At 58.2% G+C, this 57671-nt stretch carries 50 protein-coding genes and 1 pseudogene (2 of these 51 running past the window's edge); 24 read left to right on the top strand and 27 right to left on the bottom strand.

The genetic code is table 11. The features are described 5' to 3' along the window. Positions 1–1069, top strand: the 3' portion of a protein-coding gene (locus ACVISU_RS28865) for a hypothetical protein (RefSeq protein ID WP_456709147.1). 1259 nt of this gene lie to the left of the window's left edge; 1069 of the gene's 2328 nt are visible here — the last part of the coding sequence; its start codon lies off the left edge, out of view; it ends in the stop codon at positions 1067–1069. 588 nt (positions 1070–1657) lie between these two features. On the opposite strand, the gene ACVISU_RS28860 is transcribed toward ACVISU_RS28865, so the two are convergent. From ACVISU_RS28860 to ACVISU_RS28850, 3 genes are all read right to left on the bottom strand, one after another. After that, entirely contained in the window at positions 1658–2398 is a 741-nt protein-coding gene (locus ACVISU_RS28860) for a hypothetical protein (protein ID WP_456709146.1), read from the bottom strand. 1673 nt (positions 2399–4071) lie between these two features. After that, on the bottom strand, positions 4072–4512 hold the full coding sequence (locus tag ACVISU_RS28855; RefSeq protein WP_456709145.1) for a VirK family protein: 441 nt from the start codon (positions 4510–4512) through the stop codon (positions 4072–4074). 138 nt (positions 4513–4650) lie between these two features. Next, on the bottom strand, positions 4651–4884 hold the full coding sequence (locus ACVISU_RS28850) for a hypothetical protein (protein ID WP_456709144.1): 234 nt from the start codon (positions 4882–4884) through the stop codon (positions 4651–4653). 324 nt (positions 4885–5208) lie between these two features. Here ACVISU_RS28850 and ACVISU_RS28845 point away from each other — a divergent pair, with 324 nt between their 5' ends. Then, a complete protein-coding gene (locus tag ACVISU_RS28845) occupies positions 5209–6141 on the top strand; it encodes a hypothetical protein (protein ID WP_456709143.1) in 933 nt (310 codons plus the stop codon). Between the two features lie 1599 nt (positions 6142–7740). Here ACVISU_RS28845 and ACVISU_RS28840 read toward each other — a convergent pair. After that, positions 7741–7977 carry a hypothetical protein gene (locus ACVISU_RS28840; protein WP_456709142.1) on the bottom strand — a complete coding sequence of 79 codons (237 nt, stop codon included), beginning with the start codon at positions 7975–7977 and terminating at the stop codon, positions 7741–7743. A 126-nt stretch (positions 7978–8103) separates the two neighbouring features. On the opposite strand from ACVISU_RS28840, the gene ACVISU_RS28835 reads away from it, so the two are divergent. The 3 genes from ACVISU_RS28835 to ACVISU_RS28825 are packed head-to-tail and all read left to right on the top strand — an operon-like array spanning position 8104 to position 10922. Further along, positions 8104–8793, top strand: a complete 690-nt coding sequence (locus ACVISU_RS28835) for a response regulator (RefSeq protein ID WP_456709141.1) — start codon at positions 8104–8106, stop codon at positions 8791–8793. A 26-nt stretch (positions 8794–8819) separates the two neighbouring features. After that, complete coding sequence (locus ACVISU_RS28830) at positions 8820–10277, top strand: type II and III secretion system protein family protein (RefSeq protein WP_456709140.1); 1458 nt, start codon at positions 8820–8822, stop codon at positions 10275–10277. A gap of 9 nt (positions 10278–10286) precedes the next feature. Next, on the top strand, positions 10287–10922 hold the full coding sequence (locus ACVISU_RS28825; protein WP_456709139.1) for a CpaD family pilus assembly lipoprotein: 636 nt from the start codon (positions 10287–10289) through the stop codon (positions 10920–10922). A 171-nt stretch (positions 10923–11093) separates the two neighbouring features. Here the strand turns inward: ACVISU_RS28825 and ACVISU_RS28820 are convergent, their stop codons facing one another. The 11 genes from ACVISU_RS28820 to ACVISU_RS28770 all read right to left on the bottom strand — a co-directional run bounded on the left by ACVISU_RS28820 (position 11094) and on the right by ACVISU_RS28770 (position 20197). Beyond that, positions 11094–12131: an EscU/YscU/HrcU family type III secretion system export apparatus switch protein gene (locus ACVISU_RS28820; protein ID WP_456709138.1), complete on the bottom strand. Its 1038-nt coding sequence runs from the start codon at positions 12129–12131 to the stop codon at positions 11094–11096. Beyond that, positions 12128–12943, bottom strand: coding sequence for a type III secretion system export apparatus subunit SctT (gene sctT / locus ACVISU_RS28815; RefSeq protein WP_456709137.1), 816 nt, complete (start codon positions 12941–12943; stop codon positions 12128–12130). The genes ACVISU_RS28820 and sctT overlap by 4 nt, the downstream gene beginning before the upstream one ends. A gap of 700 nt (positions 12944–13643) precedes the next feature. After that, positions 13644–13919, bottom strand: coding sequence for a flagellar biosynthetic protein FliQ (locus ACVISU_RS28810; protein WP_456709136.1), 276 nt, complete (start codon positions 13917–13919; stop codon positions 13644–13646). A 1-nt stretch (position 13920) separates the two neighbouring features. After that, complete coding sequence (gene sctR / locus ACVISU_RS28805; RefSeq protein ID WP_456709135.1) at positions 13921–14586, bottom strand: type III secretion system export apparatus subunit SctR; 666 nt, start codon at positions 14584–14586, stop codon at positions 13921–13923. After that, positions 14579–15634, bottom strand: a complete 1056-nt coding sequence (gene sctQ, locus ACVISU_RS28800; protein ID WP_456709134.1) for a type III secretion system cytoplasmic ring protein SctQ — start codon at positions 15632–15634, stop codon at positions 14579–14581. Before sctQ ends, sctR begins: the two co-directional genes overlap by 8 nt. A gap of 57 nt (positions 15635–15691) precedes the next feature. Further along, positions 15692–16228, bottom strand: coding sequence for a hypothetical protein (locus ACVISU_RS28795; protein ID WP_456709133.1), 537 nt, complete (start codon positions 16226–16228; stop codon positions 15692–15694). Continuing rightward, on the bottom strand, positions 16204–17553 hold the full coding sequence (sctN, locus tag ACVISU_RS28790) for a type III secretion system ATPase SctN (RefSeq protein ID WP_456710926.1): 1350 nt from the start codon (positions 17551–17553) through the stop codon (positions 16204–16206). The genes ACVISU_RS28795 and sctN overlap by 25 nt, the downstream gene beginning before the upstream one ends. Positions 17554–17555: 2 nt before the next feature. Then, complete coding sequence (gene sctL / locus ACVISU_RS28785) at positions 17556–18179, bottom strand: type III secretion system stator protein SctL (protein WP_456709132.1); 624 nt, start codon at positions 18177–18179, stop codon at positions 17556–17558. Continuing rightward, positions 18176–18793 carry a nodulation protein NolU gene (locus ACVISU_RS28780; protein ID WP_456709131.1) on the bottom strand — a complete coding sequence of 206 codons (618 nt, stop codon included), beginning with the start codon at positions 18791–18793 and terminating at the stop codon, positions 18176–18178. Before ACVISU_RS28780 ends, sctL begins: the two co-directional genes overlap by 4 nt. 22 nt (positions 18794–18815) lie before the next feature. Then, entirely contained in the window at positions 18816–19655 is an 840-nt protein-coding gene (gene sctJ, locus ACVISU_RS28775) for a type III secretion system inner membrane ring lipoprotein SctJ (RefSeq protein WP_456710925.1), read from the bottom strand. A gap of 32 nt (positions 19656–19687) precedes the next feature. Beyond that, on the bottom strand, positions 19688–20197 hold the full coding sequence (locus ACVISU_RS28770; protein WP_456709130.1) for a nodulation protein NolB: 510 nt from the start codon (positions 20195–20197) through the stop codon (positions 19688–19690). A 265-nt stretch (positions 20198–20462) separates the two neighbouring features. Here ACVISU_RS28770 and ACVISU_RS28765 point away from each other — a divergent pair, with 265 nt between their 5' ends. Together ACVISU_RS28765 and ACVISU_RS28760 are read left to right on the top strand one after the other, a co-directional pair. Next, positions 20463–21104, top strand: a complete 642-nt coding sequence (locus ACVISU_RS28765; RefSeq protein WP_456710924.1) for a secretin N-terminal domain-containing protein — start codon at positions 20463–20465, stop codon at positions 21102–21104. 297 nt (positions 21105–21401) lie between these two features. Continuing rightward, positions 21402–22031 carry a hypothetical protein gene (locus ACVISU_RS28760; RefSeq protein ID WP_456709129.1) on the top strand — a complete coding sequence of 210 codons (630 nt, stop codon included), beginning with the start codon at positions 21402–21404 and terminating at the stop codon, positions 22029–22031. Positions 22032–22384: 353 nt separating this feature from the next. Here ACVISU_RS28760 and ACVISU_RS28755 read toward each other — a convergent pair. Next, positions 22385–23100, bottom strand: a pseudogene (locus ACVISU_RS28755) (IS5 family transposase). 388 nt (positions 23101–23488) lie between these two features. On the opposite strand from ACVISU_RS28755, the gene ACVISU_RS28750 reads away from it, so the two are divergent. From ACVISU_RS28750 to ACVISU_RS28715, 8 genes are all read left to right on the top strand, one after another. After that, positions 23489–25294, top strand: coding sequence for an HrpF/NolX family T3SS translocon protein (locus ACVISU_RS28750; protein ID WP_456709128.1), 1806 nt, complete (start codon positions 23489–23491; stop codon positions 25292–25294). Positions 25295–26156: 862 nt separating this feature from the next. Next, positions 26157–26453 (top strand): hypothetical protein, encoded by a 297-nt coding sequence (locus ACVISU_RS28745; protein WP_456709127.1) that lies wholly within the window; start codon positions 26157–26159, stop codon positions 26451–26453. Positions 26454–26526: 73 nt separating this feature from the next. After that, on the top strand, positions 26527–26733 hold the full coding sequence (locus tag ACVISU_RS28740; RefSeq protein WP_076828259.1) for a nodulation protein NopA: 207 nt from the start codon (positions 26527–26529) through the stop codon (positions 26731–26733). Between the two features lie 114 nt (positions 26734–26847). Next, the gene (locus ACVISU_RS28735; RefSeq protein ID WP_456709126.1) at positions 26848–27738 is read left to right on the top strand and encodes a SctD/MshK family protein; all 891 of its coding nucleotides are present in this window, start codon (positions 26848–26850) and stop codon (positions 27736–27738) included. Between the two features lie 33 nt (positions 27739–27771). Then, positions 27772–28311 (top strand): hypothetical protein, encoded by a 540-nt coding sequence (locus tag ACVISU_RS28730; protein ID WP_456709125.1) that lies wholly within the window; start codon positions 27772–27774, stop codon positions 28309–28311. 2 nt (positions 28312–28313) lie between these two features. Beyond that, positions 28314–28742, top strand: coding sequence for a type III secretion apparatus assembly chaperone SctY (sctY, locus tag ACVISU_RS28725; RefSeq protein ID WP_456709124.1), 429 nt, complete (start codon positions 28314–28316; stop codon positions 28740–28742). Positions 28743–28750: 8 nt separating this feature from the next. Next, positions 28751–30862, top strand: coding sequence for a type III secretion system export apparatus subunit SctV (gene sctV, locus ACVISU_RS28720; protein WP_456709123.1), 2112 nt, complete (start codon positions 28751–28753; stop codon positions 30860–30862). Between the two features lie 210 nt (positions 30863–31072). Beyond that, entirely contained in the window at positions 31073–31492 is a 420-nt protein-coding gene (locus ACVISU_RS28715) for a tetratricopeptide repeat protein (protein ID WP_456709122.1), read from the top strand. 331 nt (positions 31493–31823) lie between these two features. On the opposite strand, the gene ACVISU_RS28710 is transcribed toward ACVISU_RS28715, so the two are convergent. Continuing rightward, the gene (locus ACVISU_RS28710) at positions 31824–32009 is read right to left on the bottom strand and encodes a hypothetical protein (RefSeq protein ID WP_456709121.1); all 186 of its coding nucleotides are present in this window, start codon (positions 32007–32009) and stop codon (positions 31824–31826) included. Positions 32010–32795: 786 nt separating this feature from the next. On the opposite strand from ACVISU_RS28710, the gene ACVISU_RS28705 reads away from it, so the two are divergent. The 3 genes from ACVISU_RS28705 (at position 32796) to ACVISU_RS28695 (ending at position 35907) form a co-directional block, all read left to right on the top strand. Next, the gene (locus tag ACVISU_RS28705) at positions 32796–33506 is read left to right on the top strand and encodes a hypothetical protein (protein ID WP_456709120.1); all 711 of its coding nucleotides are present in this window, start codon (positions 32796–32798) and stop codon (positions 33504–33506) included. A gap of 872 nt (positions 33507–34378) precedes the next feature. Then, the gene (locus ACVISU_RS28700) at positions 34379–35128 is read left to right on the top strand and encodes a hypothetical protein (protein ID WP_456709119.1); all 750 of its coding nucleotides are present in this window, start codon (positions 34379–34381) and stop codon (positions 35126–35128) included. Positions 35129–35187: 59 nt separating this feature from the next. Continuing rightward, complete coding sequence (locus ACVISU_RS28695) at positions 35188–35907, top strand: hypothetical protein (RefSeq protein WP_456709118.1); 720 nt, start codon at positions 35188–35190, stop codon at positions 35905–35907. A 227-nt stretch (positions 35908–36134) separates the two neighbouring features. Here ACVISU_RS28695 and ACVISU_RS28690 read toward each other — a convergent pair whose 3' ends face one another. From ACVISU_RS28690 to ACVISU_RS28680, 3 genes are all read right to left on the bottom strand, one after another. Beyond that, entirely contained in the window at positions 36135–37955 is a 1821-nt protein-coding gene (locus ACVISU_RS28690) for an NEL-type E3 ubiquitin ligase domain-containing protein (RefSeq protein WP_456709117.1), read from the bottom strand. Between the two features lie 779 nt (positions 37956–38734). Beyond that, positions 38735–38980, bottom strand: coding sequence for a hypothetical protein (locus tag ACVISU_RS28685; RefSeq protein WP_456709116.1), 246 nt, complete (start codon positions 38978–38980; stop codon positions 38735–38737). Between the two features lie 187 nt (positions 38981–39167). Next, positions 39168–40763 (bottom strand): hypothetical protein, encoded by a 1596-nt coding sequence (locus tag ACVISU_RS28680; RefSeq protein ID WP_456709115.1) that lies wholly within the window; start codon positions 40761–40763, stop codon positions 39168–39170. A 3362-nt stretch (positions 40764–44125) separates the two neighbouring features. Here ACVISU_RS28680 and ACVISU_RS28675 point away from each other — a divergent pair. The 6 genes from ACVISU_RS28675 (at position 44126) to ACVISU_RS28650 (ending at position 50460) form a co-directional block, all read left to right on the top strand. Continuing rightward, positions 44126–45196, top strand: a complete 1071-nt coding sequence (locus ACVISU_RS28675) for a cytochrome-c peroxidase (protein WP_456709114.1) — start codon at positions 44126–44128, stop codon at positions 45194–45196. A gap of 1340 nt (positions 45197–46536) precedes the next feature. Further along, the gene (locus tag ACVISU_RS28670; RefSeq protein ID WP_456709113.1) at positions 46537–47046 is read left to right on the top strand and encodes a hypothetical protein; all 510 of its coding nucleotides are present in this window, start codon (positions 46537–46539) and stop codon (positions 47044–47046) included. Further along, a complete protein-coding gene (gene modC, locus ACVISU_RS28665) occupies positions 47043–48239 on the top strand; it encodes a molybdenum ABC transporter ATP-binding protein (RefSeq protein WP_456709112.1) in 1197 nt (398 codons plus the stop codon). The genes ACVISU_RS28670 and modC overlap by 4 nt, the downstream gene beginning before the upstream one ends. After that, positions 48223–48879, top strand: a complete 657-nt coding sequence (locus ACVISU_RS28660) for a DUF2478 domain-containing protein (RefSeq protein ID WP_456709111.1) — start codon at positions 48223–48225, stop codon at positions 48877–48879. The genes modC and ACVISU_RS28660 overlap by 17 nt, the downstream gene beginning before the upstream one ends. A 471-nt stretch (positions 48880–49350) precedes the next feature. Further along, positions 49351–49905: a peroxiredoxin gene (locus ACVISU_RS28655; RefSeq protein WP_456710923.1), complete on the top strand. Its 555-nt coding sequence runs from the start codon at positions 49351–49353 to the stop codon at positions 49903–49905. Positions 49906–49911: 6 nt separating this feature from the next. Continuing rightward, positions 49912–50460, top strand: a complete 549-nt coding sequence (locus ACVISU_RS28650; protein ID WP_456709110.1) for a carboxymuconolactone decarboxylase family protein — start codon at positions 49912–49914, stop codon at positions 50458–50460. 188 nt (positions 50461–50648) lie between these two features. Here ACVISU_RS28650 and ACVISU_RS28645 read toward each other — a convergent pair whose 3' ends face one another. From ACVISU_RS28645 to nifH, 7 genes are all read right to left on the bottom strand, one after another. Continuing rightward, on the bottom strand, positions 50649–50945 hold the full coding sequence (locus tag ACVISU_RS28645; protein WP_456709109.1) for a ferredoxin family protein: 297 nt from the start codon (positions 50943–50945) through the stop codon (positions 50649–50651). A gap of 40 nt (positions 50946–50985) precedes the next feature. Continuing rightward, the gene (locus ACVISU_RS28640; protein ID WP_456709108.1) at positions 50986–52293 is read right to left on the bottom strand and encodes an FAD-dependent oxidoreductase; all 1308 of its coding nucleotides are present in this window, start codon (positions 52291–52293) and stop codon (positions 50986–50988) included. Between the two features lie 11 nt (positions 52294–52304). Next, a complete protein-coding gene (locus ACVISU_RS28635) occupies positions 52305–53414 on the bottom strand; it encodes an electron transfer flavoprotein subunit alpha/FixB family protein (protein WP_456709107.1) in 1110 nt (369 codons plus the stop codon). Between the two features lie 957 nt (positions 53415–54371). Then, positions 54372–54713 carry a nitrogenase stabilizing/protective protein NifW gene (gene nifW / locus ACVISU_RS28630; protein WP_456709106.1) on the bottom strand — a complete coding sequence of 114 codons (342 nt, stop codon included), beginning with the start codon at positions 54711–54713 and terminating at the stop codon, positions 54372–54374. 475 nt (positions 54714–55188) lie between these two features. Beyond that, positions 55189–56373 carry a homocitrate synthase gene (gene nifV / locus ACVISU_RS28625; RefSeq protein WP_456709105.1) on the bottom strand — a complete coding sequence of 395 codons (1185 nt, stop codon included), beginning with the start codon at positions 56371–56373 and terminating at the stop codon, positions 55189–55191. A gap of 374 nt (positions 56374–56747) precedes the next feature. Then, complete coding sequence (locus ACVISU_RS28620; RefSeq protein WP_456709104.1) at positions 56748–57458, bottom strand: nitrogen fixation protein NifQ; 711 nt, start codon at positions 57456–57458, stop codon at positions 56748–56750. Between the two features lie 147 nt (positions 57459–57605). Beyond that, positions 57606–57671 carry the 3' end of a nitrogenase iron protein gene (gene nifH / locus ACVISU_RS28615; protein ID WP_229157553.1) on the bottom strand. The gene runs 819 nt beyond the window's last position, so only the last 66 of its 885 coding nucleotides appear in the window; its start codon lies off the right edge, out of view; it ends in the stop codon at positions 57606–57608.

The raw sequence follows: 57671 nt of genomic DNA, 5'->3' as shown, positions 1-57671 counted from the left end.
TTTCGAAGCCGCGGATCTGGAGGGCTTCCTGGTCGCGGACGATCTTATTGTGCCGGAGTTTTTGCGGGAACTGGAGTCAACTGCCAACCTGCCCATTAAAAGTGCCGGCCGAGAAGAGTTTCTCGATGCTGCAACCTCGCAGCCGAACTCGCGACTGCGGAACCTTGCCTCTGAAGAATACCTCGCACGGACGATGGACCAAGGCGGTGCCGCCCCGGCCACAACGCCATTCCCAGCCAGCGAAAGCTTTGATGCTTCTTTGGTCGTTCCAGATGACTTCTCCCACGGCAACCAGCCCGCGCCGGATATGATGCGCTCCAAACTGGGCCATTGGGGTCTGTTGCCGGACGCGACGCAGCCGGTGAAGACCTACGACATTCACGGCGAGCCCTATACTGCCGTGTTAGGACCCGGAGGACACAATGATATTCAGCTTATTCATCTGCGCTCTCTCGCCGTCGGCGACACGTTTGATGTTTCATTCGCCGTGCCGAAGGACTTTTCCCATTGCACCCAGCCGGCACCCGACATGATGCTTTCTCAGTTGGGTAATTGGGACTTCTTGCCTGATGCGGAAAATCCGGTGATGAACTATGAGATTGCCGGTGAACGCTACACGGCCGTATTGGGACCGAGAGGGCCCAACGACGTTCAACTTATCCACCACCCTGGGTTCGTTTTGCGGGGTGAAGCTGCGCTTGTGACGCCGACGGCTCCCCCGCATATCTATAGCGGCCCTGTATCCGGGTTGAATCCACCCGCCACGCTCGAATTACGAAAGGACGCCCCTTCGACACTGGAGCCAAACCTTCCACTGCCGTCTGCGGCTTCGGCATGGAGCCATCAGCCGGCCCCGCAAATGCCTGAACTCGGAGAGTTGTTCGGCCCAGACTGGAGGGACGGCCCCCGAGAGGCTTCGCCTTTCGTGATCGACATGCTCCAAGACCTGGGCCTTCTGCCGAGCCAGGGCGTCCCCATGACCTGTTTTTTGATCCACGGTCAGCCCTACACGGCCGAAAGCTTACCCGGAGGCCGCATTCTTCTATTTCATCGGCCGCAATTTGACTGAGTGAGGTGCTCGTTGGCACCTTGTACGGCTACTCAGGCCGCGAAATCACATCGAAGCGTTTGCTTTTAGAGAACTTAAGACCGCAAGCGCATCAGAAGAGAGCTCGGCAAACTGTATCCGCGAGCGCGGAGAAGACCTTCAAAGACGCCGCTGGACATCTTCGCCTTCAACGTCGGTGACGGCCAACACGTCCTTCATATTGAGAATGTCGGCATAGAGATGGACGCCGTCCACGCGGTAGGCGAAAGCTCATGAAGGACGATCAAGAAGAGCCTTTGAGAAGACTCTCTCCATGCGACTTGTCCGAACCATCGATTTCGTCAAGTTCGCCGAAACCAAGAATGCCGCCCTTCTTACGTTCTCCTCGGCTTGGATCATCGGTACGATGAACCAACGAGCCAGGCCAGCTTGCCACTTGGTTACAACGTCGCATTCTGCGCAGCGCTTCTTCTCTTCGCTGTGGGCGGTCTGGTTTGTATTCTGTCGTTTGTCCCGCAGGTGTTGGCTCAGTTTTTCGAGACGGATGACGACTCCGTCAGCTTGCTATATTGGGGCGCCGCGCCGAGCACACATTCAGGCGCTGCCTTCTTATTCCATATGCGAGGCGCTCCAAACCCTGATGGCCCGGGGTGCCAGTCTGGTATCGACGAGTTTGCTCCAGGACTTGCCTACTTCGATCCAGCGGCATTTTCGCGCGGGCAAGGTCTCCAGCACTTTTTGGGCAATAGGTGCGAGACTCGCAGCTTCGGAGGTTGGGTCGCGGCCAGCATCTGCAAGGATTTTCACGGCGGTCTCTTTGGATCGCATCCACGCCGCTTCGGTGAACCTGCTCTCCGAGAAATACTCGAAACAGGTGCGAAACGTCAGAGCACGGCCGATGACCTTATGGTTTGGTAATCCCGTCTCACTGAGCCATCGGCGCAAATGGTCGCACCATTCCTTGCTGCTCAAGTCGAGAAGGTGGTCACCTTCGAAAATCAAAAGCGCCGCCATGCCGGCGATTTCACATCGCACGTCCTCATCTTGTTTTTCGAACCATTCGCGGATTGCTTGCAAGGGCGTCCTCGGCATCCCGGCCGCGCCGGTCCGTTTGAACGGGACGACGTTTTCCAGTGGGGGCATGCGCGGCCAAGGCTTGCCCTTTGCGTCCCATAAGACCCAACGCCCTGCGATCGCTTTTGCTTCTTCCGGTGATCTGGTCCGCCAAAGCTCCTTGAGCGCCTCGCCGACGTAGTATGAAACATCCGCCTTCAGGCCACGTGTACGCGCGATTGCTGCTAGGCGTCCGGCGTCAAGGAGCCGGGCCGCGAAGTTGTTTTCTGCGTTCATCTTCCGAGGTCTTCCGCGCCCTCTACAGCGCGTCCCGTTCATTCTGCTCTAAGCGCACTACAAACCCGCTATTCATGCCGTTGAAAGTTATCGGCGACGTGACAAGACGCCCGCCGGTATCGGACGAGCACACGCCGTCTGCCTTAGGTCACGCCGCTAACTTCGGTGGCCAGCCATGGCCGCAACTTGCGATGGTAGCCATGCGGGCAGGCCCCTAAGCATGGCTAGGGGTGTGCATTCTTCGTGCCAAGCAATAGTCGACAGTTTGGATGACGTTTGTGTTGGGTTTGTCTGTTTCCCGACATACTAAGGTCCCGATCCTAGCAGTAGAGCTTGTCCGCAGCGGCTCATCTTGATGCTGCCGTCTCCGCAACCACGCCAGCGACGTCGCTGGTGGATCAAAAAGCTTCTGTTTTCGCTATTGGCGCTTTAAATCGGCCCCCGGCAACAGCGCTTGTTCGTACAAAATTCCCGCTCCAAGCTGGTCGCGGTCACTCTTAAACACACAACCTGCGCTCCAATCATCTCAATAGCAGTCTGGCCATTGGTGATTGTGCTTTCTATCTCAGGCGTCTTTAAAAATCTTTCGGCAACGACGGCAGTTTAACGTCGCCGGCACGTGCATACGAGAGAGATGCACTGATACCCTATTAGGACAATTTTCATTCGCCGACTTCTTGGCAACTTAATGAACGTATCGCCTACCGAGATCGACTCTAACAGATCGTTCTTTTCCGAGGACGATCATTTCTTTACTTTCTTCCATCGCCAAAAAAGGGGATGACTGGCTCTCAACTGTTGAGGAGGTCGATCGGCGCCGTGTTGTGTTTGCCTTAGTCGAATAAGTAATTTATCGAGTTGGCGCGTCGGCTTCGCCGATTTGGCTCGATGCGCGCCGAGGCTCCCATCCCGGCCTTCGATTACGCCCCTCGCGAGGGGCTCCACCCCCGGCGCCCACGAGGGCCGTTGCGTTCGCCGCGGCCGTCTCTCCGGCCTTCCGCGCTGCGCTTGTGCGGGCTGAGTCATCCCCCTCGGCAGCGTCGTCCCTGCGTGTGCCCCCCGGTCTCAGTGGGCTGGGCATGACGATTCAGCGTGGAAGTCTGCGCTGAATCGTTAGCTCAAAAGGAAAACTGGAAAATCAAGAATTGCGTCCAAACGACAGCTTAAGCGGCGTGCAAACCCACCGCGGCAGGTCTTAGGCGGGATGGTTCAATCACCGTGACCACATTTGGAACCACGACACTCTCAGATGAACGGACCAAAAAGACGCGAGATCCATGATACAAGCGCATTGTCGGGCAGCCGAGGAGTAAGCGTCATCATCGCGGGCCGGCAGCTTGAACGGATTGAATCCTCAAATGATCGCGGATCAGGTGCGGACGTTACTTTGGAAAGACCCGTCTGGAATGTTCAAATGACAGGCCTGTCTCCGAACAATATGAGGATAGCCGGAACCGCCGATCTTTCGATAACTGCCGTTCAATGATGATCGATGGCCGTCGTACGATACCTTTAGACAGCAAGTTCGCGCACTCGATGCGCTTCAGGAAGGACGGCCAGAAACAATCTGGCCGTCTCTCACGATCGAAACCATCCATCATGACGTGCGAAGGTATTTGCACAGTTAAAGGATCACGGTTTCGAAGCGCGCCCCCTTGCGCTGTACTCTTCGTTTACCAGATGAACTTAGCGCCATCCGGCAGTTCGCAGATGAACTCGCCGTGATTCACGAGTTCGGTGCTCCCGACGACAAGCTTCGAGGCCCGCACCGTGAGCTTGCCTTCTCGGCTGAGGCTATGGCGGATGTACTCGGTCACGGCATGTCCGGAGCTGTCCACCGTTTGGTGCGCGTTGGCGAAGCTAATGCCGTTCTGGGGGGTCACCCTGAAGGCATTGATGACCAGACCAGCCTGAGTTGCCGATGCAGCTTTGCCGCCCTCCGCAGGGGTACAGCGGCTCATGTCCAGGACGAGCTTCACATTCTTGCCGGTCTGCAGGGCGTTGAGCACCTCGGTGTATTTCGGTGAGGCCTCATCGGCTCTCGCCATCGTGCTCGCGCCTACGATCGAAAGCAAGGACAACACGATCGCCAGTCCCCTGCCAGTGCACTTCATACGTTCTTCTCCCTCGATAAGTATCACAGATCGCACATTGCGAGACGTCGTGCTCCAAAGCCGATTGGCGGATTCAAGACATCATGCGCGCCTGCCACAAAGACAACCAGCGCAGCTAGGCGCAAGAGGTTGTGACGGCTATTCCGACGTCACAACCTCGTAGGTGAGGTTTGCTAAAGCCGCTCGCCCGCCCGTGCGAAATTGATTAGAACGATTTGATCGAGCGTCGGCCGCTTGAAAAACACAAAACTGCAACCGGTCGCGCTCGTCCATTGATGCTGATCCGACGGCCGAGAGGGCCGTTCTTGCATCTTTGTAAGCAAACGACTTGAAACGAACACGTCGGTCCGTCGCATCCGCCAGCTCGTTCATATGATAGCTCAGGACTGCGGCCCCAAGAGGGCGTGGCCGCAATGAGGTGGTGGAGCGAACCTCGCGCGGCGGTCCGAACAAGCTCAGTCAAGGGGGCCCGATCTCGGCTTATTTGCAACAGAAATGACAGAGGGCACCAGACAGCGCCGACTTCTGATGCCTAGTATTGCGCGCCTTCCTTCTGGCTGACGATCGCCTCACTGACCAAATCCATCCGGCCCCTCAAAACCCAAAGCAAATGGCTTTCTTCCTGGTCCGTCAGCTTCTCGAAAGCTGCGCCTGCAATAGTCTACTCCAATAGCCGGCGCTCGAATGGAGACTGAAATGAACGTTGATCCCCGGGTTGCCGCAGACACTAAATTCGAGGCTCACGACGTGCTGCAGCAGCCGAGCCGCGACGGGCGTTGCGAGAATCAAGCAAGCTTTAAGCAGCAGCTGGATGACCTGGACCTAGATGACCAGGCTTCGGTCTTCCGAAGGAAGGATTCAGTCTCGTCAATACCAGACTCCACAACCGGCACGTCCTCGTCTGCGCCGAGCGAGGCTCCGAAAGCCGGTTGCTATCCAGCCACATCATTTGTCAGCGCCCGCGCCCAACTTGCCGCAACACTGACGGGTGCCACTCTTGAAGCGCTCAGGAACGAGATCAACCTTGCCGAGCGGGAGTCAGCGCGTTGGTCACCCGCGATCGCACCTCCCGTCGATCGGGACCGTGTATTCGAGGACGTGGCGGGCTCGTCATACGTCACACTGCGGCGCTTTCAGAATCAGAACAGCGATTGCAAGGCGCGCGCCGAAGAACACACAAGCGCAATATGGCATGTCCGTAACACGGCTCGGGATCACTCTTCCGTTGGATACCCGCTAGAGCGCTATCCTCTCGACCGGGCGCGCCAAGCTGGCTGGCATATGCGCGGCAAGACAACCGCATCTGCGTTCGTATCGTTGGTCGAGGATCCGGAAAAGCTCGCCGTTTCGCGCGATACTTGGGCGAGAGCGATCGCCAACTATGCGGACGCGCTGCACACCTACACGGTACCTAAGTCCACGGTCTGGACGCCCGACGACGTGCTGAGCAGCATCGGGCTTGGAATGAACGCCGAAGATCCGGACCACATCGACGGGGACGTCGATTTGATGTGCTCACTCGGCAGAACTCCAACCCGAGAGACTGAGCGCCTGTTCCTAGGCGGCAATTTGGAGAGCTACCGAACCGCCCGCGAAGCAAATCCCTACAAGCGTGGGAGTAATGAATAGATACTCGGTCTATCCCGCAATTTATCAGACCAAGATAACCACCTCAAGGAAGACTTGGAGCACGGCACACCTCACGCGCAACGATTTGAGCATAGGGCGTCGCCCCTACCAACGCGCTACGGGCGGGTTGACGGCTCCGAGAGCGACAGTCGCACTACGACGGTCGGGAGGAGCTGGCCGTTCGGGACATCCTCGTTTCTTGGCTGCGTTCCGACATCGCACGGCCTCAATTTGTGAGTGGCCATCACACGTGGCCGGCGGCGTGATGAAGTAAGCTGCTGAACGCGAAGCATCGCCCCTTTTAGCTAGCTCGACCTTACATTGACCGCGCGATCAACGCTTTGGCCCCGATCGCTTCAGCTATTCATTCGTCTGCGGCAAGCGATACTGTTGCAGCAGGGCCGATCCGTCACCTGGATGTGTTCCATCAAAACAATCGATTTTCCCGGTGACACCTAAGCGCCTCATAGTCGACCGCGATCTATGGAGGCAACATTCAAAATGACGTCTGGTAGTCGATTCTCTCCTCAGTTCCTTGATGATCAAATTGGCTCGCGCGATCGCTCGTCCGCATCTCGGCTATTAGCTCATGCTCGTCACGTGAACGCGTACCCACCTCGGTCTTCCCGCAATATTGCCACACATGAGGCGGGTCCGTCGCTCGCCCGACTGTGACGCCATGGCTTTGCTCAAAACCCTGGCACGAACGGCTGGCTCTTCGTGCGCATCCATGGCTCTGGCGCTAAGCTTGATCGGACGGCGAAATGATCACGGCCCGGACATCGCGAGACAGACCGCCATGCGAAGGTTGATGGTCTGGTCCAAACTGTTTCACCCGCTATCTCTCAGGGCTTTCGAGTTTGATGGCATCGCCACGAGCAGTCAAAGGCACTTGAATCTCACCTAGCGTCAGATTGTAGGATTTCCGACAGTCTCGCGACAGAATCCGCTCGCGTGAAATCTTTCCGACAGGTAGCAAGAAATGCGAACGTCTCGAAAACTCAATGCTCGGTGGCTCCGCCTCGATAGCTTCTCTTCAGAGCGGACATCGTGCATCGCCTCTGCGCACAGCGGAGGACGAAGCGCACCATGTGTAACCAGGGCTAGATCCAGCCGGCGAGAAGGAGGGGGGCAGCCGCAATTTTTCTCATGCCGGTCACACACCGAGTTAGAAATCAAATCATTGATTCGCCGTTCATCCCGTGTGACGACACGGTGCCGGCGTAAGCACCTCAGTCGATGCGCGATGACAACACCGGATTCGCTTCGTTCTTCGTTCGCAGCATTCGCTCCGCGGCGGCGTGAGAGGACTTCGGCGCGTCCGAACTTCGGGACGCTTGGCACCTCACGTGGCAATCACCAACCGGCGAGAGGATGCCTAACAGGCCGATAGACGTACTGATCTTTTTGTCATGCATCTCGGCCTTATCCAGCACTCGGCCAGATGCAGAGCGCGTGAACCGTCTTAAATGCGCGAGAAAACTTGCATTGTCGTGGCTCGACGACAGTACGGGCTCAACGCCTAGCAAGGACTGACCGCGGATTAAGACGAATTGGGGGAGTTTCCAAATGTCAGCTTCGCTAGTCTGTTCGGCCAATTCAGCCGCCCTCGCCTGCGATTTCGTTTCGATCCTGCGGTTTGGCGCAATCGCCCCTGCAGGCGGCGGCCTCGGCCCACAGATGTATCAGCGCGCTGCCAAGGCTTTCAACGTTATTGGAAATCGCAGAGCTCCTGCCGACATACAGGGTCTTTTGAACCCAGTCGCCGGCGGACGCGATGCGCGGCAGGCCGCCTATCCGATGACGATAGACCGGCAGACATTGATCGCCCGTCACTATGCTCAACCCTGGCATCTCCGACTTTTCGAATTCGCGTCAGAGCGGCCGCCTCTCGGATCCACCGAGCCTCATGGTCAACCGTGACTCGCTCAAGTCCTGCCGAGGATGGACGAGAGGCAATGAATGCGAATTCTCCTGGTTGATCATCATGCCGACTTTGGTCGCGCCGTGAAGGAAGCGCTCTTGGATTGCGGCTTCGCCGTTGATGTGACGCGTACACTGGAAGAGGCGTCGGCCGCGCTGGAATGCGCGAACTACCACATGGTCCTGCTCGAATCTATCTTGCCCGACGGAGACGGACTTGAATGGCTGAAGCAGTTGCGGCGCGAGGGACGATCAATGCCGGCGATGATGATGAGCAGTCTCAATGATCTCAACCGCCGAATTGCGACTTTCAATGCAGGTGCAGATGATTTCCTGCCCAAGCCCGTGGCTATCGACGAACTTATCGCCCGCATGCGAGCTATTCTGCGGCGGTCGACGCAAATGACGGCGCCGGTGGTAACATTCGGCAACCTGCATTTCGACCCGATCGCAAGGCAAGTCTCGGTTGGCGGCCGGATACTGAGAATTGCGCGGCGCGAAGTGTGCATTCTCGAACATCTGCTCAACCGCGCCGGCCGCACCGTGCCGCGCACATCGCTGGAAGATAGCTTGTATGCGTTTGACGACGAGGTCTCGACCAATGCGCTGGAAGTCGGGATCTATCGCTTACGCGCGCATTTGAACCAGGCCGGTGCGACGCTCAGGATCAAGACTGCGCGCGGCGTCGGCTACACCCTTGAACTCGTTGGCGCAGCATCGGCTGCCTAGCAATCTAACTTGAAAGCAACAATCCCTTGAAGGTCGTCAAGAATGCTGCCGGCGCCAGTCTGCCGCCGATGGTCATCATCTCGCAACGCTCTGCCGCCCTGCCCCGCTTGTGCTACGTCCTGTGCGGGCTTGCTCTGCTGTTTCCACTTGCTGGCGCAGCCGAGACAAAACGGGACGGCAAAGGAGAGCCTGCACGTGCGGCGCCTGGCAGCACCACCGGCACGCTCAACCTCACCTCCTCGCAGGGCAAGACGGTTCATCTGAACGCGCCGGCAGCGAGCATTTTTGTTGCCGACCCGGCGATCGCCGATTACCAGGCGCCATCGAGCAGTACGATATTCGTATTCGGCAAAAAATCCGGACGAACCAGCCTGTTCGCCTTGAACGAGAACGGCGAGGCTCTCGCCGAGCTGCGCGTCGTTGTCACCCAACCGATCGAGGACCTGCGTGCCACGCTGAAGGCTGAGATCGGCGATTATCCGATCCAAGTCAGCTATACCCCACGCGGCGCAATCCTTGGCGGTACGGCTCCCAACGCCGATATCGTCGAGACGGCCAGGAAGGTGACCGAGCAGTTTCTCGGTCCGGGTGCGCTGGTCGTCAACAAGATTCAGGTGGCAGGTTCGCTGCAGGTGAATCTGAGTGTGCGGGTGGCAGAAGTCTCCCGCAGCGCCGTCAAGGACCTCAATATCAATTTCACGGCTTCCGGTCCGAACGGCGCTTTCCTTGTCACCGGAAAAAGTGGCGGTTCCGCGCCGGCCCGCGGCGGCGGCACGATCGGCATCGGGTACAGCGCTGGCAATACCAACCTGAGCGCTGTTCTCGATGCACTCGCCAGCGAACACCTCGCCTCGATCCTGGCTGAACCGAACCTGACCGCCATGTCTGGGGAATCCGCAAGTTTTCTGGCCGGTGGCGAATTTCCAATTCCGGTGATGCAGGACAACCGGCAAGTCTCGGTCCAATTCCGACAATTCGGAATCAGCCTGGAGTTCGTCCCGACCGTCCTCAGCAATAATCAGATCAATATCCATGTGAAGCCTGAAGTCAGCGAACTGTCGAAAGAAGGCGAGGTCAGCGTCAACGGAATATCGGTGCCCGGTCTCTCCACGCGTCGTGCCAGTACTGTCGTCGAGCTTGCCAGCGGCCAAAGCTTCGCCATTGGGGGGCTCATCAGGCGCAATTTCAGTACCGACATCGACACTTTTCCTTGGTTAGGAGATGTTCCGATCCTTGGTGTGCTGTTTCGCTCCTCTTCATTTCAGAAGCAGGAGACCGAACTGGTCATTATTGTCACTCCCTACATCGTCCGGCCGGGATCTGGCCCGGGCAAGATGAGCGCTCCAACTGATCGCATCGGGCCACCTTCGGACGCAGGACGCACCCTGACGAATACGCTGGCTGGTTCATCGAAGGGCCGTGAGGCGGCGCCGGCCACGGCCAGATCGGGTGCAACCGTCGGTGCCGGCTTTATCATTGAATGAGGACTGCCAATGACCTTGCGACGACACCTATGTCTTTTGATCGCAGTTGCGGCTGCCCTTGGCGGATGTGCAAACAGTGCTGCGATTTCTTCTGGACCGGCCGGACAAACGGTCAGGGTGGAGCGGAAGACCAGTGTCCTACTGCTTCAAAATCTTCGTCGCAACGAGAGGTACGGCCTGCGGGATTTCATTGCGAATGCCAGCCGCGGCAGGCGCGATGCACTCCAACTCGACGTAGCCGGCTCACCGCGGCTCGTAGCGCAAGTTGCCCATGAGGCGCGCGCGATGGGCATTGTCCCCTACAATATCCGCCTGTCCGCCTCTCCCGTCGACCTACCCGCACATTTCGGGGTCCGGATCGAGGCAATTACCTACGAAGCACATCCTGCCGCCTGTCCGCCGTTCGCCGTCACCGGCCCTTCTCTAGGCGACAATTCTTTCGATCCAACGCTTGGCTGCTCAGTCCGCAATAACCTCGCAGTCATGGTCAATGATCCCGGCGACCTGCTAGGCAATAGCGCCGTCATGCCGACCAGCGGTGATCGTGCAGTGCTTCCCATCACAGCGCGTGGGCCCGCGGCGACCGGCAATCGCAGCAATTTGGAGGATGGAGCCCAAAACAAGGGTGCGCCCGAAACCCAATAATATCCGGCCAGGACCAATGACGCTGGGCACTCTGGTTTCCATGTCAGTTTTGCGATCGGCCGACGAGCTCGTGGACTCCGTTCTGTGCTCTGCCGTTGTTTTTGGTTCGCGGAGCGTTTGCCAAGTTCTGCGACAATAGGGGTCTTGACCGATGGTCCGAGCGCGTCGACGCTACACAAGGCCGGCGGCAAACACCGCCTTTGCGACCCTCTCAAAACAAACCATGGGAACGGCCTTGCCCATCGCACCTTTACTGATCAGCTGACGCGCCAATACATGATCCTCGACAATGCTCAGACGCTGGGCCCGCGCCTGCGCAAGTAACTGTAACGCCACCTCGCCTTCACCGCGGCACACCAGGACCGGGACGCCTGTCTCGCCCCGCACGTAGCGCAGCCCAATCACCGTCGCCGGTCCAGTCAATATCAATGTTGCCTGGTGGATGCCGAGCGGAGACTCGTTCGCCGACTCACGACGAAGCCTGCGGTGTTCACCCTTGATGTGCGGATTACCATCCTGTTCCTTGGACTCGCGCTTGGCCTCGCTCTGCGTCATGCGCATGTCGCGCAGGAATAACCAACGCTGAATGAGGAGATCGGCGAGCCCACCAATCAGAAAGGCGACGGCAGCAATCGCTATCAGCACTTTCAGCTCGTTAAAGACAAAACCAAGGCAGCTTAAATCGCACACGGGCAAATAGACCAATGCCCTCCAACCTGAGAGCACAGTGAACACGAACGTGGCACCAAGAACCAATACTTTGACGAGGGACTTTCCAAGCTCCACAAGCGAGCGCTGGGACACAATCCGCTTCAGCCCTTTGACCGGATCCAATTTCTCAAAGCTAGGTTTCAGTGGCTCGACGGAAATCGTCAGCCCGCCGTTGGCCAAGACGCCGGCCAAGATGGCCGCAACCAACGCCGCACCCAGGATTGGGGCTACGGCTGCCATAGCAAGGTCCATCAATCCGACCAATGCCTGCCGGACCGCACCGTTAAATGGCTGGCCCTGCAGCTTGTCGATGAGCCGCACTGCTTCGCGCCATCCGTCTTCGATCGGGCCTGCCCTGAAGCACAAGCAGCCGAAACCAGCGCAAAGGCTTGCCGCGGTCACAAAGTCGGCGCTACGCGGACTCTGCCCTTTCTTACGCGCGTCCCTCAGCTTCTTGTGGCTCGGTGGAAGCTTTTTCTCCTCACTCGTGTCATTCATTTCAAGAACTTCTCGAGCCAATCCAGTACACCGTCGAACTGAACGATCTCGGCTCCCATATATTCGATCAAAAAGACGGTGTAGCTCACCATGATGATGCCAAAGGCGGCATTCTTGATGGTCGGAGAGAGATCGTTCAGCTTGATTTGCGGCGCAAAGCGCCCAAGCAGCATGAGGGATACGTCAATCAGAAGCAGCAGAGCCAGCACAGGCCCGGCGACCACGAGCGTCGCATGCATGATATGGTCGAGAAGCTTGATAAATTCCATTGCTCCCTGCTGGGTCAGGGGCGGTAGCAGCCGATACACGGGCCAGATCAGATAACTCCCGTAAAGGCATCTGACCATTGTCTGCAGGCCTCCCGATACGACGAAGATCGTAACCGCCGCAGTTCCGAGAAAGAGCCCCATTGCGGAGGTTTGGCTGCGTGTCGTCGGATCGTCTACCTGACTGGAGATGCCGCGCTGGGTATCAATGATGTCACCAACGGCTTGGATGCTCCAAAGTGGTATGCTGAGCAGAAAGCCGAACAATAGGCCGATAAATATCTCCTTCACACCGAGGAGCGCGACCGCAATCATACGGGTGCCGGGATCCAGCGCCTGCAAGCCGCTCTTGATTTGCATCAAGCAAGGCAATCCAATTACAACCGTCGCGCTTGCGCGGATCATCCCGCCAATGTGCGGCCGCGTGAATACCGGATGAACCAGCATAATGCCAAGCGCACGGGCCGCGCTAAGTCCAGCCGCAACGACGAATTCGACGGCAGTCTGAACCAGACTTTGCGTCTCGGTGGGTGACAACGCATCCATTTGAGCTCAGCTCACCGCTCGCTTCAAGCCAATCTAATCGCCCGGGCGCCTCGCCATTATGCGAGTCGTCAACTCTGCTGGTCATCTACCTTCTGTCCTAGCGGCTGCAGATCGACATACCTAGCGCTAGGGTCACGTCACTTGCGCTTCAACTCTCCGCAGCCACGGCTGTCCACCAATAAGGTATGACCATCTCAATGATAGGACCCGCCGAATAGCGCCGCTACCAGGCTAGCAAGCCAAGCTCCTTTGGCTGTCACCGGCCGCAGGGCGGTTTCTGGTGACCTGGAGCTTCGGAGCTTGCATCAATTCAACAGTTCGCGGCGATCGGTCTCGGCCGGCACTTCATCGCGGCTTGATCCATCAGATCGTCAAAACCCTGCGCCCACTTGAGATCAAATCGGTTCGCCTATCCACCTAGTTAACAACTCGCCAGGTTATGCATCGAGGGCCAGGCCTCACAGCAGGTCATTTCATCGTGGAGCCAGACTCGAATTGAGTGGATGACAATTTCAGATGAGGTCATTCCTCCTCCGAAGGCCGATCGAGCTGAACAGGACAGTTCGGATATCTATCCGTCCCATGATAATGAGGCGAGCTTTCGGTAAGCTGACGAAACTCGTCTCTTCCATGGTTCAGAATGAGGACAGACAAGCGCGACGCCATAGCTGCAGGCTTGGTCCGCCTTGCGTTCCCCGCACTAATACCTCGCTGTGAGCGCCGGGAACTCGGTGAAGATGTGCTGTGCTTGCTCGATCAGTGGCGCGCTCAGCACCGGGGCGAACAGAACGAGCACCGCGACGACGACGAGGAGCTTCACTGTCAGTGGCAAGGTTTGATCCTGGAGCTGGGTTGCTGCCTGCACGATGCCGATACCCAGTCCGGCCGCGAGGGCTGCCAGGAGCGGGGGAAGAACCCAGATCATGAATAGGACAAGTGATCGGCTCAGGTGGGTGAGGATGCTGGCTTCGTCCATCTCAACCTCCGGGGGTTGCGTAGCTTAACACCAGTCCGTGCATGAGCCGCGACCAGCCGTCGATTGTGACGAACAGAAAGAGCTTGAAAGGAACGGATATCATTGTTGGTGACACCATTGACATGCCCATGGCCATCAGAATTGTCGTCACGATCAGGTCGATCGTGATGAATGGAAGATAGAGAAGGAAGCCAATCTCAAATGCACGCTTAAGTTCCGAGATCAAAAAGGACGGCACGAGAATTGCAAAATCATCGGCTGTTGCGTTGCTGCGCATCTCGTCCGACCAGATATGTTCCGTCGATGACAGGAAGAACGTGCGCTGCTCCTCAGTAGTGAACTTTTTGAGGTGGGCGCGCAGCGGCTCGCTGCCCTCCTTGGCGGCGGTCAACCAGTCGTCGGCGGTTTGGTAGCGAAGTTGCGGATCGGTCACGCGGTTGTAGGTCTGCTCGAACACTGGAGCGCCTATGAACACGGTAAGAATCAATGCAGCGCCATACAGAACGACATTCGGTGGTATGGACTGAGTCCCGAGCGCGTTGCGAACCAGGAACAGAACGACAGAAACCTTTATGAAGGCGGTCGTTGTGACGACTGCGAACGCCAGCAGGCCAAGGCCGACCGTCGCCGCAAGAAGCGCAAGGATGCTCGGTTGAATGTCAACCATTGACTGCCAACCTGCTACGCAACCGGATCCCAAGCGCGTCACCAATGCGCACGATATCGCCCCGGCCGATCAATTGACCGTTGGCTACAATATCGACCGCACCGTCCAGGGACCGCCCAAGTTCGAACACGTGTCCCTCGTTGATGCTTCTCAACGTACCCAGCGGGATAGGCCAGCGGCCGCATTCGAACACAAGCGTGATCTCAACACTGTCGATGTCGGCTTCCGAGGGCGGGATTGCTTGTTCCGTTTGGGGGCGTATCGTCATATCTACATACCTTAGAGGATGGGGCTGCAGGCGGAATGGTCCGCGAAGGACAAGTCTGTCGTCCACGGCCTGCGCCGGCGCCCACAACTTGTCCGCCGTGAGGATCAGCTGGCTATGGGCAAAGGGAATGACGTCGGGCAGTAGTGCGTCGCCCGGCTGTGCTTGGCGAAGTAGCCTGACAGGCGCCCGCAGCGAGCCGATCTCTGTCGTAATCACGACCGGCAATTCCGACGAAATCTTGCCTTGCTCTCGCGGTAATTGGCCGATCAATTCGCCTAACAAGCGAAACGCAGAAGGAATCCGACCATCAAGCGGTGCGAACAATAACAGGCGGGCCTTTCCCGCCAGCGCTCCGATGGCAACATCGAGCTCCAGATAGGGGTCTTTGGCCGTTGCGTCTTCGATGCGGATCAACTGCACATTCGATGCGAGCACGTTCTCTAGTCCAGCGATCCAGGGTTCCAGTGCGAGCTCGAGAACGAGCGAGCGGGTTGGGTCGGAAGGTAACGTAAGGCCCTGCTGGATCGTTGAAATCAGTGTCTCGACGAGAAGACGAGGTAAGGACAAAACAGCTGTCTCGCCGCCGGCGCCAAATACGCAGTCGAGCATCGACATGTCATATGGCTCTGCCTGCCAGACAAGACGGCTCACACGGATGGATAGTGGCTTGTCGCCATGGCGGCTCTGGAAGATGGTACGCCGTGCGGCAATCTCGTTGGCCCACGAGACCACTTCATGCGCCAGCTTCACCGCTGGCTGAAATAGTGCGGGTTCAGCCACGGCGCTTACCGACAGGTTGCACAGGCGCAGTTCGTGACGTCATAAAAGAACAAGCCATTAGAACGCCCCGCCGATCGTCTGGCTGCGCGAACCACCCCGATATCGGAGCAAAACCTCGTCGTCGGCGTCGATTTCGGCCGCAGACTCCGAACGAACGGCGCTCGCGCGCTGGACATTGCCCTCAATCTCTTGCCATTTCTGGCTCGCCGCCGAACGCCCGGACCATACTGCCCGCGCCTCACTTACCGCCCGCTGTGCCTCCTCATGCGCGATGCGTGCCTGCTCAAGCGCCTGACGCGCCGATTCGATCTCTGCTGCCAGTCGCCCAGTGACGAGTTGACAGCGTCGATCGAGTTCGGTCACGGACGTTATGCCGAGCGCCGCCAGTTCCCGATAAAGTTCAGCTTCGACCTTGGCGCGATGCTTCTGCGCGGCTTCAAGCCCCTCAGACGCCAGCTGCAGCGCGTCGGCTGCAATTCGGCGCTTGGCTTCCATGTTCGACAATTCACGAAGCGCGCTTCGCTCCCTCATGTCTTTCACCAGCCGCAATTTCGACGCTTGCACGGGATTCAGGCCGTGAGACGCGACATCCATGAAACGGTCTCCTCAAAGCTGGACGGCTCGTCCTGTCCCTGGCGCAAGAATGCGCGCAGTTCCTCGATTGAATCGATTGCTCGATCAGTCAGTGGGTCGCTGCCGGGCTTGTATTCATCGACCTTGATCAGAAACTCAGCTTCATTGTAGCGCGAGAGCAGATCGCGGAAGACGGAGGCCGCCTTGCGATGTGGCGCGGAGGCGACCGCATCCATGACACGACTTCGGCTCGACAGCACATCGATGGCGGGAAAGTGCTCGCGCGAAGCCAGTGCGCGCGAAAGAATGATATGACCATCAAGAATGCCGCGCGACTCTTCGGCAATCGGATCGCCCGTGCCGTCACCTTCGACAAGCACTGTATAGAATGCCGTGATGGAGCCCCGCTCTCCCATACCGGCACGTTCCAACAGACCGGGCAGCAGCGCAAAAACGGAAGGAGGAAAGCCGCGTCGGGTCGGAGGTTCTCCCGCGGCGAGGCCGATTTCGCGCATCGCGCGGCTAAAGCGCGTCAGCGAATCCATCATTAGCACGACCTGCAGTCCTTGATCCCGAAAATACTCCGCGAGTGCGGTCGCCATATGAGCGCACTGCGCCCGCTCCATTGCGGATCGATCGGATGTCTCAACGACAACGATCGTGCGCGCAATGGCATCTCCAATATGACGTTCAATGAATTCACGCACCTCGCGGCCGCGCTCTCCTATGAGTGCAACTACGGTGACGTCAGCGGCCGCCCCTTTTACGATTTGCGACATCAGCGTCGACTTACCGCACCCAGCATCTCCATAGATTCCGATCCGCTGACCTTCGCCACACGTCAGAAGCCCATCCAACACGCGGACGCCGAGAGGAAATGGCTGCTCGATGCTACGCCGTTTCATCGGGTTGGGTGCCCTGCCGCGGAGCGGACAAGTGTGGACCGTCTTTATGGGCCCCTTGCCGTCGAGTGGACGGCCGAAGCTGTCGATCACGCGACCGAGCAGGCCGGGCCCGACCGACACTTCCTGCATGCGCCCGGTCGGGACCACTTCCGCGCGGTGTGACAGGCCTACCATGTCGCCGATAGGCGTCAGCAGAACCCCATCCGGCAACAAACCGATGACTTCGGCCTCAAGCGCCCATCCGGATGCGTGATCCTGCAACAGGCAAAGTTCTCCGACACGGGCCCCAGGTAATACGGCATGAAGTAACGTGCCGATCGCTCGCGTGATCCGTCCCCGCACAGCACGCGTATCGACATCTTTTGCTGCGGACCTTACAGATGCCAGCGCCGCACGCAAATCTCCTTCTCTGGCCGCTAGACCAGGGCCTGATCGTTGCATCGTCACGACTCGCCTTCCTGAGAGGACGGATCAAGGCTGAGACGCAATTTGCGGAGTTGTGCGGCAAGTCCTAAATCCACATTGCCGAACTCGCTCCACAAAACGCACTGGTCAGGTCCCATAGCCGGGTCCGGATCAATTCTGACCTTCGGCCGACCATTCGTTCCGTCGAACGCCTCGAATTCATGTCTTAGTGCATCAGCATTCACAGGAGACACGTGAAGGCATACTTCCGCGCTGCCATATCTTTGCTCGACGGCGTGACGAACGGTTCTTACCAGCATCTCGCCGGGATCAAAGGAGCCCAACAGGTCGGTCAATATCTCAAGGACGAGCTGTGGCAACTCCTGCTGCAGAACGGCTTTTCGCCGGGCCACATCGGAAGCAGCTCGGGCGATCAGCTGCGCCATTTGGTCCGATCCCGACCTAAGACCCTCGCTGTGGCCGCGCTCCCGCTCCTGCTGATAGGCTTTGCTTGCCCAGCTGCGAACTTGCTGCAGATATCGGTCGGCTAGCGCACGCGTCTGCACCGCATCGTACCAGATACCGAGTTCCGCGGCTGGTATGAGTGGACCAACCGGCCGTATCCGCGGGCTATCTAGCTGGGCCATCTCATTGGCCGTCATGCCGCTGGCGCCTCGTTGGCCAAGTGGGCTACCACCAAAGACAGCAAACGACCCGCTGCGCTGTGGTGTTCGGCTGCTGGGGATTCGGCGGCGGTCCCAACACGTAAGCGGAAAAGGACGCGCAGACGGTCAAGCTCTGATGCGTCCTTGAGCCAGGCACCAAGGCTCGCATATCCGTCATGTTCAATCTGGCTCGACAGTTTATGCGGATCGACAATCGATGTGGTCGCGACTGCAGCAGATAAGTGTCGGATTGCGAAAGCGTGCGCTTCCGCACCAATATTTTCGATCAGAATCGCCACATCATGCTTTGACACAAGCTTCAGCACCGAACGGGCATGCCAGATACTGCCAGCGAGCAAGGCCGCCCGACGCGGATCATGCCCGAGCAGAACGTCCCTACCCCAGTCAGTTCCGTTCGAGGCCAGCTCACTTAGCAGCAATTCGGCCAGTCTTTGCTGCAACCTCGGAGTCTTCTGCAACTGCAGCACCGTGGCCTCCGACAGGAGCCCATCAAGATGGCCGGCCAAACGGCTCGGATGGATCAAGGCGGCAAGCTCGCGCCGGCGATCGGAATGCGCGTTGAGTGAATGATTTTGGTCGGGTGATACCATCGATACGAACCTGAATGCCGGCCTATTTCGCATCGGAGGAGAGCTTCTTGCCAGCGGACTGGACCGCTGGCTTGCTGGCACCACTGCCGAGATTTATCAGCTTACGCCAGGATTGGCGAAGTTGCCCCCCGCGTGCGCTCAGCAGCAGGCAAGATACGATGCCCAATACGGCGAGCGCACCGCCCGCGCCGATCGCAATGGGAGCCGCGACGAACCTGGTTGACTCGTTTGACGCTGCCGCTGGCGTAACCGAGACCTCATGCTGAGTCCGCTCGACGGGCACGAACACGACTGCCACTTTGTCGTATGATAGACCTTCGATGCTATTGGCGACGAGCATCTTGATTTGCGGCAGCAAGGCTGAGAGCTTCGCGCTGGAGGCGTGCCGAATGAAAACCGACGCCGAGGACGGGGTTGCATCCTGCCGCAGCAGATCATTCTTCGGTAGGACGACATGAACACGGGCGGAGAGAACCCCATCAATATCGTTGATCGTACGCGACAATTCTTCACTTAGGGCATAGACGTAGCGGGCCCGCTCCTCGACCGGAGAGGCAACGAGCCCCGACCCCTTGAACACCTCACCAAGGCTCTTGAAAGGCTGGCGCGGCAAGCCCTGGTCATTTAGCAACTCGATGGAATAGGCGAGCTGCTTTTCTTCGACCTGAATGGTGCTCGTCCCATCCTTACCGACGACCCGGATGGCATCCACGCCCCTGCTCAGCAGCAGCCCAAGCATCTCGTTGGCGTCACGCTCCTGCACTTTGGTATACAGATCCGTTTTGCAACCGGTGAGGGTCGGTAAAAGTAGCAGCAGAACAAGAGCATGAAGCCGCTTGCTCGCGGGCCGACCGTTACCGATCTCACCTTTCGTCAAGACAGCCAACGGCCCACTCAGCCTGCTGATAGAAGTTTATTCAGAGATGAACTGACGGCACCCGTACCCTTGGAGATGAGCGAAACCTGGACGACGCCGTTGTAAACATCGCGCAAATTCGTCAGCGCCGAATCGAAATGATCCGCACCTTCCGGCTTGCCTGCCGGATGCACCTCGACTTGCTGCGGCCGCAGGAGCGGTTGCGCGGCCGGCCCAAGCTGGAAACTCTTCGCAGGATCAACGCCGCCGACGAGCGTCGGCGAAACTGCATCTCCAGGAAATGGTTTGCCCTGGTGGATAGCAGAAATGCTCTGAAGGACGCGATCGCCAAGCGGGCTCGCCGGCGTGACGGCGCGCTGCACTTCCGGCACTGATGAAACTGGCGCGCGCTCGGTCACAGAAGAGTCGCCCCCCTGTTTCAAGGCGGCCTGCGCGAGACTCTCGTGAAACTGAGCGTGCGCCAGCGAACAGCCGCTGGAGGCACACTCGACGGGGTTGGCGGAGACCGACGCAATTCCAAGCAACATGGGAGAAATCATTTCTGTCCCGCGGTGAGATTAGCCATTCGCTCTCATGAATGGGCTGGCACCCTAGAGACCCAAACTGACCAAAAGCTGACGAGCATCTGTCATCTAATAATCACGGTTGGCTTCCAATTTCTGGCGAAGCGTCGGCCTCCAAATTTTGGGACGAATTCCGGTGCTTGGTCTCAATTAGAAGAAAATCGCTGGAATGCTCATCCCGTCTACAAGGTTGCATATCTTGAAGAAAGTTCTCTGTCTTGCTGTTTTCATGTGCTTGGGCGCCATCAAGGCGCTCGGTGCCCCGCTGGCGCTGCCGTCGACGCCGTATAGTTACACAGTGCTGGATCAGGACCTCGCGACCGCGCTGCAGGAGTTCGGTAACAACCTCAATATCAGAGTCAATATCAGCACCGGGGTGAAGGGACGAATTCGCGGGCGAATGCCGGACCTCCCACCGCGGGAGTTTCTCGAACGGTTGATCAGTCTCTACAATCTTCAATGGTACTACGATGGGCTGGTGCTCTACGTATCTGACGCGCATGAGGCGCAAAGTCGCCTTCTGATACTGAATCCGATCAGCTTTGACGCGTTCAAGGCGGCGCTCGACGCACTTAACATCTCGGACGAGCGCTACATCGTGAGAGCCGTGCCGGGAGATGGCCTCGTCTTCGCGTCCGGTCCGCCTCGCTTTATCGCGCTTGTGGAGCAAACACTCAAAGGACTGGTGACGGAGGCACAGGCGCGACGAAACCCGAACGGAGCCGAAAAGCCACCGCATGAGTCGGTCTTGATGCTGTTTCGCGGATCTTCCAGCGTGGTCGTTCGCGAAGGACGCCCCAACGACGCTCCTTCACCCGAGCTTTCACATCAAGACGGCGTGGATCACGCACCCGATACTGGTAAGAAATGAACGGATAATAACAGATGGGTTGGGAAGAGATGTAGTTTCTACCTATGCCTCTGTCAGCTTTTCGAAAGCTGCAGCTGTCATGACGAGAGGGCGGCTGTCCAGCGGCGATGCCGCAAGACAGGCGATAAAGGGCCGGGCCTGCACCACGGATGCTCGAGCCGAAAAGGGCAAGCAGTATCCGTGACCTGCTTTTCAGCCTTAGCGTTTCATGCGAGCTTTTGAAACGCTCTACGAAGTCCGTCATGAACTTCGCCGCATCGGTTGAGAGCCGCTTTGTTGTACAAAAGGAGGAACAGGATGGACTTCAATGCGCTAGGCGGAGCAGACAAGAGCCCACCGCCCCGCTCGCCCTCATCGCCCACCGATCGAAGTGAGTTTGAGCGTGAACTGATGGCATTGCATGAAATGCCTGGATACAGTCAGGACCTGATTTGGCAGGAGCTTGGAGGCCGACCGTCGCATGTCGGGCCATCATTGACCGTCGGCGAGCAGTCCAATTCCCAACAGGCGGCCGCTCAAGATCGCGCGGGCTCCTCCGATTTCGGCAACGACCCGGTTTGGCAAGATCTTGAGCCTGGACTCATGCACGCGGGGTCGCCTCACGCCGGACGGTCCGAAGGGCGGCCCGCGCTGCCCGCACGCGTCGCGCCGCCGGAACTTGGCGATTTCGTCATGGCGAACGGATATCTCGCCAGGGAAAACTGGGTCTTTATCGGCCAAACAGCTTCACCTGCTCAGATCGAGATGCTGAGAGGCCGTGACGTCATGCCGAGCAGAAATGTCCGGACTACAACGTTCACCATCCTGGGTGTGCCTCACACGGCGCAATGGCGAGCAGAAGGGTTCATTCGTCTCGAACCGTCGCTGGAAGCCGCTTTTAGGCCCGCAGGTTCGGGCGAACGCCCGCCAGGTGACCAAGCACAATAAGATTGACAGATGCAGAGTGCATCTGAGATTCGAGGCGTCAGAGTGCCATGCACCGCTCAACTTTATGGGCGATGGATTGATTCGTGCGGCCACCCCAGCAATCTGATCCGGTCATGCTGCATCGCCCCGATCGGGCAGACGCCAATAACTCGTTTGACACGCAGGCGCGAGCTGGCTGAGCGCTGGTGAGTTGCCGAGAGATGTTGCGGAACTCGCGATGTGTTGCATGAACCAGCGCACGCGACTCCTGCGAAGAGCGGCAGACTCGTTGGCCTGGCTGTCGCAGAGGCGACCGAGCACCGAAGCAAGCCGATGCCGAACTGAGGACCGTCGCCGCCTAGGTGGTGTGGACACTAGCGCATCCATAGAACAATGGCAGCGAGAGTGACGACGGCCCGGTAATTCCGGGCCGTTTTTTCGAAGCGGGTTGCGACACGTCGGAACTGCTTGAGCTTTGAGAAGCAGCATTCGACGAGATGACGCTGGGCGTAGAGATGCTTGTCGAGTGGGTATTTGAGCGCGCGTGACGGGTTGTTGGGAATGACGGCGAGCGCGCCTTTGGCGGCGATAGCTTGGCGCAAGTGATCGGCGTCATAGGCGGCGTCGGCCATGACGACCTCGGCGGACAAGCCTTCGATCAATGCGGCGGCTTGCGGTGCATCGCCCTTCTGACCCGCGGTCAGCGTGAACCGCACCGGACATCCCAAGCCTCGAACGGCCAGATGTATCTTGGTGCTCAGGCCCCCGCGCGAGCGGCCGATCGCCTGATCTTCAGACCCCCTTTTTTGGCGCCGGCAGCGTGCTGATGCGCCCGAACGATGGTGGAATCGACGATCAGATATTCGAAGTCCGGATCATCGGACATCGCCTCGAAGATCCGCCACCAAACACCCTTGATGCTCCATCGGCTGAAGCGCCGGAACACGCTGTTCCAATCGCCGAAGACCTCCGGGAGATCGCGCCAGGGAGACCCCGTACGCACGATCCACAGCACTCCTTCAACGAACATTCGGTTGTCGCGCCCGGTCGAGCCCTTCTGATCCGGGCGCCCTATGATCAACGGCGCCATCCGCTTCCACGCCGCGTCGCTCAATACCAAACGGTCCATCACACCCAAGGCGGCCTCCCCAAAAGCAGCCTTGAATCTGATTTGCTCCTAAAAGGGAATCCTTAGAGTCCACACCACCTAGAGCGACGTCATTTCTCAACTCATTGTGAAATCCTTTGAGCGCCGTCAGCTTCTCGAAAGCTAATCGCTCCTACCATACGGCGTGAATATCTAGACGGCGATATGCCTATAGATTGTAGCCAAACTGAGCGCTGGGAGCGCTGTGCAATCGGAAGCAAGCGGTAGGAGCCATTGAAGCCTATCGACATCTCTTGCTCGTTGTTCGCCGCGATCTCAGGCTGCGCCACATAGCCAGCTTGTGGTGCGATCTCAAATCAGAGGACGTATGATGTCAGTCAACAATCTGCCGCTAACCACCAGCTCGAATTTGGCTTTGTCGGGGCTAGCTTCCGGGCCCTCGCCGGCGCGTGACTTTTCAAGCTTCGAGGCGGTGCTGGTCAGTTTGTCGTTGAAGGACGCGACTGACGAGCATTCCCCCCCGCAAGGTCCGGCGACCGAGGACTCGGCCAAGCAACTGACGGAGGAACTCACGCAAGAGGTGCGGAACATCATCCCGCCGGAGATTAAGGCCGCACTGGACGCATGTCAGGAGACCCCCGAGCCGTCCTCTGAAGAAGCCTCCTCGGCTGCGAACGCCCCAAAGATTGCAGAAGCCCCCGTACAAAGCTCCAGAATTACGTGGAACAGCGGCGCCCCGACTGAGGCCGAGCTGCAGATTGTGTCGGTGCTGATCCGACACAAGGACAAATGCCCGCTGGATTGGAAATCTCTGGGAGATTTGGCTAACGATCCCTCCACACCGCCGGATCTAAAGGCGGCCATCGAGGCACTGCAGCGAGACCCCGAGCTCTTCTACGCGATAGGCTCGCAAGGCGACGGCCGCTGCGGCGGTAAAATCAAAGCGGGTGATCTCTCCGGCTTCTCCGATCACCACCCGCAAGTTGCTGAGTTCCAGGAGCAGCGGGCAAAGAACTATACGCAAAACTACATCCCCTCCGACGGCAGCGGCGATGGCGAGCCATCGGTTATGATGCTGACCGATGCATTGCGCGAGCTCTATCGCTATTCCGACAACCTGCCCAAGAACCTAAGCCTATCGGATTTCAAGCAGATCGTCGACGGCGAAGCTAAGACGGGCAAATGCCCGCCGCAGGTTCTCGCGGCCGCTCAATACTTCCTCGACCATCCGGATGAATGGAAGCAGTTGTATGGCGGCTCGATAGACAAGGTCCACAAAGAGGACTTTCTGCAGGTTGCTTCATCATCGGTTAATCTCACGAAAGCCGAGCTCGATACGCTCGACACGATCAGCAAGAACCAAAGCGCCTTTTTCGGGACGGGCGACCTGACGCGGGAAAAGCTGGCGAGCATGGCCGATGACAAGAGCCTCGCGCCCGAGGTGCGAAAGGCGGCATCCCAGCTGCTGTCCGACCCTGTGCTGTTCGGGTTGATGAACAACGCGATTACGGGCTACAAAACCCACCACAAGTTCTTCGACTTCGGCGGCGGCCATACGGTCGATTCCGGCAATATCAGCAAGAGCGACTTCAACCAGTTCTTCAGCAACATGTCCGGTGCGAACCGCACCGTTCAGCATGTGAAGACGCATGCCGCCCGAACGGCCGCCGAGAAGGACGCGGTCGCGGACATGACGATGGGCGTGGCAGACCAGCCCGACATCAAGTCTCCCAAAAAAAACGGCGGCGCCTTCATGCACGCAATCAATGACGTGCTAAAGGTTGGCTCGAAGGTACTCGACTGGGCCGCGACCGCAGTCGGTGTACTTAGCTTCATTCCAGGCTTGGGCGAATTGGCCGATCTGGCGTCAATGGTGCTCGAAGCCGAAGCGCAAGCTGCAAATCTTCTTCACACGGCGATCAGCGGTGGCAATATAAAGCAAGCGCTCGAAGAAGCTGGCCTGAACCTTGCGGCACAGGCGGTAGGTTTCATCGGCGGCCCTGAGGTCAAATTGGCAATGCGAGAAGGCTTGGTGAAGCAGGCAATTCAAGAAGCAGCCACGGCGGGAGTCAACCTCCCGGTTTCGGTAGCCCAATCCTACGCGGAGGACTACCTGAATAACTTGAAGGCTCGCATCGAGTCCGAACGCATGCAAGCTGCAGGCGCTAACGCCTAGCCGCATCACACTATCTGTCAGGATCAGGCTGAAAACGCCAGTCGAGCTTGTGCGGCTTACGCGCGGTCGGGTCTCCCTGCCGAGCAGTCGGTCGCGCAAGCTCTACCATCCTCGATGCCGTCCGCCGGATCCGAGGAACTTGCTCGCTCTTCACTGCGCACAATTTGTGTAGGCCGCGCCCGATCGCGCGAGGCCGACCTCAAGTCCAGTCTGCCGCTGCGAAGGTTAATCGGCTGCATACGCAGCCCGGCAAGAAGGTCGATGCATTAAAGCCGCGCGACAGAACCGGTCAGAGGTGCGGAGCCTGCCGGCTTGCGCAAGGATCAGGAGCATGCTGATCGCAGAGCGCCAGGGCGATGGACCGCTTCTCGAGCCGCAGGCTGCTGTTCGCTCTGCATGAAGGCGGGCCCCCGATTGACGGATCCTTCATGAGCCCGCCAGGACCGAGGGATCATCCTTGACCGCTGAATCGCCGTCAATCTGGCTTTCCGCCCCGCTCCAAACCAGGTCAAGCTCCGTCCCGCTGCGCCCGGCCGCAAGAAAATTGTCGAAAGACCCCGCGGGCATCGAAAGTGACGTCAGCCCGGGATTGCAACGCGTCGACTTCAAACGCGATCTATTAATAGTCGCGTTAACATCAGCCTGCTGAAGCTTTCGCCTTGATGAGCAGCGATCCGACCCGATCGAGCTCCACAAACGAACGTTTATCCTGGTACATACCATCTGATCTGCAGCTTTCGTAGATCCAGCATCGGCCCATTGCATTTTGTAGAACTCGTCAGCTTCTCGAAAGCTAACGTTTGCACATTGGTGGGCGGAGACTTCCTCCATTGGCACGATTGAATTGACATAGGAGAACCCGATGCGCGTTACAAGCTCCAGCGCCACTGGGCACGTTGATGCTGACCTCCATGCGGCTGGCGGCAAAAGCAGCGGCAAAAAAGGATCTCACAAACCTGACGAGCGCGATGAGCATGGCCGATCGCCAGATGTGAACAGTCCCGTAAACGGCGGCGCGTCCACGCCAGGCGGAACCTCGCGCGAAGCCGCTATGCAGCAAGCATTCAACGTCGCTCTGGGAGCCGCTGCTCTGCAGCTTGCAAATAGTGCAATGGGTCATTTTGACGACGTCATGGCCGAAACAGAAGAGGATTCCTGACGTCGCATGTTGCGACGGCAGGAAATTGGGAGCCGCACGTTGCGGCGAAATACAAGCAAACAGGAGAACTAGTATGACTAAGGGTGTTGGTGCAGCTGGCACCGCTGCTGCTGCAACCGCTTCCACCGCCGCTGAAGTTGCTGGAGAGGCAGCATTCCAACGGCAAATCGCCGCTCTGACTCTCACCAGCACCAAGGCTGCTGAGAGGGATGTGGAACTCCGCGTCGTCTCGACCGAGCTCTCGACCGTCAAGAAAGCAGCCGATGAGCGGGTGCAGTAAGGGATGAGGTGGGCGACGTACGTCGCCCACTTTCTCGGGCTGCTTAGTCCGTGAAGTCGCAACGGGCCGTACGGTTTTGCCGTACGGTTCCGTTCGCTGTTCAGGAGAGCGACCGTGAATGAGCCACATCGCTGGCGTTTCGAAGTGCTGCTGGGGTGCTATTCTGGGTTAACAGGTGAATTGGGGGTCGGATCGTGTCTGATCGGCAGCAGCCTCGATGCTGATTTAATCTTTGTCGAGCAAGGCCTCGAACCGCACCATCTTCGTGTTACCCCGCATTCCAATTCCATCGAGATTGAGGCCCTGGCGAGCGACGTCCGTGTCGACGGGCACGACACTGTTTTGCCTAACGAGCCCGTCGTTGTCCCTCTTCCTGTCGTCCTGCATGCCGGCCAGATGTCGATCCGTTGGTCTATCGAGGGTCTCGAAAAAACTAGCTCTATCGATCGCCGGCGTGTGTCGCTCATCGGACTTGCCTTGGTTGTTATCGGCTTTGCCGCGGTTGGCGCATTAACGACCAGTTTTGTCCAGACCGACACCGCTGCGGTGCCAAGTTCCTCGCCTCCTGCCGCGGACATTGCACCCAAGCTGGCGCTCAGCGCTCCTGATGCTCCGACCACCGATGCAGCTGCCGGGCTGCTGCAGGAAGAAGTTGACAGAGCGGGCCTTGTCGGCATCAAGGTCGGTTCTGGGGCCGGGGTTGTCACGGCCGACGGCAGCGTTACGCCCGCTGCACTCGCCGCTTGGCAAGACATCCAACAACGGTTTGATCGCACTAGCAACGGTGCTTATACGCTCGTCAATGCAGTCGCCATCAAGGATGAGAAGATACCTTCCGCAATCGGGATCCAGGCTGTGTGGCGCGGCAGCGATCCTTACATCGTCGTTGCTGGCCAAAAGTATTTTGTTGGCGCGCTGTTGAGCAATGGATGGACCGTCAACGGAATTGAGGAAGGGCGTGTTCTGCTGAGCCGGAATGGCCGGCTTTCCGCTCTGTCTTATTAGTGTTTCAGGCCGCAGGTAAGGAAGCAAAGTGCCATGACTAGGCTGCCCCCCAATTCCGTCGAGCCTGGCCCATCTTTTGAGGGACCAAACGTTGATCATCATGCATCTGCTATCACGCCGGTCAATTCTCGAGCCAAGTCCATCGGGATCGATCGGACGCGCGGCAATGATGACAGGAGTCACGGCGCAATTTCCCAGCATAACGACGCGCCCGATCGCTTGGTTGAGGGCACGATCGACAGCGCGCTCGAGCTCGGTTCGATCAATGCGATTTCGCGCGTCAATCTCGACGAGGCCCGCGCCCAACCAGGTCAGATCGAGCCAGGCTCGGAACTCGCTTGGCTTAAGGGGCCTAATCTCGCGCATAGCCTGCTCTCTTTCGTGACGCCGCGGCTACGTCATTCGCACGTTCTGCGTCCCGAGCAACACGGCCCTCTTTTGGAGCGTTTAGCCAATACGCTATCTGCCGCGCCAGAGGATTTGATGGCACGCGAAGGAGCCACCCTTCTGCAGCTGGAGCTGCAGCGGTTAATCTTGCTCCGGCAGAGCCACAACGGCTTGATCAAAGGCTAGCGATGGCCGAGCCAGACAACCTGCAACACGTCACATCTACGCAGCCGCCAAACGTTTCCGACGCCGATGCTCTCGAACTGGTCTCTGGGCCGGAGCGAGATTTGCTCTGCGTGCTTTCTTATATCTATCTTTCGTGCGGGCAGAGCGCAAAGAGCCTGGCTCTGTTGCGGCTTGTTGCTCACGAACACTCTCGAGACATCGGCCTGCTGCGGATTCTGGCCTATGCACTCATCTCGGAGCGTCGCGGTGACGAAGCACTGTCGGTATTGGATCGGCTTGACAAACTAGATGGCGAGCCGTCTTCGTCTCTGCCCTTGATGCTGATGCGCAGCCACGCCCTGCGCCACGCCGGCCGCATGACCGAAGCGCAGGCCGTCTTCAAGCGCTATGTTTCATTGCGCGGCAACACAGCTCCCGCCAAACAACAATAAGGCTTCTCATGGCCAACGTTCTACGAAATCTCATCACGCGCGCGCCCGCCCACCCGGACTTGATGGTCGCGCTGATGCTTCTTCTGGCGATCGGAATGATGATCATGCCGATCCCGATCGTCGTGATCGATATGCTGATCGGCTTCAATCTTGGCTTTGCCATACTGTTGCTGATGGTCGCCCTGTATCTCAACACGCCGCTCGACTTTTCGTCCCTGCCGGGCGTGATCCTGATCTCCACTGTTTTTCGTCTCGCTCTTACCGTTGCAACAACGCGGCTGATCCTGGCCGAGGGCGACGCCGGCAGCATCATCCATACGTTCGGCGATTTCGTCATATCTGGCAACATCGCCGTCGGCATTGTCATATTCCTGATCGTAACCATGGTGCAATTCATGGTTCTGGCCAAGGGCGCCGAACGAGTGGCAGAGGTGTCGGCGCGCTTCACGCTTGATGCGCTGCCGGGCAAGCAGATGGCGATCGACGCAGAGCTGCGCAACGGCCATATCGACCAGCACGAAGCCCGCAGCCGGCGCGGCGTGCTGGAGCGGGAAAGCCAGCTTCACGGCGCGATGGACGGCGCCATGAAATTCGTGAAGGGCGACGCCATCGCCGGACTCATAGTCATCTGTATCAATATGCTAGGTGGTATCACGATCGGCTCGCTCTCCAGGGGCATGTCCCTTGAAGAAGCGATGCATCAATACACCATCCTGACGATCGGTGATGCGCTCATTTCGCAGATCCCGGCCCTGCTTCTGTCAATTACGGCCGCAACCATTGTCACTCGTGTCAACGGTCCTTCCAGACTTAATCTAGGCGCCGATATCGTCAACCAGCTTACGGCCAGCACACAAGCGCTCCGGCTGGCCGCCTGCGTCCTGCTTGTGATGGGCCTCGTTCCTGGCTTCCCTTTGCCCCCCTTTGTCATACTGGCCGCGCTCTTTTCCGCCGCCAGCTTTGTCAAGGTTGGCGAGCCAGAAAACAAGACCGCTCCCAAGGCCGGCGTCAGTCCCTCCGGTTCGGCTCCCGCTTCCACGCAGGCTCAGAAGCAAACCCTGCCTGCCGAAGCACTTCCGATTACCCTATTGCTAGCGCCGAACCTGATGAAGGCAATGGACGTGGGGGAACTCGAGCGGTGCGTCGCACGGGTTTCGGCACTGGTCTCAGCTGATCTGGGCATCACAATTCCACGCATTCCCGCCCAAAGCGCAAACCACCTTGCCCGATCGCAATTCAGTGTGGCCGTCGAGGGCGTGCCTGTAGAAGAGGGCGCTATTGACCCGACAAAGCTCCTGCTTGATGACGACGTAGCGAACATCGAATTGAGCGGCATCCCCTTCTGGCAGGATCCAGACACGAATCGGATCTGGATCGAACAGGGCCATGCGGCTGCTCTCGAAGCGGCCGGCATAGGGCATCACGGACCGAGCGAAATCATCGCCTTGCGCGTCCGGTCCACGTTGACGCGCTATGCACAGCGCCTGGTTGGCATTCAGGAAACGCGCCAGTTGCTTGGCCGGATGGAGCAGGAATATGCCGATCTGGTGAAGGAGGTGCTGCGCACGACACCGATCCCTCGGATCGCGGATGTCCTGCGCCGTTTGCTGGACGAGGGCATCCCGATCCGGAACACCCGCTTGGTTCTGGAGGCGCTTGCGGAATGGAGCGAACGGGAGCAAAACACTGTACTGCTCACCGAATATGTGCGCTCTGTTCTGAAGCGGCAGATCTGTCACCGCTATGCCAACGCACATCGCGTTGTGGCTGCCTTTATCGTCGAGCGTGAGACTGAGGACATCGTGCGGGGTGCCGTGCGCGAGACCGCCGTCGGCCCATACCTCGTTTTGGAGGACCGGCAAAGCGAAATGCTGCTCTCCCAATTTCGCCAGATCCATTCAAGCATCGCGCGCAGCCAGAACCAGCCAGTTATTCTAGGTTCGATGGATATCCGGCGTTTCGTTCGCGGCTTTCTCACCCGTAACGGAATCGACCTACCTGTCCTTTCCTATCAAGACCTCGCCGCGGATTTCACGGTCCAACCGATCGGATCCGTGAAGCTGGCAGCCGCCAAGGACAAGAGCCCTTCCCCGGGCGGTCTGCTGAGCGCTGCGAGTTGAGACTGCACGGCAGATCATCGTGAGCAGGCTATGAATTCAAATGGAACCAAACGTCGCCGACGCTTGTGCTTCGTTAGTCCAGGCCCATGGCCGGCTCTGCCTGCGATGCTCACTATTGTGATGCTAACCGGTTGCGCGAGCCCGTCCGATCTTTCGCGCCAGCAGCGGTCCACGTCAGACTTAGCAAGCGCCAAAGAGTTTGACCCCGCCATGCGCGAGCGCATCTCGCGAGCTCTCGTTGATGCTGATGAGCAGAGTCTACGCGCTACGTTGGACCAACAACCGGACAACGTCAATGCGGCAATTTCCCTTGCACGGGCCTTGTTGGCGCGCAACTCAGCAGATGAGGCACTTCAGGTGCTCAATGCGGTACTATTGGCAACACCCGGCGACCTGCGCGCATTGAATGCCAAAGGCGTAGTACTCGATCAACAGGGGCGCCACGAGGAGGCGCAAGTGCAATATCGTCGAGGCCTCGCGATCGAGCCCACAAATACGATGCTGCGCAGCAATCTCGAGTTGTCGGCCGCACTTGAAAGCAAGACGGGCATCCGAAACTCCAATCAGGAGTTGCAACCTGGCGACCAGTACGCATTAGCCAGATCGAGATCTCACAGCCGACAACCGTAAATCGCGGATGCCTATCCATGTCAGTCGGCTGCCCGACAGACAGCCAGATAATAATCGCGTGCAGAGACTACAAGGCGCATTTGGTTTCGAACGATGTTGTCGCGAGGAGCGGAACTTTATCGTGTATAATCGGGAGACCGAGCGCTGTCTCTTGGCTAAATGGCGTGAGCCCGACATGCGCTCGCTTGGACGGAGCAGGCCTCTACCCTCAGCTAGACGCCGGTAGGCAGCCGATCTTTCACACGACTTCGTAACCAGGTCACCTGGCCAGTATTCTGTATCTTGAGTTTACCTATTCTTGGGTAGCGGATCTTTGGAACGTCCGGCCACTTCAACGAAGACATGCAGGCGAACAATTAAAATATCTCTCGAGCTCCGCAACCGCGCGCTCCTCCCACTCTATAGCTTGCGCCAGCAATGAGCCGCCTTGTATTGGCCGAAATGCGGCGGCCTGCCGGCACAGAGACGCTATCGCGCGATAGCGGCGCACATTTTCCATAACGGCAAGTCCGGTCATGTGCGGATATTTCCCCTGCTGTCCCAGGCGAGAACTTGCTGCATAACAGTTTTCGATCCGTTAGCGGCAAGGGCGAAAGGCGCGAATGGTTGGCAGATTCTTGCCGGCCTGACAGCCGATGAACCTTTCCCAGGAGATGATCCTCCATCAAACGCGCTTCGGCATTGCCGGCCAAGGGCGCCGCCGCTCCGCGTTTGCTCCGCATACATCTTCAGCCAGGCAAGAGTATAGATGAAGAACAGGAGCGAGGGCACGTCTCGGCTTGCACAACAATCGAGCGACCTTTGTTACTGGTTGGATTCCAATTTGACGTCGCATGCGGAGGCCAACGTTATCAACCCCCGCGACGACGAGGCCAAGGTTTGGAATCGACGCCGACGTACATCGACGTCCCTTGGTGCCAGTCCGAACCTCGGCCCCATGCCACACTACAGGGCTAATTCAACGCGGTCCAGACTGACCGATCCGTAGCCCGAACCAGCGGCGTCGCTGGATCTGGAGACATTAAGCCCATCAGCATGACAGCCCGCCGAGGCAGCACTCCCAGCGTCAGGTGCACCATCTTTCGCCTCCGAACGAGAGTCGGGCATTCGATTTGCGGCCCTGGCCCCAAGCAGTTGCTGCCCCTCTCGGGTGACGCTTCGGTCAAGGCTGACGTCTCCGACCTAGAATCAACTCGCCAAAACAGATGGGTGACGGCACGTGTTGTTTGCAGCAGACTGCCTTACAAGCGCTCGGTTAACAATGGCACGCTGGCGCACTCGCACCGCGATTAGGGGCACTCAGATGATCACGCCGGTTCGGCGGAACTGGAGTCCAAAAGAACTATTCAATTCTCTTACGCCAGCGATGTTCAACGCTGAGCCGTCGGCTATACGTGCGCGTTGGGATAAATTGTGGCCTGACCTGTACACGGAGTATGACGCCCGGCACTTGAAACAAGAGTTAGCCGACCGACAACTCATCGTTAGCGATGAAGCTGCGGCATTCTTCAGCGCCTGGGCGATCGACGAGGAGCGCCACACCGATGGCTTCATCCGCGTCATTGAACTCGTCGCCAATGGATCCGAAAAGGATCTTCGGGAGAGATTAGACGCTCGGTCGCACGATTTTGGTCCAATCGGTGAACACCTGAAGGACGAATTCTCCCTGATGGTTATGATTGCATTTGATGAGATGTGCACCTGCCGTGCCTATGCGGCAGAGAAGCCCTTCTATGACGCTCTTGGCAACACCACGTTTCATCACTGGCTGAGGGAAGTGATTGCCGACGAGGCGGTTCACTCGATGAACGCCGTGAACGTTATCCGTGCGCGCCACCGCGACCGCATTGGCCAAGCGGCCTCAATTCTCGATAACCTAATCCGCGCAACCGAAAGTCTACGCTATTCCGGAACCTTCGTCCTCGACTACTTCGGCGCAGTGTACTCCAAAGAGCTGCTCGCCGGCTCTCGCCTCGTGACTATGAGAAATATCAGCAGGCCATTCACGGTGTAGCATGGAATGTTGACAGGGATCCTATCGAAGCTTGAGTCGCGCCACATCGCCGCCCTTCGCCTAACTTTCCATCGTGCCAGCTGGCCCAGCTCTTCATTTGCGTTCGAGCGGTTTCGACGACCGCGTCGGGAAGCCGCAATTCGACGCCCGATCTTTTGCAAGTCCGCCTTAGCTAGATAGATGCGGTTGGCATTGCGCCTGATGTTGTCGGACCGGTGCCCGGATTCCCTGCCTAACTTGTCCGCGACAAGATAATCCTGCTTCGACGCGAACAGATGCAGGATTGCGATTTGCGCCGTCGTGGATTCAAGCGCTCGCACATCCCGACGCCATCCTACGAGGGAGAGAGCGAGTTCGTACCCACCCATTTTTGAAACTGACAAGCCGCGCTCTAGTGAAAACGTCATCACGCGTCTGGAGACATTGGATCGGGCCAATCCATGTCGAACGAGCTAGATCCGCAACTTTTTTCAAGGCCAATGTAGCACCACATCGATCCTGTTTACATCGAGGTTGAAAGCTGACGCAGCGTAAGATTCACGCCCTTCATGCCAATCCAACAATCGGTAGATAGAACCTATCGTTATCGCAACGACCACCAAGCTCACGGTTGATCCTTTGGTCGCCGACCTTTCGGCTACTCACAAACCTGACGTAGATCACGAGCAGAAGCGATTACTTGCTGCTCTCGGCGTGCGTCGGCGTCTCAATCAAACGACGCAACTCGCTTGATGTTGAAAACGTTCATCAACCTGAGGAGCTCGCGCATCGACAATTCAATTACCCTTCTTTCTGCCATGTTCTCACCCAAAGCAGAGACGCGCCGTTGCGCACTTCGCGCGCGGCAATAGCGAGTGTCTCAGGAGAATTTGATGGTGAAGCCAGTTGTGATTGTGGTGGGCGCGGACAAGGGAGGAGTCGGCAAGACGACCGTATCACGGACGCTGCTGGACTACTTCAGCGTCAACAACGTGCAAACACGCGCCTTCGATACGGAGTCTCCGCGAGGGACGCTGAAGCGCTTCTATCCCGGCATCACCGAGATCGTCGACATGACGACGACCGCTGATCAGATGAAGATTTTCGATACCCTGAACTCCGGGCTATCCGTCACCGTCATCGACGCTCGCGCCGGATTGCTGTCCACAGCACTGGCCTCCTTGCGCGACATCGGATTTCTGGATTCGGCGCGGTCCGGCCAGATTACCTTTGCCGTATTCCACATCCTAGGATCGTCTATCGCTTCGCTCGACGAGATCGCGGAGACCGCTGCCTTCATGGGCGGCGCGAAGTACTATCTGGTTAAGAACTTCATCAATGACACTCAGTTCTTCCAGTGGGACCAGTCGACCTATAATTCCTATTTTCACCGCATCAAACAGGCGACCGAGTTGACCATCCCGAAGCTTAACGAGATGGCCTATGAGCAGGTTGAAGTCGCATCCGTCCCGTTCGTAGATTTCGTGGCAAACAAGGGCCGCAACGATGAGCCCGCGAACAACTCTTTCGTGCTGCGCGGTTATGTCCGGCACTGGTTGGCAAATGTCTGGAGCGAATTTGATCGCATCAACTTGACGGAATTGGCCGGCGCCAAGTCCACTACTCGAAGTGGCGAGAAGTAGTCGCATATTCTTGCGGGCCAAGAGCAGGCCCACATACGAACGAGATTGATCTGCTGGCTATGTTAGCGACCCCGATCTACATCATCTGCTCTCCTAGCCCGCAGGTCGGAAAAACCCTCATCGCTCGCGTTCTGAGCGAGTTCTTGCTGCTCAAAGACGGAACCGCCCTGTCGTTCGATGTCAATCTAAAAGAGCCATCACTGCTCGATTATCTCCCTAAGATCACCGAGACCGCCAATGTGACGGACACTTACGGCAAGATGCAGCTGATGGACCCGCTCATCGTTCACGATCGGATACCCAAGGTGATCGATCTCGGCTTCCATGCCTTCGACGAATTCTTCAAGATGTGCGAGGAAATCGGCTTCATAAAGGAGACGGCGCGCCGCTATGTTGCTCCTATCATTCTCTTCATCGCAGGCGCTGACCGCATTTCCTTTCGCGGTTATGACATGCTGCGGCGGCGGATCCCGCCAGCATCGCTGGTCACCATCCACAATGAATTTGCGCTGCGCGGCGGCTTACCTGAAGTCATGGATGGCGAGCGGGTGCTCCAGATTTCCGCGCTGCCGCTGTTTCTCAAGAGATATATAGACCGACTTGGCTTTTCCTTCACCGGATATCTGCGGGACGAAAAGGACTGGTCCACCGAGCTGCACCAGTGGATACGACGAAACTACACGATGTTCCGCGATCTAGAATCGAGTTTGATGCTGCGAAGCTCCTATCGATCGCGTGGAACGAACATCGAGAGCCTGCGTTGCACAAAGGCAACTTGAGGTTGAGACTACTCGCTGGCTATTTGTCCAGCTTATGAGCAGTCGTTTGACCGACGCCAACGGCTTTGCCCATAATGAAATGCACTGTGCGAATCCCCGCCTGGATTTGGTGCAAATCAAGCGTACTTTTCCTTGAGCTCATCCGCCCCCAATCGCGCGACCGGCAACTGCCCTCTTGGGCTTTGCGGACGGCCGAGACGCATCGATGATCTTTCCAGCGGAGGAGCTCATAGCTCGAAGCCGAGCTTCCCGAGCACCCGGTCCATGACCGTGCCTTTTATCTCGCGGGCGATCTCGTTGCGTATCTGAGCGCCGAGCACCCGCTCGGCATCGGCGTCTCCCGTCAGACCATCCTCCGCCAGCCGCCGATCCAAGCGGGCTTGAAACGGCTCACCCATCGCCTCGACGAGCCGTTCCTGCATCTCGGCATAGTCTTCGGGCGCGATGCGCCTTAGCACACTTTCCCATGGCTGCCATCGGGTCGCCAGGAACTGCGGAAATTCCGTCGATTCCTCGTTCCGCACTGCCGTCTCGGCCCTCGCGACATCATCCCCAGTAACGTGAGAGACGCTCATGAAGCGCATGTCAGGAGCGATGTGCCGCAGCTCCAGCGCATCACGCAGTTGGGTTTGGTAGGCAAGGTAGACCTCGATCTCATCGACGTCAGCGTCCGGATCGGCACGACGAAGCGAGTTGACGGTCTCTCGCGCAATTCGGTCCAAGGCCTCCAAGCGAAACATAACGCGGCCGTGCTGGAGCAGTTCGCCAAGGCGTCCGTCATAGGCGCCGTCTTCGACATCCGCGTTCAGGCGTGCGCTCTGCATGCCGTTCCAGGTCAAAGTGACGCGATCTTCGCAGCTCGCGCTCGCTCCGGAGGCCAGTTCGAAATACTGCTCGCGCAGATTCGGCCTGATGGCTGCCTGCCGCAGATCTTCAGCGACCGCGTGCCGGAACGCGTCGCTACCATAGTTCACGGTGCCGCGGAGCCTGTCGAGAAAGCGTGCATAATCTAGGGCACCTGGCTCTTCGGCGAAGGCCTGCCAAGCGGTTGTTGCTGCCGGGCCGCCCTCGAGCCAGTGCGTGACAACCTCCTGCAGCGACCGCGGTTCAACTTGCACCGCGCCTACGGTGTTCGAGAAGAAAACCTGCGGGCCGGCATAGTCTCCGGCATGCATGGCGGTCGCCAGGCCGGCTTGCACCGCGTCGGACAGGGGATTGTTCTCCAGATCAACACTCGCGTTCCAGCTGAGCTGTGTCAGCACAGTCGCGGGCACGTTGGTTAGCTGGTTGTTGCTGGCGGCAAGCCATAGCAGTCCGGCCGGAAACGTCTCGGGCAGACTGGTCAGCCGATTATGGCCGGCACTAAGCCATTCAAGCCCGGGCGGAAGAGGCTCGGGCAGATCGGTCAGCTGGTTATAGTCGACATTCAGACGCTCGAGCCCGGCTGGAAGCTCGGGCAGACGAGTCAGCCGATTGCCCGCGACGTCCAACTCTTGAAGCGTCGGTGGAAGGCAATCGGGCAGGCTGGATAACCGATTGTTGTCGACATTCAGGCGCCGCAATCCAGGCGGCAGCGCTTCGGGCAGGCTGGACAGCCCGTTGCTAATGGCATAAAGCCGCCGCAGACCGCGCGGAAGCTCGGGCAGGCCGGTCAACCGATTATTGTTCGCATAGAGCCGCTGCAGACTGGCCGGAAGAGTCTCGGGAAGGCTGTGCAGCTGATTGTTGTCGACATTCAGGCGGCGCGAGCCGGCCGGGATCGAGGCCGCCAAGGTGGTCAGGGACAGGGACGACAGATCTATTGGCTCATTGAGATCGCCCGTGTCCCTCCAGGCCCTCATTCGACTTACCGCCAGTTGCCGATCCTCATGCTGCCCCTGCCCGTCTTCGGCAGACCAATCCGTCAAGACCTGATCCGGCAAGTCCGCAGACGCCTGCGCATCTGTCAATGCTTCGTCCCATTGCGATGAGACCGGAGACCCAGGTTCGGAGCTTTCCCAATCGGAAGCTCCGGAAGGAGTCCCAGCGCCAAGTTGTTCTGCATTCATAAATATCGTCTCTTCGGAGCTAAAGGAAGTGAATGCACCGGGGGCGGCATATCATGAAGCCAGTAGAGTCCCGCTATGGATGCGCTTCATCGGCTGACGCACATCACGAAGCGGTGGCCACTGCTTGGTGCGATTACTCTGCGCCCGATGGCGACCGAGGACCACTCTCAACGGGCCTTGCGCGCGGATTGGGTTAATACTGGAATCCATCTCCCTCTCCTCCCATGCCTGAGCACATCGAGCCGTCCTTGCCAGCGATTAGGGACATTCAGCCTACGAGATATAGCTGTCGACAGGCTGACGTCCTCGAAGCGATGATCAATGCGGCGCCCAACGTTCCTTCGGTGTCTCTCGACGCTTAGGCGCAGCGCTCCGCAAAAAGTCCGACGGGATCAAATCAGTTTCCTGCTCGGCAAAATTGGTGTCCGAGCGGCGCACGCCGGCTGCGTGATGCTGACGGAACGACGACGTTGCCGTTCCTGGACCGGCGAGCTACGTCACCCTTCCTGCGAAACGTTGGTTTTGATCGCCGAGCCGAAAGCTAACTGATCGTTGCGCGCAACACGCTAGCCGCTCACCGAAGCCAAGGCGCGCACCCCATCAGCAAAGCCGACCTGAATGATCAGTCTCCAGCTACCAATGAGCGCGGCCATGCCCCTCAAGCTCGACTGGCGCTTTCGCGGCTTGCGGAAGGCGAATGGTAATTCCGCTCGCGGATCCCTTCCGGGTTGAACAGACACCGCACATCACGGTCGGGATCGAATTTCCTTACGTTGCACTCAGTGTAGCCAACCCTCACCGCGACCAACGAACTCAAGCACCGACTGCGCTTGGTTGATCTCGCGCGACACGCGCTTCAATATCCGTACTGCGACCTCTTCCGTCGCGATCAACCCCGCTCTCTCGCAGGCCAGCCCGAAATGATACATCACCTGTTCGTCGGATGGCGCGATACGATTCTGAAACAAACTGATCGTCAATGATGAGAGCATATGCTCGACGACATCGTTTTCAGCCTGATTCACGAATCTACGTCCTTCTGATTAGTCGCTCAATTCGGTACAATATGGGCGTCGCCGATAGATCTATGACACCTTTCATTGTTCCGGGTTGTCGTGTCATGACATCGCCCCTTGCGTATTGAACACCGCTAGCTGGCGCTTTCTTTCTTCGAACGCCTCATCTGCTAACGTCGCCTCTCCTCTCACGGCCCTACGCGGTCTCAGACGCGAGTTGCAGCTCCCTGATGATCTCAGTCACCCTCCCTTGCCCGGCGGCGTGTTGCGGCCACTTGCTAAAGCCACTCAGCAAATTCTCCGCTTCCAGCTTGGTAAAATTAAAGAGCCTAATACCCCGCCCAAGGACCTCATTGACGATCGTGATCGTGGCCTGGCGAGCGGCACTTTCTGGTGGCGATCTGTTGAAGCCGATCAGCAAGCCCCTGAGATCCTGAGTAGTGAAATCCGAGAGCCCGGTCTTCCGATCGGCGCGGCGAAGGACCTCGTCTGCGAGTACGACGGTCACTTGACCACACGGCAGCTCGTCCGGCCAGTTAGTGAAGCCGCTCACTAGGTTCGCAAGTCCCTGCTGTGAGAACTCGCAGAGCAGAGCGGCGCGGCGCAGGACCTCGCAAGCGAGTGCGACCGCGGCTCGGCGAGACGCGGCCTCTTCCGGCCACTTACTAAAACCGTTCACGAGGTTTGACAGCCCCTGCTGAGTCAGATCGGGGAGCTGGGCAGCACGGCAAGATACTTCACCGGCGATCGCGACCGCAGCCTTACGGCAAGTCGCATCGTCAGGCCATTTGCAGAACCCGTTCACCAGGTTCGCCAATCCTTGCTGGGTATAATGCGGAAGCTGGACGGTACGGCGCAGGAGCTCACTTGCGATCGCGACTGTTGCTTGACGAGATGCATTCTCCTCTGGCCATTTACTGAAGCCATTCACCAAATTCGCCAGATCCTGCTCGCTAAACTCGTGGAACCGCGTCGCACGTCCAAGCACTTCGGTTGCAACCGCGACGGTGACTTGACCACAGGGCAACTCCTCAGGCCACTTGCTAAAACCGTTTACAAGGATGGCCAACCCCTGCTGAGGGAAATCGGCGAGCCGGCGGGGACGCCGCAAGATTTCTAGTGCAAGCGCGGCCGCGGCTTGGCGCGAGACCGCCTCTCCTGGCCATTTGCTAAATCCGTTTACCAGGCTCACCAACCCTTGCTGTCTAAATTCAGAGAGCTGATGGGGGCGGCCCGCTCGGCGGATGACCTCACCCGCGATTGCAACCGCGGCTTGTCGAAAGTCACTCCCTTCCGGCCACTTGCTGAAGCCGTTTATCAGCCCTGCCAGGCTGAGATTGTTCAATTCTTGAAGCGATCTGCTTTCCTCGCAACAAAATTTGGCTATTCGGACCGCCCCATGGCGACAATCCACTCTCCTGGCGTGCCTGCCGAATGATGCCACAAATACGGAAAGCGCTCTGATACCGATCTTTCTCATCAGAGCATGGTCCAGCTGCGACACGCGAGAAGCTATTCTCTCGCAAGTATCCCGCCCCGCCTGACCTCCAGCCCTTCGGCTCACCGCATTGCATGTCGTGGCATAGCCCCACGATTTCTCTGCACGGATGCTTTCCTCGAAACTCGGCAGAAATCTGGATTGAAACTCAACGGCAGCTTGTTGCAGAAACACCGGCAGGTCCGCCTTGCACAGTTGCTTGTCGCGCGTGACCACTGCAGTTGAGAATTCAACAATGCCGCTAGCACGATCGATTTCGTTTAGCGCCGTCGTGAGATTAGTTTGAACGGACATAGGACCTTCCGAGCTTCATCGCAGCGCCCTTCGGCTATGTGCGTCATCGCCTCTGGCTAGATATTTATCATCTACGGTCTTGGAGCAGCTGCCTGTGGGCTCCGGACTCTTCATTCAGGGCGCCTTGCTTGCGCGACTAAATGATTGCAGTTGTGGCAAGCCACATTTTGCTGCCCGCATGATTCCATCGGTCCAGCCATATGGCGACTCCCTTGCCAGCACTTTCCAACTGCCCGCCCAGCGTTCCCGTGGCGATGGTGCAACTGCCCTTCCTGGCTATCGCCTACAAGCAACAAGATGGCAATCAGCAAGCCGTCTTCCCTCGATCCCGATTTGCCAATGAGCCGTCGACGCCTGCCCTATCCCGAGCTTTGTCTTGACGCATCGGCGCAAGTCTACAACCTGTCGCAACGTTAGATTCAAGCTATAAGTTGGCCTCCTAGATCGGTGGCGGATTGTATACGGCGGATGTCGATCGCAATGATTCCCGGTGGATGGCTTATTTTGCGAGACACCGCGTCCAGCCGACATTTACGTCGATAGCTGAGATCCCACCCCTGGCTCATGCGCTTTGTTTGATCGATCCGCGAGGCCGGAACCGCGGTCAGGCCCACTCATAGAGGAAAACATTTCCGCCCCACCATTTCTCATGCTGTGGGTGGAGGCGCCTTACTCACTCCATTGGGAACGACGATAGCCAATGCCCGGTGGCAACGCGGGACTGCCCAACCATAAGAGAGGAGGCCAGTGCAATAAAGGCGCCACTCTTTATACCGCTCGAACGGCCAGAGAATGACGCCGCTTTATTCCGTCTCGCGCTACTGTTCTACCGTTTAGCCGCGCCCAGCCTGGGCAATCAACAAAGCCGCCGGACGCTTGTAAGTTTTGGTGCCATAGAGCACGGCGAGATGCGCCCAAGTTTGTCAGTTCATGCTCAAGCTGCCTAATGCCGGACGTGATTTAACATCTCTCCATCTTTCGCATCTGATGAGCAGGAAACTGCAGAGCGCAGGAATCATGCGAGATGCGCCATCAAGGCGCGGAGAAAACTCGCGCATCTGCCGCGATTTCTCGTCAGACGCGCGGTGCACGGTGATAACGATTAATAGGGGCCTTGCACAAATCGACCCGCTCGCCACATCTGCGCAGAAATGTGGACAGTCACAAGTCCTCAGACGGAATTATTCGGCAAGAATGCGGAGCCACCGCTACTCATGAAGATTTACGTGCTTAAGCTCGAATGCCAAAGTGAACTACATCTGCAATGACTTCGATCGATGATAGATTAAGTGAGGTCAGGTGGCTGCGGAACGAGATCTGGCGCCGCCGGCGGCTACTTAAGACCGATCTATCTGGCGCGGAACGCGAGGGTGTTGAGAAGCGCCTGCTTGAACAGCTGTCTGCCTTTGAGCGGCTCTTGTCGACGACGTTTCCTTTGGTTTTGAACCCTAATGTGAATTCAACCACGAGCACCACGACCCGGCCAAATGGCTCCTGAAGCGTCCATCGAAAACGCCGCAATGGCATCAAGCAGTTCCTTCGCGAATTCAATTGTGGGTTAACCTCAGCGGTCTCCTCGACCCGATTGGCACCCTCGAGCACAACCTAATCCCAATGTGAGAATATCTGGAAGACCGCGATCGAATGCCCGCCTCAACGTGAGCATTCTGGCGACCTTTTGCCAGTCATAGTCGATCTAGTCACCTGTGGGAAATGCTAGCCTGCCGACTGCCATAGATTGATGGACAATACGGACTCCTGAACGATGGGCGGTCCAACGACCTCCGACGTTGAAGCAGATTCGTGCTTCGGATCATTGCCGGCCAGCCGATGACAACGGTTGCCTTGTCCGCCGAACGGGCTGCAGCGCAGATAGCGCGCAACCGCTGCAGCAGCACATCGAACCTCAAAGCGAACCATGACCTCGCAACACGCGCGGTCGCCCTGCGCGACCGAGGTCAATCGGTTCACGCCGTCCACGCCGCTGGTGGATGCGTCCGGCTGGACTGGGTGACGATTCCAGCCCGATAGACTTTCGAAGCAGCAGGCAGGTCAACGTCCGGCGCCAATCAGCCTGGAACACGTCACCTTGTTGCATCAACTAACTTCTGCTCGGATGGATCACTCTCAATGGAGGACGATCGGAATCGGAACCCTATTGAGGTGTCGTTTTCGTGCGGCGCTTCTATCCGCCGCGGTTGGCATCGCGCGGCGACATTCGACGCCCAAGCTTTTGAAATTGTCCCTAAGACAAAACAAGGCTGCGTCTACATCCCTACGTCCCGTGAAGCGCTCACAGAAGCGCATTACGTCTGGTCTGCACGACGTGAGCACCTCTTCGGCCCGCTGATCTCGCGCGCGAGCGTGTCCTGTACACCACATGGCCGCGATCGCGATCACAGCAAGGGCGGTTGCCCAGCGGTTCGCATTGTAAGTCCACCCCATTCGTCGTTTTTGATTCACCAAACCCCTCTTAAGCCGCATATCCTTCACTATGGTTCTTTGCTCAATGAGTATCATCTGTTTACCGGGAGCTAGGCGGCAGCTCGGCAGCGGCCGTCGTGGGGCCGCCGTAATCATTGCGGCCTCCCCAATCATCGTCTCGCCGCGCGCAACACGTTCACTGCGAAGACCGAGACACGAGCAGATGCCGGCTGCGCTTTTACACGTTTTGGCCTTTGTGACATTCGCGATGCTAGCTCCCAATGTGCCGTTCCCTGATGCGAAAGTTCTGCTTCGCAATGCCTACAACCTGACGCTACGATCGATTCAAGCATTTTGAGTCCAGCAAGTGTGGATACGCTCTGAGACAGGCACATCCGCATTGCCGACGAACTCGCGCCAGCTGCCGTTTTCTGACTGCCCCCGGCGTATGAAACGTCACCCGTGTTGGTCGATGATCGCTCGGCCTAGTCGGGTTGAAGGCGCGCTGGGACGATCGGCGAGAAGTTGTCGCCAATGCTGCTCGCTTGTTCGCCGCCCGCGCCAACGATCTCAGAGCCTACAGACAAGAGTTTGGCACGATAGTGTTCCGAGATGCACAAGGCTTTGGACCGGTGGGTCCGAATAGCTTGCTCTGGATGGTGACGGCCGCGGCTCTGACCGGCGGATTCCGTAGGCTAAAGCCGCCTGCTGCCTATTACTAGTTTGCAATTGCTCGACGCCAGCTCGGCGGCTTCGACTTTGAGCCCCGCTGGCACGGCAGTTGCTACTCAGCGCGTGAGCTGGGTTTGGGTGAGCCTAGCCGCAACGCGGAAGACATCATTCGTCGTTGATTGCTGCGGATCTTTCTGTGGACGAACTGAAGCGCCCGCACCGCCCTATGCTTGCGATTGCATGATCTACGACGGACGAGGCTGACTATGAGGAAACCAGCGGCAGGCGAGCTTTATATGGTAGGCAAGCTATTTGCCGTGGCCATTGCCATTCTGGTTTCGTCAGCGGCAGATGCCAATGATGATCTAATGAGCGCCGCCAGGCGGCTTTTCAAGCCGATCCCTTCAATGGTTCCGGCGGTGAAGGACAACCCGATCACCCACGAAAAGGTCACCCTTGGCAAGTCCCTGTTCTTCGATCCGAGGCTTTCGGCGAGCGGGGTCATTAGCTGCAACACGTGTCATAACGTTGGGATGGGCGGGGTAGATGCCGGTCCGACTTCGATCGGTCATCGCTGGCAGCAGGGTTCACGTCGCGCGCCAACTGTCTACAACGCGGTCTTCAACGTGGCACAGTTCTGGGACGGGCGCGCGGCAGACCTCAAGGCGCAGGCCGCGGGCCCTATCCAGGCCGGCGTCGAGATGAATGCGACGCCCGAGCGCGTGCTCAGCACATTAAATTCAATGACGGAATATGTCGTTATGTTCAGTAAGGCGTTCCCCAACGATGCGGCGCCCGTTACCTTTGAAAATTCTGCCAAGGCTATCGAGGCTTTCGAGGCGACCTTGATCACACCCACCGCCCCCTTCGATCAGTACCTTGAGGGCGATGGATATGCTCTCAGTGACAAGCAGAAAGTCGGGCTGAAGCTATTCATCGAAAAGGGCTGCTCCTCCTGCCACAACGGAATCAACGTCGGTGGACAGGATTACTTCCCGTTCGGCGTGATTGAACGGCCCGAAGCAAACGTGCTTCCGAGAGATGATAAGGGACGTTTTTCCGTCACTAAGAATCCTAGCGATGAGTATGTTTTCCGCTCCGCGCCATTGCGCAACGTCGCATTGCGGCCTCCCTACTTCCATTCCGGTCAGGTTTGGAGCCTTAAACAAGCGGTTGACGTAATGAGTGAGGTTCAACTCGGAATAAAGCTGAGTGACAAAGAAACTGACGAAATTGTCGCCTTTCTAAATTCGCTTACCGGGCAATTGCCGAAGATCGATTATCCGATACTACCCACACGCACCAACGTCACCCCAAGGCCCTCTTTAGACAAATAGGCCGTCACGATCGCGAAACTCACTTTGATCAGCGAGAATACAGCGCGGTGGCTCAGGCCGCGACGAAGTCAGAATCGTGTGTGGTCGAGCTAGAGCTGTCAGCCAAACGTCTAAGCCGCTACCCTTTCGTCGACACCTCGGGTGCACTGACGGTGAGTTGGCATAGCGATCGCTGATCGTCAGCGCTCGCTCATAATCGGACTGAACCAGCGACCGACCGGCGATCTCGTCGGCCAGGACGTGCGCGGCAGCAGATTCCGGCTGGACCAGCATCGCAAGACTACAAGAGCTCCAGATCGCCATTTCATTCCACGAAATGACAGGCTTGCGCCAACCGCGGCGACCTGATCAATGTCTGATCGCTGCTCGGCCGCCTGTAATATCTTGGCTTCGCCACAGCTGCCGTGATTGTTGCGGCCGGTCAGATATGCGATCGTCTCCGTCAGCAGATCGCGCGCCTCGGCCTCGACAGCAACTGCAACCGGACGCTAGGTGCCGCTGATTGGACGTACATCATTTGGTCGACAGCTCTTTGATTTTCCGTGCTGTGCAATCGATGGGCTGCCAAAGATCGAACCTCTGCCGGCATCATGGCAGACGACCCTGCCAGTCGAATCCGTCTGCTTCGAGAACGCAACGTCGTGCTCTCGACATCTTTATGCGGCAGATGCGAGATGCGCAATGGAGCGATAGTGTTGTGGTGTGTTGCTCCTGATGAGAGAATGCTCCACGCAGGGACACCGTTGATCGTTCGCGACCGAATCCACCTGTGTTCCGATGTGACCAGGAGATCGATCATGAGTTCGCGCGTGACGCCTCGCCATCGGGTTATTTGGACGATCGCGCGAGGCTACGAATTGGGCTGGATCTGAATATTCTCATGCCAGCGATGACTCGTATCCGTGAGATGCCGTCTAGGCGATCACGAAATCTTCTAGATAGCCAATCACGTTCCTCAGGTTGCCAATGACTCAACCTTCTCTCCTCGGGCAGATCGGTAAGATCTGACAAACTGGATCGTATCGTCTTATGCATTGTTGACGAGTTTGACTATCGCATGTTCGCCAACGAACCAACTCCAGCGCAGCGACGATAGCATCTCGCGCAGCTTTCATCTCATCGCCCTCCGTGTGCGGTTGATGACGCGAACGTCCAAAACCCCACCATAAGCATGCGCGACCATCTAAGGCGCCGGGCGGAGAGCGATGCGAACCCCCTTTATCACGCGAGCCGCGCACCATATTCCTTGGAACGGCACGCGGATTGCTGGGCAAGGTTCAACGAGCTGCCGCGAAGAAAGCGGTCGCAACGGACCGGGGTCCAAAATGAGGCTTATCCGATTGATCCTGATCGATCTGACTTTGATGCTGCTTGCACCGGGGAACGCAGAAGCCACCATTAGGGCCACCGGCGCAGCCTCCAGATCTGCTACCAATACTGTGGCGTCATTGGAGCGGATTTCGGCCGCAGAGCCAATCTTGAGCTCCGGCGCGAGCCGACAGCCTTCCCACTCAACGACACAAGCGGCGCTATTTCAGCTTGCAATGAACACCCTTGGTCCGGCCAGGCCGGCTGAGCGTTCCACGATGCTGGAATTGGGCTCTCCCTGTGTGATCGGCAAGCGCGCAGGGCAGCGTCCGATTGCCACGATCATCGATAGCTCGGAGATGCTCAACAAGCCGCTTATCCTAACACCATCAATCTGTAGAACCGCAGCCATGCGTTATGGCCTTTTGGGGGCGGAGACACCGGGCTGGAGCGGAACAGACTGGATTCTCGGAGGCATGGTGATCGCGACGATTCTGCTCGTGATCTTGGTAGAAAGATGCATCACAGGCACGGGCACGTGAGAGAAGCAAGACCTGGCTATATCGAATTCGCCTTCAACGGCTCTCTCGCAAACGTCCCGCTAGTGGCCCAATTTAGCGTACCCGCGAAAGGCGTCACGGCTATTTTCGGCCCGCCTGGCTGCGGCAAAACCGCGCTCGCACGCTGCATCGCCGGCGTGCACCGTCTGCCGGGTGGATTTTGCGCAATCGATGGTGAGATTTGGCAAGATCAGACGACGTTTCGGCCACCTCATCTGCGTCCCGTCGCTTATGTATTCCAACGACCAATTCTCTTTTCTCATTTGTCCGTCAAGCGCACCCTTCTGTTCAACGCGTCGAAATCGAAACCGACACTGATCGATTTTGATGGCGTGGTCGAATTGCTCGCCCTTACCCCGCTGCTCGAGCGTTCGCCATCACATCTTTCTGACGCCGAGCGACAGCGCCTTGCCCTGGGCAGCGCGCTGCTAGCACAACCTCGGCTACTTTTGCTTGACGACCCGCTCATTTTGCTCAACCGCTCCGCTAAATGCGAGATCTTGCCGTTTCTCGAGCGCATGCGGGAAGAGCTCCCATTACCCATGATCTATGTTAGCCATGACATGGCTGACATAGAGCGCTTTGCCGATCATCTCGTCATGATGAAAAATGGCGTTGTGACTGCGGCCGGGCCACTCAATGTCGTTCAGATCGGCCCGGCTCTTGCCGCGCACGGCGATGCGGCAGTCTGCCTGGATACCGTGGTCGGCGGCTATGACGGGCGCTATGGGTTGATCATCCTCCGCCTCAAAGGTGCGCGCCTGTTGGTTCCTGGAGCGCCGCTTAGGCCGGGCGCACAGCTGCGGCTGCGCGTCGCAGCCGGCGATGTCAGCATCGCGTGCGAGCCGCCGCGCGCCAGCTCTATCCTCAATGTCTTTCCGGCACGCATCAAAGCCTCTCTGCCGTTCGACGACGCTGAGGTCACCTTGGTCCTGGCTCTCGAAACTGGCCGTTCGGGCGTACCGCTTCTCGCCCGCATCCCGCGTCGCTCCTTTGATGCGCTACAGCTCGGCAATGGCATTGACGTATTCGCCCAGGTCGCGCGCGCCGTGCCGGTCGCAGTTCCCGAGCGGTTGCTCGTAGGGCCTTCCACATCAGCAGTAGGTATTCGACGGATAAGCGCCGATACGGGAAACGAACAGCAATCGGAGTACGACGATGAGCGACGATCTTGATGAGATAAATCCGAAGCATATTGCGGCCGTCCTCGACGGGTCAGACGATGTAGATGTGCTACAGCGCGATTTGGCCCATGATCTCGCGCGGCAAGCCGTACGCGTCGGCGGCATCATCCGACGACACTTGACGGGCGCACACGGTACCCGGCTTGGCCGCAGGGGACATTACGTCAGGGCAAGAAATCTCGATTTCCGAGCAAGTCGGCAGCGCAGCGTTGTCTATAAGCTCGACACAAATGGACTTGCGAAGACCGCAGCTATCGCTTTCCGAGGGCTTCGCGACCTGGTTGATCTCATCGAGAAGAGCATTTTGCCGGCGCAAACAACTGGCGGCCGCCCCCGCGCCGAATTCGTCGACCCAGTCGCCCGTGACGTACCACTTCTGACAGCCGTTCTGGTTAGATGTCTTGCCGCTTGGCGAACTCTCCCGGCTAATATTGGCAAGCTGCTATTTTGCGATCGCCAAATCGTTCAGCGATGGTGGCGCGATATCTCCACGTGCCTAGCGCGCAGCTGGGCTTTCATTCCCAGCTGCGACAATTTCGGCACTGTGTTACCGGAGCGCTTGATGACCACTGTACGACCACCGGATACGTCGGCTCCGAACTCGCCCATCGGGCTCCTTCGCCGTCTCTGAAAACTGCCTTAGCTCCGGGCTCCGCCCCTCGTTGCGAGGTACCATGATTGCTTTGATGCAAGGCTCCGATTGTGGACGTTCGACCGGCGAGAAGTCGCAGTGCAATCAACTTGGCGCTACTCAGTCGAGGCCGATATCAGCCCCTCAGCCGGGTTTGCAGTGCCTGCCGATCAATGACGAGATTGGTGAGACTGAGGTCTGACTGCCGTCCAACCTGACGCTACGTAGATTTCAAAACTTCATTGCCACCGCAGCGAGCTTGGTTGGGTTTCATTCCTGGTTCAGATGCTGCAAATCCTCGCAGCGAGGTGATCAACCTGCCGTTTCGAGCGGCCTTAACGCGCTCGGCGAACCCTGCAGCCAAGCCGCTGCGCGGCACAACCAGGACAGTCGGCTCTTGAGAACTGATGGCATGTCGTTTGCTTCACCAGCGTGGTCACCATGTCCGGAAAACAAACGTGTGAGGACCGTATGCTTGGAATAGGAAGTCAATTGCCGCCGTTCGAGGTCACAGGCGTGAAGCCTGGCTTTCAGGCGCAGGAAGAAGATGGGCAGAGTGCATTCGAGACGTTGACCGAAGCCAGCTTCCCAGAACAATGGAAGATCATCTTCTTCTATCCCAAGGACTTTACCTTCGTCTGCCCGACCGAAATCGCCGAGTTTGCTCGGCTTTCCAAGGAATTCATCGACCGCGATGCAGTAGTCCTGGGGGGGTCGACTGACAACGAGTTCTGCAAGCTTGCGTGGCGACGCTCACATGTCGATTTGCACAATTTACCAATCTGGCAGTTTGCTGACACAAAGGGGACCCTGGTCGATGGCCTTGGTGTGCGTTCCCCTGAAGGGGTCGCGTATCGTTACACCTATATTGTTGACCCCGCCAACAGGATCCAGCACGTCTATGCGACCAATCTCAACGTTGGACGCAGCCCCAAGGACACACTGCGCGTGCTGGACGCCCTCCAAACCGACGAGCTCTGTCCCTGCAACCGCGAAATCGGCGGCGAAGTCCTGAAGGTCGCTTGAGGCAGCATGTCGTCGATTGAACAGTTGAGCGAAAAGATCCCCGATTTCGCCAAGGACGTCAGACTCAATCTGACGTCCTTGATGGCCGATGAGACACTCTCGCCGCAGCGGCAATACGGGCTGTTGCTGGCGAGCGCGATTGCGACCCGCAATGCAGACGTAATCGCCGCAATGGAATCCGCCGCGGTCGCGGAGATGACGCCTGTGGCGATCGCGGCAGCGAAATCTGCGGCTGCAGTGATGGCGATGAACAATGTCTACTACCGCTTCGTTCACCTCGCCTCTAATCCGGAATACAAGACAATGCCGCCACGGCTGCGCATGAACGTGATTGGCAGTCCGGGTGTTGATAAATCTGATTTCGAGCTATGGTCACTTGCTGTCTCCGCAATAAACGGATGCGGTGCTTGTATCGATGCCCACGAGAAGACACTCAAAGCGGCGGGCGTCAGCTCCGAAGTGATCCTCACTGCCGTGCGCTCTGCTGCTATCGTCCAGTCAGTGGCGATTGCTATCGAAGCCGTTCGGCCGAATCCATCCCAGGCAACGGGCTGATGCCTCCTCTGCCATCCGATCGACAGGCTGTGGCGCCGTTCCGTGTCGCCACACCGGTCCTGTTACCTTGATACGTGTCTAGCTCAAATTGCTCGCACCGTGCCAGAGGCGGAACGTGCGAAAGAAGCTAATATTCCGACGCTTAGGGACGGTTCGTACCACGGCTTCGTTCCATCCTCACCTCACCCTCAGCCAAACTTGAACAGCACCCCATATCCGCCGCGCGGGTAACTCCACTGGATATCGCCGGTGGGCTCGGCGATCACCCGGCAGGTACCGCATTCGATACAGCCGTCGACAGTCACCTCGACCCGCCCCTCATCGTTCAGCTCATAGCATCGCGCGGGGCACGCTTTCAAAAGCGCAATTAGCTGCGGCGATGGGGACGTGTGTGCGCGAACCTTTACGTGAGGACGACCAATGTCGACAAGGTAGCGGTTGTAATACAGCTTATCTTCCACGCGCACCGAGGGTTCGGCATCCATGCTTTGTCCTTCCATACTTGGAACTCACACTGTTTGATAATTAGCGCCAGGCTCGCGCAAAACGATATGCATCGCCGAACAGCCCCATCCATGAGCGCGCCTTGACAAACGATTTCAAGGTCGCATTCTCCTTCTCAACCTTTGGCGTACCATCGACCCGCACAAAGTTTTGCATTGCCTTAGAGATGAGCTGCGGATAGGTGAGAAAGAAGTTTTGGGAGTGAGTATGCATCAGCGGCGGCAAATCCTTGTACTTCTTGAGGTCCTTGATGACGAAGGACTCATCCAACATCTTCTTGTAGAGCGACAGGTTTGTCGCTGTCATCGGCTCGCCGCGCGATTTCACCAGGCCGACCGCTTCGGCCGCTATGCGACCTGAGGTCATCGCGAGATTGGAGCCCTCGCGATGAACGGCATTGTTGAGTTGCGCCGCATCGCCAACGACCACCCAGCCTTCCCCGTAGAGCTGCGGGATCGATTTGTAGCCTCCTTCAGGGATGAGATGCGCCGAATATTCCTTGACTTCGGAACCAGCTAGCAGAGGCAACACAGAGGGATGCCTTTTGAATTGATCGAGCAAGCCGTAGGGCGTCTGGCCGGTGCGCTGGAAATCGGCGACGAGACAACCGATGCCCAGCGAAATACACTCTTTGTTGGCATAGATGAAACCCATTCCGGTCATACCGCGGGAAATGGTGCCCGCCGCCTCGATCACGACGCCTTCATCGCCCTTTAGATTGAAACGCGCTTCGATGGTCTCGCGGGGCAAGAAGTGCATTTCCTTGACGGCGAGCGCAACATTATCGGGTGTTGGCCGCGCGCGCAGGCCCGCGCGCGTCCCAAGCAGACCATTGACTCCTTCAGCGAGCACGACGACATCGGTACGTATTTCGCCGTCGCGGCGGTCTGTACGAACGCCGACAATCCTTTCCCGCTCGTCCCGTACGAGCTCCGTCACGGTCGTCTCGCAGAGGACGGTCGCGCCGGCTTCGCGCACCTTTGACGAGAACCATTTGTCAAACTGCGCGCGTATGATCGTGTAACGGTTCGGCCGCTCCTCGTTGAAATCGTCCGAGCGGTAATGCATCCCGACATGCGAGCGGTCATCCATCATCCAGAACCGTTGTTCAACCAGATGACGTTCGAGCGGCGCCTCTTCGCGAAACTCGGGGATTAGCTTTTCCATCATGTCCGCGTAGAGGATTGCGCCCTGCACATTTTTCGATCCAGGATATTCGCCGCGCTCGAGCTGCAGCACCTTCATGCCTTGCCTGGCCATGGACAGCGCCGCCGCGTTACCAGCCATACCCGCCCCTACCACGATGGCATCGAACCTCTCTTCAATCATCATCATCTCCTCTAAACCGCGATCCGGGCGCGCGAATTCGGCAAGAGCCGAGCGCGAAATGCCGCCGTCAGCGCCGGCAGCAATTGCATGGCATCACTGACGATCGCAACATGGGCGAAGTCGAAGATCGGAGCACGTTTGTCAGTATTGATGGCGACGATTAGATCCGCCCCCTCGACACCTACCCGGTGCTGGATCGCGCCGGAAATCCCGGCCGCAATATAGAGCTTTGGCCGAATCGTCTTGCCGGTCTGACCGATCTGCCGGTCAGATGTAACCCACCCCTTCTGCACCAGAGGACGCGAGCAGCCATATTCAGCGCCAAGAAGAGTTGCAAGCTCGCGCACCAGCCGGAAGTTCTCAGGCGATCCCAGTCCCAAGCCTCCCGCAACCACGACGTCGGCATAGGCCAGATTTGATGTCTCGGAATCACGATCTGGGAGGAATGACAGAACTTTCGTGACAATATCGTCTTCGACGAGGCCGAGCGGATGGACGATGATACGGGCAGCATCACGTGCGACGCGCTCAGGCATCGGCATGACCCGCGGGCGCACGGTTGCCATCTGCGGACGATAGTTCAGGGTATAGATCGTGCAGAGCAGCGAACCGCCAAAGGTCGGACGGGTCGCCGCAAGAGAACCATCGGCGTCGACATCGAGCGCGGTGCAGTCGGCAGTGAGTCCCGTCGACAAAGTGGTCGCCACCGAACCCGCGAGATCGCGTCCCAGCGTGGTCGCGCCCAACAGCAGGATCTCGGGCTTGTAGGTATTGACGAGTTCGGTGAGCGCCTTGGTATAAGATTCGTTGCGGTAATCCGTCAGAACGTTGTCGCTCACGAGATAGGTCAGGTCGGCCCCATAGCAAAAGGATTCAAGTGCTGCGTTACGGGTGGACTGCCCCTCCGGGCCGATGACGACCGCGGCGAGATTCACCTTCAGCTTGTCGGCAAGCCCGCGCCCCGCTCCCATGAGTTCCCAGGAAACCGGATGAACCTGGCCGCGCTCCAACTCGACGAAAACCCAGACATGCTTGTAGGCCTTAAAGTGCTCCGGCAGTTCCTTCTTGGCAGCTGCGCGGCCGGCCGCCGCAGGCATAGCCGTTTTCGTGACATTGCTCATGCTTTAAAGTCCCCTCAAGAATACGCGCGCCCGCGCCACAGGTGTCTAGATTCGGTTGGCTGATGATCAGTTCTGATCAGCAAGTAGCCGGCCGCTCGGCTGCCCCGGCCCGCTTGGTGCAAGCCGACCAGGCAATAAGTCTCGTCATCGACGTAGACGCTCCGGCCGGGCCAGAGCCAGAAATGTCCTCAACGGTAGCCTCTCGCGCGCTCGGTTCGACAAGCGCCATGGTGCCGGCGACGCTTCTGCGGCGTCTGTGCCCGCAAGAGTTGCTGCGTCCGCTTACTCTGCAATATCGGCGCCTCACTTTCGGCCCGACACTCTGAACCGGCTGCGAGCACCAACGCGATCCGAGCAGCGCAGCTGCCATCCACTGCGTGGCACGGCTCCAGCCCCGGCACCTTGCATTGGCCGAGCTTGGCGCCCCCGCCGGACGCATGTTGCTGCGAATGCTCCTTTGCGCGCATCCGCGGACCTGCTCGACGCTGACGACTATGTACATGCCCTCTCCAGCTGTTTCGCAACGGACGACTTAGCCATTGACCGCCCTCTCACGGTCCGCGTTGGCTGCGTTCGCATCAAAGGCCATATCGGACGGACCTGGCGCGAGCGTGAGCCGCGAGATCATGCCGCATCGCTTGGCAGGCGGTAGAAGCAGCGTCATAGTCCTTCCTTTTTCATCTCGGACGACCGCCATCTGTCAACATCGATGACGCGATAGGCACGACAACAGCAAGTGTCGTACCACTTGCAAAAACCGCTAAAAATCAGGCGGACGCAGTGATTTGACAGACACTTAAATGCTTGCTCAGGGCCTTGAACACGACCAGTCCGGACATGGGTCGGGAATGCGACAGCGCCGCTCGGGTCATGCTAGCAGAGAGATGATCCGGATAAAGAAGCCTTCAGACAGCACAGCAATCGTTGGAGAACACCTCATTGCCGTGGAACGCGGGGTCACTTCAGCTCGCTCAATGGAACAAAACCTGTCGGCTTGCCTGGGCCTGCAACCGCATCCTTCAAGACCTTGAATACGCGCTGATCAATCGGCGGCGATGCCACGAAATCAGCATAAGCCTGCTCCAGCATCGCTTTGCACCGAGCTTTGATTTCAGGCTCTGTGGCACCAGAAAATTGCTCTTTGGCGAAATATTGTCCCATGCGCTTTAGGATGTGAAGGCGCGCGACATTTACAATCCTGGGATCATAATCGACGCCAAGCAACGAAAAGAACTCCTCTGCCGATGCGGCGTTGCTTAACCGGTCCAGGATAGGGGCCGCCGAGAATGAGTTGATCATCGAAAAGTCTCCTCTGGATCAGCTCTCGGACGCAGAGCAAAATACGCTTAGCGCCTGATGATATTGCCGCTGTTCTACCTCGCACAGCAGGATGCGCATCGCCAACGCCCGCCCTGGAACGCTGAATTCACGATCCAGATCTGCAGGTTCGGCGGGCGGCGACGTCAGCCCGGATGAGGAAGGGGCATGAACGGCCAAACCGCAATCGGTGCTGACGCTCGTCCGACTGGTGGCCGGGCGGGACGGCAGCCTCAAGAGAAGACGTCGCTTGGCAGTCCGCGGACGGCTCGCTTCTGGATTGCAGATCACAGCATGAATGCTGGAATAGCCCGCAACAACTGGAGCGCAGATTTGCGACCGGCGAGCTGGCATGCGGAAGCGGGGCATTTTCGCGCCAATCAGTGGCATCGGATAGCTTCCTCGCGACGCACTTGGTCCCTCGAATAGTCGGCGTAACGATGCTGAGCACGGCTCTTCACCCGCCTCGGGTGACTGGACATCCGCACACGTCACGCCAAATTGCCGCCACCGTTTGGCGCTGGACCGGCAGCTTGTGGTCGATCGCATGCTTGCGAACTTGCGACAGGATCTGTCTTGCTTGATCGGCGCTGGCGGCGAGCTTGAGTTCATCGAGCAATGCCGTAATCGCCGCAAGTCCGGAATGCTTGCCGATCACAAAGCGGTTGCGGCGGCCAAGCAAAGCCGGATCAAGCGACTGATAGGTACGCTGATCTTTCAAAAGGCCATCGACATGAATACCGGATTCGTGCGTAAATACGTGCTCTCCAACGATGGCCTTATTCAGAGGAATGGCACGCGCGGCCGCGGCTGCCACCAGCGCGGCGACGTTCTCGAGCTCCGGAAGTATGATGCCGGTCTCGCGCCCGTAGAGCTGCTTGAGTGCGACCGCGACTTCCTCAAGCGGCGCGTTTCCGGCCCGCTCGCCTAGCCCGATGACGGTCACCGAAGCGTGGCTCGCGCCAGCTTTGATGGCGGAGAGTGTATTGGCGGTTGCGAGTCCGAGATCGTCGTGACCGTGAAATTCGAGTTCCAAATCGGTGGTCACACGCAGTTTCCTGACGAACGCGTAGGTTGCGTCGGGATCGAGCACACTGAGCGTATCTGCAATCCGAAAGCGACGCGCGCCCGCGGCCTTTGCGACCGCAATTAGCCGGATCAGAAACTCGACGTTGGCGCGCGAAGCGTCCTCGCCGCCAACAGAGACCTGAAGCCCCTTCTGACGAGCATAGCCGACCAATCGCCTCACCTGTTCCAGTGCCAGGCCGCGATGACCGCCAAGCTTGGCCGCGATCTGCACATCGGAAGTCGGGATCGACATGTTGATCATGGACACCTGGGCTTCAATCGCCGCGTCGACATCCGCTTCCCTCATCCGGCACCATCCTATCGTAGTCAACGGAAGATCTGCTTCGACAATGGCGCGGATTGCTGTGATTTCCTCGCTGCCCATCGCGGGCGTTCCCGCCTCGATCTCCGTGACCCCGGCCCGTGCAAGCGCCTGCGCGATCGACAGCTTTTCCTTTGTGGTGAACGCAACACCGGGCGCCTGCTCCCCGTCCCTTAGCGTGGTATCGTTAAGCACGGTCGGCTTTGCGCGTTCTTGATCGGGCCATGAGGGTTCGTTGGTAGAGGCGATCACGCAGGCTGGCTCCTCATCTTTTGACCACGTCTCCTTCAGCAACCCGCATGCCACTGCGCTATCCCCGGCAACCGATTGACAATCTCGGCTCCGTCCTTAACCTTCGTGCCCCAACGAATTATCGAAAGGCGACGGGCTCATGAAATGGACACTTTGCTATTCGCAAGTCTGGTCCCAAGTCTCGCTCGAAAGCTAACTCGATTGCAGCGCGCCGAGATGTGGCGCTTGAACACGGAGCAATTCTAGCCGGCTGCCCTGGACCCATGGTCAGTTGCTGGCATCCATACGGCGTTTGGCCGCACAACCAACCTGCCGGAGTTCGCCAGATCTGGGAGCACTCTTGTGCCGCAACGTACGAGGACATTTGTGGCAGGTCAGATGGGCCAGTCAGCGGCGACCTCCTGGCGGGCCGCCAGCAGCAGAAGGTCGCGCCGGCGCTCCGCCATCCGGCTCTCACCGCTTTCTTCGCCGAAACACAGGTTGAAGTCGTTACATTGCGTGCACACTGGTGTTGTACACATCGCGAGGCCTTCATCCTCGCAAAGCATGCGATAGAAGAAACGCTTCCAACGCATATTGTGGACATTGCGCGCGGCGAGCGGCGCGTAATGACGGCTGAGCAACCGAGAGAGCTCGCCACGATTGCGCAATCCGAGATCTTCCCATAGATGGTCTGGTTCGATGGCTCGTCGTGCGATCATGGCAGCCAGCCAGCGGCCGAGATCTCCTTCCGTCGAGCGGTGCTTTAGCAGAAGATCGCGCACCATTGCGATTTCTTCGTTCTCGTCGCATGTGTACCTCAGGAGCTCATCAGGGAGTCCGACCTCAAGTGAGGAAAAGTACCGCGCGAGCAAAGCCGCGAGTTCATCGCCCGATAGGCCAGCCTTCTCCGGAAGAGCGCCACCATCCATCGTGGCAGCCGCCAGAATAGATGCCAAAGCGTGGCGGTCAAAATGACTGTCACTGGCAATGTCGGCATCCGCAGGAGGTACGCCGGTGAGGAGGCGGTAGACACCAATTCCGCTGCGATTGCTCGCATCAGGCTCACGAGCAACCATGAACGGAAGGAAGTGCACTTCGGACATGATCTTATGGGTCTCTATAGCGGCCAGGTTTGCACGCCGCATCCTGGTCCCGGCCGGCGGCGCTGATCAGAATGCCGGCCTCCCCGGATGGGGGTTGGGGAGGCCGGCATCCGTCGCGGGCCTTGACAAGGCCGCGACTCACGACCCTTACGAGGCCGCAAGTTCGGCAGCAGTTTTGCCGATGATGGTTTCGTCGACCGGCTTCATAATGCC

It is taken from the genome of Bradyrhizobium sp. USDA 4452, assembly GCF_054063575.1.
This window is presented reverse-complemented; position numbering and strand designations above follow the sequence as displayed.

What these genes read in the sequence shown, in the direction of transcription:
- ACVISU_RS28860 (WP_456709146.1), bottom strand. Translation starts at nt 2,398, where the DNA reads ATGAACGCAGAAAACAACTTCGCGGCCCGGCTCCTTGACGCCGGACGC.
- ACVISU_RS28855 (WP_456709145.1), bottom strand. Translation starts at nt 4,512, where the DNA reads ATGAAGTGCACTGGCAGGGGACTGGCGATCGTGTTGTCCTTGCTTTCG.
- ACVISU_RS28850 (WP_456709144.1), bottom strand. Translation starts at nt 4,884, where the DNA reads ATGAACGAGCTGGCGGATGCGACGGACCGACGTGTTCGTTTCAAGTCG.
- ACVISU_RS28845 (WP_456709143.1), top strand. Translation starts at nt 5,209, where the DNA reads ATGAACGTTGATCCCCGGGTTGCCGCAGACACTAAATTCGAGGCTCAC.
- ACVISU_RS28835 (WP_456709141.1), top strand. Translation starts at nt 8,104, where the DNA reads ATGCGAATTCTCCTGGTTGATCATCATGCCGACTTTGGTCGCGCCGTG.
- ACVISU_RS28825 (WP_456709139.1), top strand. Translation starts at nt 10,287, where the DNA reads ATGACCTTGCGACGACACCTATGTCTTTTGATCGCAGTTGCGGCTGCC.
- ACVISU_RS28820 (WP_456709138.1), bottom strand. Translation starts at nt 12,131, where the DNA reads ATGAATGACACGAGTGAGGAGAAAAAGCTTCCACCGAGCCACAAGAAG.
- sctT (WP_456709137.1), bottom strand. Translation starts at nt 12,943, where the DNA reads ATGGATGCGTTGTCACCCACCGAGACGCAAAGTCTGGTTCAGACTGCC.
- ACVISU_RS28810 (WP_456709136.1), bottom strand. Translation starts at nt 13,919, where the DNA reads ATGGACGAAGCCAGCATCCTCACCCACCTGAGCCGATCACTTGTCCTA.
- sctR (WP_456709135.1), bottom strand. Translation starts at nt 14,586, where the DNA reads ATGGTTGACATTCAACCGAGCATCCTTGCGCTTCTTGCGGCGACGGTC.
- ACVISU_RS28795 (WP_456709133.1), bottom strand. Translation starts at nt 16,228, where the DNA reads ATGGATGTCGCGTCTCACGGCCTGAATCCCGTGCAAGCGTCGAAATTG.
- sctN (WP_456710926.1), bottom strand. Translation starts at nt 17,553, where the DNA reads ATGCAACGATCAGGCCCTGGTCTAGCGGCCAGAGAAGGAGATTTGCGT.
- sctL (WP_456709132.1), bottom strand. Translation starts at nt 18,179, where the DNA reads ATGACGGCCAATGAGATGGCCCAGCTAGATAGCCCGCGGATACGGCCG.
- ACVISU_RS28780 (WP_456709131.1), bottom strand. Translation starts at nt 18,793, where the DNA reads ATGGTATCACCCGACCAAAATCATTCACTCAACGCGCATTCCGATCGC.
- ACVISU_RS28770 (WP_456709130.1), bottom strand. Translation starts at nt 20,197, where the DNA reads ATGTTGCTTGGAATTGCGTCGGTCTCCGCCAACCCCGTCGAGTGTGCC.
- ACVISU_RS28765 (WP_456710924.1), top strand. Translation starts at nt 20,463, where the DNA reads ATGTGCTTGGGCGCCATCAAGGCGCTCGGTGCCCCGCTGGCGCTGCCG.
- ACVISU_RS28760 (WP_456709129.1), top strand. Translation starts at nt 21,402, where the DNA reads ATGGACTTCAATGCGCTAGGCGGAGCAGACAAGAGCCCACCGCCCCGC.
- ACVISU_RS28750 (WP_456709128.1), top strand. Translation starts at nt 23,489, where the DNA reads ATGTCAGTCAACAATCTGCCGCTAACCACCAGCTCGAATTTGGCTTTG.
- ACVISU_RS28745 (WP_456709127.1), top strand. Translation starts at nt 26,157, where the DNA reads ATGCGCGTTACAAGCTCCAGCGCCACTGGGCACGTTGATGCTGACCTC.
- ACVISU_RS28740 (WP_076828259.1), top strand. Translation starts at nt 26,527, where the DNA reads ATGACTAAGGGTGTTGGTGCAGCTGGCACCGCTGCTGCTGCAACCGCT.
- ACVISU_RS28730 (WP_456709125.1), top strand. Translation starts at nt 27,772, where the DNA reads ATGACTAGGCTGCCCCCCAATTCCGTCGAGCCTGGCCCATCTTTTGAG.
- sctY (WP_456709124.1), top strand. Translation starts at nt 28,314, where the DNA reads ATGGCCGAGCCAGACAACCTGCAACACGTCACATCTACGCAGCCGCCA.
- sctV (WP_456709123.1), top strand. Translation starts at nt 28,751, where the DNA reads ATGGCCAACGTTCTACGAAATCTCATCACGCGCGCGCCCGCCCACCCG.
- ACVISU_RS28715 (WP_456709122.1), top strand. Translation starts at nt 31,073, where the DNA reads ATGCGCGAGCGCATCTCGCGAGCTCTCGTTGATGCTGATGAGCAGAGT.
- ACVISU_RS28710 (WP_456709121.1), bottom strand. Translation starts at nt 32,009, where the DNA reads ATGACCGGACTTGCCGTTATGGAAAATGTGCGCCGCTATCGCGCGATA.
- ACVISU_RS28705 (WP_456709120.1), top strand. Translation starts at nt 32,796, where the DNA reads ATGATCACGCCGGTTCGGCGGAACTGGAGTCCAAAAGAACTATTCAAT.
- ACVISU_RS28700 (WP_456709119.1), top strand. Translation starts at nt 34,379, where the DNA reads ATGGTGAAGCCAGTTGTGATTGTGGTGGGCGCGGACAAGGGAGGAGTC.
- ACVISU_RS28695 (WP_456709118.1), top strand. Translation starts at nt 35,188, where the DNA reads ATGTTAGCGACCCCGATCTACATCATCTGCTCTCCTAGCCCGCAGGTC.
- ACVISU_RS28690 (WP_456709117.1), bottom strand. Translation starts at nt 37,955, where the DNA reads ATGAATGCAGAACAACTTGGCGCTGGGACTCCTTCCGGAGCTTCCGAT.
- ACVISU_RS28680 (WP_456709115.1), bottom strand. Translation starts at nt 40,763, where the DNA reads ATGTCCGTTCAAACTAATCTCACGACGGCGCTAAACGAAATCGATCGT.
- ACVISU_RS28675 (WP_456709114.1), top strand. Translation starts at nt 44,126, where the DNA reads ATGAGGAAACCAGCGGCAGGCGAGCTTTATATGGTAGGCAAGCTATTT.
- ACVISU_RS28660 (WP_456709111.1), top strand. Translation starts at nt 48,223, where the DNA reads ATGAGCGACGATCTTGATGAGATAAATCCGAAGCATATTGCGGCCGTC.
- ACVISU_RS28655 (WP_456710923.1), top strand. Translation starts at nt 49,351, where the DNA reads ATGCTTGGAATAGGAAGTCAATTGCCGCCGTTCGAGGTCACAGGCGTG.
- ACVISU_RS28650 (WP_456709110.1), top strand. Translation starts at nt 49,912, where the DNA reads ATGTCGTCGATTGAACAGTTGAGCGAAAAGATCCCCGATTTCGCCAAG.
- ACVISU_RS28645 (WP_456709109.1), bottom strand. Translation starts at nt 50,945, where the DNA reads ATGGATGCCGAACCCTCGGTGCGCGTGGAAGATAAGCTGTATTACAAC.
- ACVISU_RS28640 (WP_456709108.1), bottom strand. Translation starts at nt 52,293, where the DNA reads ATGATTGAAGAGAGGTTCGATGCCATCGTGGTAGGGGCGGGTATGGCT.
- ACVISU_RS28635 (WP_456709107.1), bottom strand. Translation starts at nt 53,414, where the DNA reads ATGAGCAATGTCACGAAAACGGCTATGCCTGCGGCGGCCGGCCGCGCA.
- nifW (WP_456709106.1), bottom strand. Translation starts at nt 54,713, where the DNA reads ATGATCAACTCATTCTCGGCGGCCCCTATCCTGGACCGGTTAAGCAAC.
- ACVISU_RS28620 (WP_456709104.1), bottom strand. Translation starts at nt 57,458, where the DNA reads ATGTCCGAAGTGCACTTCCTTCCGTTCATGGTTGCTCGTGAGCCTGAT.